Annotated in this window: 41 protein-coding genes; 22 read left to right on the plus strand and 19 right to left on the minus strand. The window is 65.1% G+C overall.

Features of this window, described 5'->3' with window-relative positions:
• Window positions 1-103: 103 nt before the first annotated feature.
• On the minus strand, window positions 104-973 hold the full coding sequence (locus tag U5709_RS05655; RefSeq protein WP_321971046.1) for a glycerophosphodiester phosphodiesterase family protein: 870 nt from the start codon (window positions 971-973) through the stop codon (window positions 104-106).
• A 140-nt stretch (window positions 974-1113) separates the two neighbouring features.
• Between U5709_RS05655 and U5709_RS05660 the strand changes: the two genes are divergently transcribed.
• A complete protein-coding gene (locus U5709_RS05660; RefSeq protein WP_321972975.1) occupies window positions 1114-3006 on the plus strand; it encodes a DUF3825 domain-containing protein in 1893 nt (630 codons plus the stop codon).
• A 94-nt stretch (window positions 3007-3100) separates the two neighbouring features.
• On the opposite strand, the gene U5709_RS05665 is transcribed toward U5709_RS05660, so the two are convergent.
• From U5709_RS05665 to U5709_RS05695, 7 genes are all read right to left on the minus strand, one after another.
• The gene (locus U5709_RS05665; RefSeq protein WP_321972976.1) at window positions 3101-4252 is read right to left on the minus strand and encodes an aminotransferase class V-fold PLP-dependent enzyme; all 1152 of its coding nucleotides are present in this window, start codon (window positions 4250-4252) and stop codon (window positions 3101-3103) included.
• Window positions 4253-4351: 99 nt separating this feature from the next.
• Entirely contained in the window at window positions 4352-4606 is a 255-nt protein-coding gene (locus U5709_RS05670; RefSeq protein WP_321972977.1) for a DUF3343 domain-containing protein, read from the minus strand.
• A complete protein-coding gene (gene yedF, locus U5709_RS05675; RefSeq protein ID WP_321972978.1) occupies window positions 4606-5229 on the minus strand; it encodes a sulfurtransferase-like selenium metabolism protein YedF in 624 nt (207 codons plus the stop codon). Before yedF ends, U5709_RS05670 begins: the two co-directional genes overlap by 1 nt.
• Before the next feature lie 51 nt (window positions 5230-5280).
• On the minus strand, window positions 5281-6324 hold the full coding sequence (gene selD / locus U5709_RS05680) for a selenide, water dikinase SelD (protein ID WP_321972992.1): 1044 nt from the start codon (window positions 6322-6324) through the stop codon (window positions 5281-5283).
• A 36-nt stretch (window positions 6325-6360) separates the two neighbouring features.
• On the minus strand, window positions 6361-7131 hold the full coding sequence (locus U5709_RS05685) for an acyl-CoA dehydratase activase (RefSeq protein WP_321971041.1): 771 nt from the start codon (window positions 7129-7131) through the stop codon (window positions 6361-6363).
• A 9-nt stretch (window positions 7132-7140) separates the two neighbouring features.
• Window positions 7141-8301 (minus strand): double-cubane-cluster-containing anaerobic reductase, encoded by a 1161-nt coding sequence (locus tag U5709_RS05690; protein WP_321971040.1) that lies wholly within the window; start codon window positions 8299-8301, stop codon window positions 7141-7143.
• A 382-nt stretch (window positions 8302-8683) separates the two neighbouring features.
• Window positions 8684-9010 carry a helix-turn-helix domain-containing protein gene (locus tag U5709_RS05695; RefSeq protein WP_321971039.1) on the minus strand — a complete coding sequence of 109 codons (327 nt, stop codon included), beginning with the start codon at window positions 9008-9010 and terminating at the stop codon, window positions 8684-8686.
• Between the two features lie 479 nt (window positions 9011-9489).
• Between U5709_RS05695 and U5709_RS05700 the strand changes: the two genes are divergently transcribed.
• Complete coding sequence (locus tag U5709_RS05700) at window positions 9490-10014, plus strand: flavin reductase (RefSeq protein WP_321971038.1); 525 nt, start codon at window positions 9490-9492, stop codon at window positions 10012-10014.
• 183 nt (window positions 10015-10197) lie between these two features.
• Here the strand turns inward: U5709_RS05700 and U5709_RS05705 are convergent, their stop codons facing one another.
• Window positions 10198-11910 carry an ammonium transporter gene (locus U5709_RS05705; RefSeq protein WP_321972979.1) on the minus strand — a complete coding sequence of 571 codons (1713 nt, stop codon included), beginning with the start codon at window positions 11908-11910 and terminating at the stop codon, window positions 10198-10200.
• Window positions 11911-12262: 352 nt separating this feature from the next.
• On the opposite strand from U5709_RS05705, the gene nhaA reads away from it, so the two are divergent.
• From nhaA to U5709_RS05770, 13 genes are all read left to right on the plus strand, one after another.
• Window positions 12263-13627 carry a Na+/H+ antiporter NhaA gene (gene nhaA / locus U5709_RS05710; protein ID WP_321972980.1) on the plus strand — a complete coding sequence of 455 codons (1365 nt, stop codon included), beginning with the start codon at window positions 12263-12265 and terminating at the stop codon, window positions 13625-13627.
• A gap of 188 nt (window positions 13628-13815) precedes the next feature.
• Complete coding sequence (locus U5709_RS05715; RefSeq protein ID WP_321971035.1) at window positions 13816-14169, plus strand: cupin domain-containing protein; 354 nt, start codon at window positions 13816-13818, stop codon at window positions 14167-14169.
• Window positions 14170-14270: 101 nt separating this feature from the next.
• Window positions 14271-15200, plus strand: a complete 930-nt coding sequence (locus tag U5709_RS05720) for a DUF1848 domain-containing protein (RefSeq protein ID WP_321972981.1) — start codon at window positions 14271-14273, stop codon at window positions 15198-15200.
• 46 nt (window positions 15201-15246) lie between these two features.
• Window positions 15247-16056: a protein-ADP-ribose hydrolase gene (locus U5709_RS05725; protein WP_321972982.1), complete on the plus strand. Its 810-nt coding sequence runs from the start codon at window positions 15247-15249 to the stop codon at window positions 16054-16056.
• Window positions 16004-16867 (plus strand): Sir2 silent information regulator family NAD-dependent deacetylase, encoded by an 864-nt coding sequence (locus U5709_RS05730; RefSeq protein WP_321972983.1) that lies wholly within the window; start codon window positions 16004-16006, stop codon window positions 16865-16867. Before U5709_RS05725 ends, U5709_RS05730 begins: the two co-directional genes overlap by 53 nt.
• Window positions 16868-17023: 156 nt before the next feature.
• Window positions 17024-18235: an NADP-dependent isocitrate dehydrogenase gene (locus U5709_RS05735; RefSeq protein WP_321972984.1), complete on the plus strand. Its 1212-nt coding sequence runs from the start codon at window positions 17024-17026 to the stop codon at window positions 18233-18235.
• Between the two features lie 399 nt (window positions 18236-18634).
• Complete coding sequence (locus U5709_RS05740; protein ID WP_321971030.1) at window positions 18635-19318, plus strand: YdcF family protein; 684 nt, start codon at window positions 18635-18637, stop codon at window positions 19316-19318.
• Window positions 19319-19472: 154 nt separating this feature from the next.
• Entirely contained in the window at window positions 19473-20318 is an 846-nt protein-coding gene (gene panB, locus U5709_RS05745) for a 3-methyl-2-oxobutanoate hydroxymethyltransferase (RefSeq protein ID WP_321971029.1), read from the plus strand.
• A 63-nt stretch (window positions 20319-20381) separates the two neighbouring features.
• Window positions 20382-21242 carry a pantoate--beta-alanine ligase gene (gene panC / locus U5709_RS05750; RefSeq protein WP_321971028.1) on the plus strand — a complete coding sequence of 287 codons (861 nt, stop codon included), beginning with the start codon at window positions 20382-20384 and terminating at the stop codon, window positions 21240-21242.
• A 5-nt stretch (window positions 21243-21247) separates the two neighbouring features.
• Window positions 21248-22054: a Rossmann-like and DUF2520 domain-containing protein gene (locus tag U5709_RS05755; protein WP_321972985.1), complete on the plus strand. Its 807-nt coding sequence runs from the start codon at window positions 21248-21250 to the stop codon at window positions 22052-22054.
• A 37-nt stretch (window positions 22055-22091) separates the two neighbouring features.
• A complete protein-coding gene (panD, locus tag U5709_RS05760; RefSeq protein ID WP_321971026.1) occupies window positions 22092-22481 on the plus strand; it encodes an aspartate 1-decarboxylase in 390 nt (129 codons plus the stop codon).
• Window positions 22482-22688: 207 nt separating this feature from the next.
• Window positions 22689-23978, plus strand: coding sequence for a phosphopyruvate hydratase (eno, locus tag U5709_RS05765; RefSeq protein WP_321971025.1), 1290 nt, complete (start codon window positions 22689-22691; stop codon window positions 23976-23978).
• A 106-nt stretch (window positions 23979-24084) separates the two neighbouring features.
• Window positions 24085-25278 carry a diphosphate--fructose-6-phosphate 1-phosphotransferase gene (locus tag U5709_RS05770; RefSeq protein WP_321972986.1) on the plus strand — a complete coding sequence of 398 codons (1194 nt, stop codon included), beginning with the start codon at window positions 24085-24087 and terminating at the stop codon, window positions 25276-25278.
• Here the strand turns inward: U5709_RS05770 and U5709_RS05775 are convergent.
• The 5 genes from U5709_RS05775 to U5709_RS05795 form a co-directional block, all read right to left on the minus strand.
• Complete coding sequence (locus tag U5709_RS05775; protein WP_321972987.1) at window positions 25275-25694, minus strand: PaaI family thioesterase; 420 nt, start codon at window positions 25692-25694, stop codon at window positions 25275-25277. The genes U5709_RS05770 and U5709_RS05775 overlap by 4 nt on opposite strands.
• Window positions 25695-25845: 151 nt before the next feature.
• Complete coding sequence (locus tag U5709_RS05780; RefSeq protein WP_321972988.1) at window positions 25846-26487, minus strand: copper homeostasis protein CutC; 642 nt, start codon at window positions 26485-26487, stop codon at window positions 25846-25848.
• A gap of 175 nt (window positions 26488-26662) precedes the next feature.
• A complete protein-coding gene (locus U5709_RS05785) occupies window positions 26663-29617 on the minus strand; it encodes a glycoside hydrolase family 3 protein (protein ID WP_321971021.1) in 2955 nt (984 codons plus the stop codon).
• A 116-nt stretch (window positions 29618-29733) separates the two neighbouring features.
• On the minus strand, window positions 29734-32214 hold the full coding sequence (locus tag U5709_RS05790; protein ID WP_321971020.1) for a glycoside hydrolase family 3 N-terminal domain-containing protein: 2481 nt from the start codon (window positions 32212-32214) through the stop codon (window positions 29734-29736).
• 104 nt (window positions 32215-32318) lie between these two features.
• On the minus strand, window positions 32319-32786 hold the full coding sequence (locus tag U5709_RS05795) for a hypothetical protein (RefSeq protein WP_321971019.1): 468 nt from the start codon (window positions 32784-32786) through the stop codon (window positions 32319-32321).
• A 349-nt stretch (window positions 32787-33135) separates the two neighbouring features.
• Here U5709_RS05795 and U5709_RS05800 point away from each other — a divergent pair, with 349 nt between their 5' ends.
• Both U5709_RS05800 and U5709_RS05805 read left to right on the plus strand, forming a co-directional pair.
• Window positions 33136-33846: a LytTR family DNA-binding domain-containing protein gene (locus tag U5709_RS05800; RefSeq protein ID WP_321971018.1), complete on the plus strand. Its 711-nt coding sequence runs from the start codon at window positions 33136-33138 to the stop codon at window positions 33844-33846.
• Entirely contained in the window at window positions 33846-35186 is a 1341-nt protein-coding gene (locus U5709_RS05805) for an ATP-binding protein (protein ID WP_321971017.1), read from the plus strand. Before U5709_RS05800 ends, U5709_RS05805 begins: the two co-directional genes overlap by 1 nt.
• A gap of 136 nt (window positions 35187-35322) precedes the next feature.
• Here the strand turns inward: U5709_RS05805 and U5709_RS05810 are convergent, their stop codons facing one another.
• Window positions 35323-37827 carry a glycoside hydrolase family 3 N-terminal domain-containing protein gene (locus U5709_RS05810; RefSeq protein ID WP_321972989.1) on the minus strand — a complete coding sequence of 835 codons (2505 nt, stop codon included), beginning with the start codon at window positions 37825-37827 and terminating at the stop codon, window positions 35323-35325.
• Window positions 37828-38037: 210 nt separating this feature from the next.
• On the opposite strand from U5709_RS05810, the gene U5709_RS05815 reads away from it, so the two are divergent.
• Window positions 38038-38751 (plus strand): LytTR family DNA-binding domain-containing protein, encoded by a 714-nt coding sequence (locus tag U5709_RS05815; protein WP_321971015.1) that lies wholly within the window; start codon window positions 38038-38040, stop codon window positions 38749-38751.
• A gap of 14 nt (window positions 38752-38765) precedes the next feature.
• On the plus strand, window positions 38766-40133 hold the full coding sequence (locus U5709_RS05820; protein WP_321971014.1) for an ATP-binding protein: 1368 nt from the start codon (window positions 38766-38768) through the stop codon (window positions 40131-40133).
• 131 nt (window positions 40134-40264) lie between these two features.
• Here the strand turns inward: U5709_RS05820 and U5709_RS05825 are convergent, their stop codons facing one another.
• From U5709_RS05825 to U5709_RS05840, 4 genes are all read right to left on the minus strand, one after another.
• Window positions 40265-41716, minus strand: a complete 1452-nt coding sequence (locus U5709_RS05825) for a family 43 glycosylhydrolase (protein WP_321971013.1) — start codon at window positions 41714-41716, stop codon at window positions 40265-40267.
• Window positions 41717-41962: 246 nt separating this feature from the next.
• Window positions 41963-42361: a hypothetical protein gene (locus U5709_RS05830; protein ID WP_321971012.1), complete on the minus strand. Its 399-nt coding sequence runs from the start codon at window positions 42359-42361 to the stop codon at window positions 41963-41965.
• 1 nt (window position 42362) lies between these two features.
• Window positions 42363-45419, minus strand: a complete 3057-nt coding sequence (locus U5709_RS05835; protein ID WP_321972990.1) for a glycoside hydrolase family 3 protein — start codon at window positions 45417-45419, stop codon at window positions 42363-42365.
• Between the two features lie 12 nt (window positions 45420-45431).
• Window positions 45432-45587 carry a hypothetical protein gene (locus U5709_RS05840; protein WP_321971010.1) on the minus strand — a complete coding sequence of 52 codons (156 nt, stop codon included), beginning with the start codon at window positions 45585-45587 and terminating at the stop codon, window positions 45432-45434.
• A gap of 231 nt (window positions 45588-45818) precedes the next feature.
• Here U5709_RS05840 and U5709_RS05845 point away from each other — a divergent pair, with 231 nt between their 5' ends.
• The 3 genes from U5709_RS05845 (at window position 45819) to yihA (ending at window position 48500) form a co-directional block, all read left to right on the plus strand.
• Window positions 45819-46535 carry a LytTR family DNA-binding domain-containing protein gene (locus U5709_RS05845; protein ID WP_321971009.1) on the plus strand — a complete coding sequence of 239 codons (717 nt, stop codon included), beginning with the start codon at window positions 45819-45821 and terminating at the stop codon, window positions 46533-46535.
• Entirely contained in the window at window positions 46535-47851 is a 1317-nt protein-coding gene (locus U5709_RS05850; RefSeq protein WP_321972991.1) for an ATP-binding protein, read from the plus strand. Before U5709_RS05845 ends, U5709_RS05850 begins: the two co-directional genes overlap by 1 nt.
• 61 nt (window positions 47852-47912) lie before the next feature.
• Window positions 47913-48500, plus strand: a complete 588-nt coding sequence (gene yihA / locus U5709_RS05855) for a ribosome biogenesis GTP-binding protein YihA/YsxC (protein ID WP_321971007.1) — start codon at window positions 47913-47915, stop codon at window positions 48498-48500.
• Window positions 48501-48774 lie beyond the last annotated feature (274 nt).

Below are 48774 nucleotides of genomic sequence, written 5' to 3' on the forward strand. Positions count from 1 at the left end.
TTTTGGGGCTCTTCTCTTGCCGCGGTTGCTGGATGCCGCGAGTTTGGGGCTTCACCAAGAGAGGCGGTTACTGGATGGCGCGTTTTTGGGACGCGGCGCGGCGTTATGCGGGCAAGAAGCCCTCGAAGATGGGCACCGCGCCCTCGGCCTCGCAGCGCGCGAGGTCCTCGGCGCTGCAGATCGTCCACTCGACGAGATGTGCGCCGAGCAGGCCGCACGAAATGCGCACGGGCGCGCCCTCGCGGTCGCAGAACCTATACGCCACGAAGTCCGGCCTCGTCGCCGCGTTGCCAAGAAGCACCGTCCCGCCGATACGCTGGTGGAAGGGCCGCCAGTCTTCCTCAAGGAAGTTCTGCGCGAGCTGCCCGCGCATGACCTCGGGGCGGTGGCGGCGCAGCCACACGAGCACGCGGGGGTCGAAGCTCTCGACGCAGTAACGCACGAGGTGGTTGTCGAGGCAGGCCATCGCCTTCTCGCAGAGCGCGGCCGCGTTTTTGCCGCGGGTCTTGAGCTCGACGATCACGGGAGCCGGCAGCTCCGTCTCGCCCGTCGGGTCGCACTCGTAGACCGCAAGGGCCTCATCGAAGGTCGGGATTTGCTCATCGGTGCCCGCAAGGCGGCATTCGCGCAGCTCGGCCATGGTCATCTCCTCGACCACGCCGGCATACCCGCACATGCGCTCGATCTCGGAGTCGTGGATTACGGCCAGCTCGCCGTCCGCCGTGAGGTGCACGTCCAGCTCGACGCCGAAGCCGTGGTCCCGGGCGCGCAGAAACGCCGCGACGGAATTCTCGGGCGCCCCCTCGCCGTGGAGGCCGCGGTGCGCGTAGCGATAGCGGGCGATCTCGCGCCACTGCTGATCGAGGACGGGGTTGCCGCGGCGCGGGGCCAATGCGGCGCAGGTGGCGGCACATGCCGCGGCGGCAGAACCCGCCACGATGGCCGCCGCTCCCAGAATCTTGCCAGCTTTCATAGCTCCCCCGAATCCATCCGAGCGTCAAGCAAAACACCTCTAAACAGTATGCCACTCGCGGCCCCGGCCCGGCCCGTGCTCCCGCCGAGCGTGATTGGGTAGTAAGGTAGATGTTCGAAACTTTGCAGAAAGGCCCCGACATGCCTCAAATAAAGCCCGGCCACCGACTCTATCTGTACCGACTCTTTGCCCGCGAGCTGGGCATCGGCAAGCAGACCGCCCTCGATCGCGCGGCAGACGTGCTCGCCGCCGACGGTCTCGCCCCCACCGACCTCGGCTTCGACGACGCGCGCTCGATGTTCGAGGCGCTCGACGAATGCGTCAAGCTCACCGTCTTCAAGAAGAACGCCGTCTTTGTGACCGTCGTGGCCAACGAGGCCTACGACCAGGCCCTCGCCCGCGCCGGCAAGTCCGACGGCAGCGAGAAGGCCGCAAACGGCAAGCCGTGGAAGCAGAAGCGCGGCGGCAAGAACATCAAACCCGTCCGCCCCAAGCACATCGAGCCGAAGGTCGAGCCGGCGCCGGAGCCGGAGCCTGCGGCTGAGTCGGGGCCTGTGCCGCAGCCGGAGCCTGTGCCCGCGCCGACGCCAGAGCCCGTGGCCGAGCCGACGCCGGAGCCCGTGGCTGAGCCGGAGCCGACGCCGGAGTCTGCGCCCGAGATCGAGCCGCAGCATGGACCCGAGGTCGACACAACCGAACCTCCCTCAACCCCAGCCGACGCGCCCCAATCACCAACAAACCCTGCCCCTAGCGCCTCCAGCGACGAGAGCGCTCCCGAGAGCGACGGTGACTTGCCCGACGCGACTCGCGAAGCGAGCGAGGAACAAAGCGACGAGCGCGGAGCGGAAGGGCAAAACGCCGACGCTCTCGGCAGCGCCCCCACGACGCCGGAGCCCTCCATCCACCTGACCATCACCTACGCCCCGGACCCCGTCGACGAACCGGGGCCGGAGCCTGAATCCACCGCCATCGCCACCCTCCCCGCGCGCGAGATCAAGCCGGCGCGCCCCGCGAATGACCTGCCGCAGGACTTCTACGCCGACGTCTACGTCTCCGACGAGCCCCTCTCGGCCCTCTACCAGGTGCTCCCCATCGACGTCGACCCCGTGGCCATGCTCGAGGAGGACTTCCGCATCGCCCGCTCCACGGGCATGCTCGAGGGGACCCGCAGCGAGGTGAGCTTCCCGTTGCGCTTCCGCCGCAAGGACGGCTCGGCCGCCACGGCCACGCTTCGCCGCCGCGCAAAGACCGTCGCCGGAAAGCGCTGGGCCCTCGCGCGCATCCACGCCGACTCCCCCGAAGAGGTCGGCATGGGCTCGCTTGAGCACAAAACGCCCGGCCCGTGGGCCGCGTTCGCAAACGAAGACCAGCTCAAGGGTACCGTGAGCCCCGAGGACGAGCTCGCGCAGTTCGCCGTCCTCGGCTCGTGGGACAAGTTGCTGGAGGAGCTCTCCGAGCTTGCCGCGCCCGAGGATTGGGGAGAGGACCGCAAGGTCCTGCGCGAGTACCTGGCCATGACCTTCCGCCGCGTGGCGCGCCAGGGAAAGCTCTCGATGGCCGACGACGGCTCCAGCGCGGCCTTCGACACGGGGCTTCTTACCAGCGGCTGCGAGACCATCGCGGCCATCCTCGAGCCGCACGACGGCGATATCCAGTGGGAGCTCACGTGCTTCTCGACGAACACGAAGGGGCAGCCCGCCACGTACCTGCCGCAGTTCGTGCAGCCCAAGGCGGGCGCCGGCAGCTCCGCCACCCTCGATGACCTGCGTCGCGGCGCGAGCGAGATCACGGGCTCGCTGCGCCGCGTCATGCAACAGGCCATCCGCAACCCGCGCCTCGCCACGCTTGCCTACGACGCCGTGAACGACCGCGTGGTCGGACTTTTGCCCGTCGATGGCAAGATTTGCGCCATTGTGGCCGATGAGAACGGAAAACCGCAGGTCATCGCCACACCGAGCGCGCGCGACGCCTACATCTGCGCCCGCGTGGTGAGCTGCGAGCAGCCCTCCTGGCTCACCGAGGCAGCCAAATAGCATAAGACAGAGGGCCCTTGGCGGACAGAAGAGACAGTCCCTTAGCGGACAAGCGGGGCAGTCCCTTTGATCGCTAAAGGGCTGCCCTTTCGTCTTATGCGGCAAGCTCGCGCACGGCGTCGATGGCCGCGTCGATCTCGGCCTCGGTGGTGAACCACGATGTCGAGAAACGAACAACGCCCTGCTCACGCGTGCCGAGCGCCTCATGCATAAGGGGCGCGCAGTGGGCCCCGGGGCGCGTCGCGATGCCCCAGCCCTGCATGAGCATGTCGGAGACCTCCGCCGAAGCGAGCCCCTCGATGTTCAGCGCGACGATGCCCGGACGGGAGGCTCCGGCGGGATGCGCGGGCCAATCGCCGTAGACCGTCACGCCCTCGATGCCGCGAACACCCTCGTAGAAGCGCCGAGCCAGCGACTCCTCGTGAGCGCCCATAGCCGTAACTCCCCCGTTTTCCTCAATAAACGCAAGCCCGGCGCAAAGCCCCGCGAACCCATGCCCGTTCAGCGTGCCGGCCTCCAGACGCGTGGGCCAACCCTCGGGCTGCATGGCGTCGAAGCTGTGAACGCCGGTACCGCCCACGTTCCACGGGCGCACGTCGATGCCCTCGGCCACGGCTAAGCCGCCCGTTCCCTGCGGGCCCATGAGCGCCTTGTGGCCGGTAAAGCACACGACGTCCAGGCCATGCGCGGCCATATCGATGGGCAGGACGCCGGCTATTTGCGACGCGTCCACGATGACGAGGGCGCCCGCCGCATGAGCGATTCTTGCCACGGCCGAGATGTCCACGGCGTTGCCCGTCACGTTCGAGGCGCCCGTGACCACGACGGCTCGCGTGCCGGGGGCAACAAGGCGCTCGAGCTCCGCCATGTCGAGGCGGCCCAATCCGTCGCAACCGGCATGCTCGACGATCACGCCCTTCTCGGCGGCCAGGCGGTTCAGCGGGCGCAGCACCGAGTTGTGCTCAAGAACCGTTGTGACGACGCGGTCGCCCTTCCCCACCAAGCCGTTAATGGCGCAGTTGAGGGCGGCCGTCGAGTTGGGGGCAAAGGCGACGTGGTCGGCCCGCGGGCAGCCGAGAAGCACCGCCGTGCGCTCGCGGCACTCGTGAACAACGCGCGCCGCCCCCATCGCGCCCGCGCCGGCCCCGCGCCCAGCGTTGCCGAGCGAGCCCATGGCCGCGACCACGGCGTCGATGACCTGCTGCGGCTTGCGCATCGTCGTCGCCGCGTTGTCCAAATAGATCACGTCGCCCTCCTTCACCGGACAACACCTCCGGACGGCACGTTCCACTACCATTTGGGGACAGTCCCCAAACCGCTGCGCTTTGGGGACAGACCTGCCGAGTTAGCGGACGAACTCGAGCATGTCGATGACGGAGAGGGCCTCGCAGGGCACGCCCGCCGCGGCGAGCGCCGCCTCGAGCACCCCGCGATCCTCGGGCGCCGCCTTCCACGCAAGCCCACAACCTGCGGAAATCTCGCCCGGTACGGGAATCATGCGCCCCGGCAGGTCCTCCTTGCCGCACAGCTCCTCGCACGCCATCGCCGCCGCCGTGGTCGGGAACGTGACCACGAGCGCCGGCTTGCGAACCCTGGGCACTACGGCCTCACGACGACCGAGGCGCCGATGAGCTTCTGCGCGATCACGTACATGTTCGTGACCTCGCCCACGGCGAGCTTCTCGCTGAGGCCGTAGTGGTCGAGGCAGGTACCGCAGGTCAGGATCTCGACGCCGGCGTCGGCCAGGTTCTTCAGGTCCTCGAGCGACGCGGACCCCTCGCAGGTCAGACGCGCGCCGCCGTTGTAGAAGAGCATCGTGGCCGGCAGCTCATCGAGCTGGGTCAGCGAGAAGATGAAGCCCTTGATCAGCTTGTGGCCGAGCTCGTCGTCACCCGTGCCCATGGCGTCGCTCGCCACCTGGATCACGACGTTCTTGGCGGCCGGCACGTAGCACTCGGCGGCCTCGGGCTCGCCGGCGGCCACCTCGACGGCGGCGGTGGCGGTGGTCACGACGTGCCACTCCTTCTCACCGGTCTGCTCAGAGGCGCTGGCGCAGCCCTTGGAGCCGGCCATGCGGGTCAGGTTCTCGACGGCGATCTTGTTGTCAACGATGGTCTCGACCTCACCGGGGCCGCCGAGGGTGCCCAGCGCCTTCAGGGTCTTGACGACGGGGATGGGGCACGCGTCGCCGCGGGCGTCGACCACGATCTTGTTCTCGGACATGGCAAGCTTCCTTTCTCGGAGCATTTGTTGGCAAGAATGAATAAACCGCAGCTACACGGTAACGCTGACGGAGCAGCCGCCGGCTTCGCGCTCTGCCGCCCGCCCGACGATCGCCGCCGGCTGGCCGAGCTCCCGCAGCCTGCCCACGTACGTCTCGGCGTCCACCTGCGGCAGCGCCACGAGCAGGCCACCCGACGTCTGAGGGTCGAAGAGCACGTCAGCGAGGTCGAGCGGCACGTCGCCGCCCATCTCGACGCGCGGGCCGAAGAAATCGCGGTTGCGATAGGCGCCCGCGGGGATAAGCCCCATCTGCGCCATCTCGCGCGCGCGGGCCATCACGGGCACTTCGGCGGCACGGATCTGAAGCGTCACGCCGCTCGCCTCGGCCATCTCGCAGCTGTGGCCCATGAGCGAGAAGCCTGTCACGTCGGTGGCCGCGTGGACATCGAGGCCGTCGAGCGCCTCCGCGCCGTACTTGTTCAGCGTGATCATCGAGTCGGTGGCCACCTTGACCCCGGCCTCGTCCAGGAGCTGGGCCTTATACGCCGTGGTCAGGATGCCCGTACCGAGCGCCTTGGTGAGCACGAGCGCGTCGCCCTCGCGCGCCCCGGCGTTGGCAAGCATGCGGTCGAGCGGCACGAACCCCGTGACGGCCAGGCCGAACTTGGGCTCGTGGTCGTTGATGGAGTGCCCGCCCGCCACGATGACGCCGGCCTCGCGGCACTTGTCGGCGCCGCCGGCCAGGATCTGCCCCGCGATCTCGATCCCTAGGCAGTTGGGGAAGCACAGCAGGTTCAGCGCGAGCGCAGGCCGCCCGCCCATCGCCCACACGTCGGAGAGCGCATTTGCGGCCGCTACCTGCCCAAACAGGAACGGGTCGTCCACCATCGGCGGGAAGAAGTCCGTCGTTCCGACGAGTCCCCGGCCGTCGCCGAGGTCGTACACGTAGGCGTCGTCGGAGGCGTCGAAGCCCACGAGCAGGCGCGGGTCGTCCACGCGCGGCAGGTCGGCGAGCACCTGCGAGAGATAGCCCGGCGCGAGCTTGGCCGCGCAGCCGGCTGCCTCCACGAGCTCGGTCAATTTGACGCCCGTCATGTCCATCTTGCGCTCCTCCAATCCATAAATGCGCAGCTACGCGAGCTGCAGGGCTTTCTCGGCCGCACCCAAGGCACCGGCAAAGCGCGCCTCGGAGCAGGTCGTCACACTCGACCCAAGCTTAACCCCGAGCCGCTCCACGAAATAGCCGTTCTCGCAAAGCCCGCCCGTGAGGAAGAACGGCTCGCCGGCGCCTTGGCCGGCCAGCGCCGCCACGCGCGAGACCACGCTCTCGATGATGCCATGGGCGATGTTCTCGCGCGTCTCTCCGCGCCCCACGAGGCTGATAACCTCGGACTCGGCGAAGACCGTGCACATGCTGGAGATGGTGACGCCCTCCCCTGCCGCGGCAAGGCGGGAGAGCTCTTCCTGCGAGACGCCGAGTTTATCGGCCATTACCTCCAAAAAGCGGCCGGTACCTGCGGCGCATTTGTCGTTCATGGCGAACTTGGCCACGCGGCCGGCTCGCAGCTGGATGACCTTGGTGTCCTGTCCGCCAACGTCGACCACGGTGCCCTCGGGGCCAAACAGCCGCGCCGCGCCCACGCCGTGGCAGGTGATCTCGGTCACGACCTTGTCGGCGTAGGGAACGGCCACGCGGCCGTAGCCCGTGGCAACAACGCGCACGTCATCGGCCGCGACGTCCACGCCGGCGGCAGCGACCGCCGCCCGCGCGCGCTCGGCCGCGTCCACGCTCGAGAACCCCGTGGGCATCACCTCGAGCGCCGCGACCTCGCCGCCCCCGCCCAGCACCGCGACCTTCGTCGCCGTCGACCCGATGTCTATGCCGATGCCGTAAGCAGGCACATTCCCCTCCTAAAGGGTCTCTATGAATGCCGCGATACGGGTATCGATCTGCCCCTGGTCGCCGGCGCTGTAGTCCGTCTCGACCTTCATGTACGGAATGCCCGCGCCCTCGACGGCCGCCTGCATCTTGGCGCTCTCCACGTTGAAGGTGTGGCACGCGGTGAGCACGCTCTCAACGACGCCGTCGACGTGATACTTCTCGCACATGGCCAGGGTGTTCTCCATGCGGCCCTCGTTGGGGGTCATGACGGAGCAGTTGATGCTCAGGTAGCGGTCGGCGATGGCACCCAGGATGTCGTCGGCGTCCTCGTCGATCATCATGCGCGCGGTGCGCTCGCCGGAGCAGTCGTCCATGCAGACCACGGTGCCGCCGTTGGCCTCGATGGTACGGCCGATCTTGTTGATGACGCCGCCCACGGGGCACCCGGTGATGAGGATGCGCCTGGCGTCGGCCGAGATGGGGCGCTCGCCCGCGTCATAGGCGGCCTTGCGCGCGGCAACGGTGTCCTCGATCTGCGTGGCGAAGCTGTCCACGTTGAAGTTGAACGTGCCCGCAAACATCGTGCTCATGAGCTCGACGCCGCCCATCGCCGGCGGCTGCTGAGCCTGCAGCTCGAACATGCTGAGCTGCGCCTCGCGCAGGCGGTTGCGACGACGCACGGCCGCGCGCAGGTCGTCGTCGGAAATGGTGATGCTGTAGAGCTCCTCGAGGCGCTCCTTGAGCAGGCGGCACTCCTCGCGCCAACCCTCGCGCTCGTAAGCGCGCTCGCGGCCCTGCGGCAGGTGCAGGATGTGCACCGGCTTCAGGTCGGCGAGCAGCTCGTACATCTTCTTCTTGCCGTCGCAGGTGGTCTCGCCGATGATCAGGTCCGAGAAGTACGTGAACGGGCACTTCTGCGAGTAGGCGAAGCCGTAGGTCGACTTGATGAGCGGGCAGAGGTTTGCCGGCAGGACCTTCTCGGCGTCAGGAATGACCTCGTCGGAGGTGCCGCACAGGCCCACGGCCGAGGCGCCCGCAGCGTCGATGATCTCCATGGGCGTGTAGCTGCACAGAACGCCGACGAGCCGGTTGCCCGCCTGTTTGAAATCCTTGACGCGGATAAACGACGCCTTTCGCTGCTCATTGAACTCCTCGAAGGTGCGCGGCAGCGTGTTCTCGAACTCGGCCATAGCGGCTCCTCTCCATTGTGGTCGCGCCTCCCCAGGCGCAAAACCAATTTCCATAGAGCCTAACAGCTGGTAAGCCGTTGTAGTTTGCGGAATACAACCCTTTCGGTTAAAGGATGCGCGTGTCCGCCGCCTGACGCACGGGCAAATGGCACTCGAGACGGGCCCAACCGCGGGTTGTCCCCACCTTATGCGGGCGGCGGCGCACAAACTTCGTCGAGTGTGCACCTTAATTCGGACTGCCGCCATACAAGCAGGATTTTGGCCGGGCGAAACTGGGAAAACGTGGCAAAAACTGGCTGTATACCGAGTGAATCCAAATTAAGGTGCACACTCGGCGAAGTTTGTGTTGCGAAGCCTCCAAACAGCCCTCGAACGCCGGCTCCTAGGCGCGCGTCGACTTGTAGAAGTTGCCCCAGTCCTCGAGCGACTTCATGATGGGGCGCATGGTCTCGCCCAGCTCGGACAGGGCGTACTCCACGCGCGGCGGCACCTCGGGGTAGACCGTGCGCGTGACCAGGCCGTCCGCCTCAAGCGAGCGCAGGCTGTCGGTCAGGACCTTCTGGCTGATGCCCTCAAGGTCACGGCGCAGCTCGTTGAAGCGCCAGGGGCGCATCATCAGGTTGCGCAGGATGAGCAGCTTCCACTTGCTGCCGATGAGCTGGACCGTAGTGGCCACGGGGCAGGCGGGCAGTTCTTCTTTGGTGAGCATGGGCAGCCCTTTCGCTTACGTCCTACATTGCAACAGAGTGTAGCACTCAGAATCGAATGCTTTGCAGGCAGATGTGGTCACCGAATGGTAACTAGGTAATAGATTAGTGTCTTCTTGGCTGGTGTTCATGCTTTCGATTGAATGGTGGACAAAGGGACAGTCCCTTTGTCCACCCGCAGACCGCAAGGAGGTCGAGCGCTCGAGCACATCGGCGCCTACACGCTCTATACGAACGCTGCTTTCACGGCCACAGCACCTATCGTGACCTGCATTTTATTCAACATCGGCTTCAACTTTAACGTTGAGCGCTCGAACCGCTCACCCGTGATGAGAAGGACGCCGGGTTTTCTGCCTTTATATCGCTTCACATGGTTGTGACGCTCGTCGTATTCTCTGTTTTGACTATTGTCGCCTAAGGGGCAAGTCTGACCTACGTAACAGCAGCAAGTCATTGCCCGCACGTTAAGAAAGGACCCCACTTGAGAGAGATCGATGTACGCAACTGTCCGCTGAACCCCCTGACGGCGTTCTCGGAGGACTGGATGGCGCTCGCCGCCGGCAACGAGGAGCTCGGCTACAACGCGATGACCGTTGCCTGGGGCCATCTCGGCTCCGTCTGGGGATGCGGGAGCCACACGAACCGCCTGCCCACGGCGACATGCTTCGTGCGCCCGAGCCGCCACACAAAGAAGTTCATGGACCGCGAGGAGTTCTTCACGCTCTCGCACTTCGGGCGCGAGGAGCGCGGGGCCCTCGGCTACCTCGGGAGCCATTCGGGCCGCGACGGAGATAAGGTAGCCGCGGCCGGCCTCACCCCGGTCTTCGAGGACGGCACCGTGTATTTTGCCGAGGCGGACGTCGTGCTCGTGTGCCGCAAGCTCTATGCGCAAGACCTCGTGGAGGAGGGCTTCGCGGACGCGGGCCTCGTCGAATACAACTATCCCGAGCGCGACTTCCACACGATGTATATCGGCGAGATCGTTCAGGTCCTGGTGCGCGATTAGGTCGAGTACTACGAGACGCGTCCCTGCCCGCGCCTCGTGCAGCAAATGGCGGACATTTTGGAGCGCTACATCGCCGAGAACCCGCCCGCGTAGGGGCGCCCGGCGCCCGCGAGCGCCACGAGAAGCCGCCCGGGATCGCTCCCGGGCGGTTATTCGTGACGTGATTGGGCCGAGTTCGAGTCGCTACTCGGCCTCGTCGGTCAGGGCGAGCAGGTCTTCCTCGCCAGTGCGAACCTTCACGACCTTCTCGACGCCGTAGACGAAGATCTTGCCGTCGCCGATGTGGCCCGTATACAGGACGCGCTTGATGACGTCGACGATCTTCTCGTACGGGATGTTGCCGACGACGATCTCCACCTTGACCTTGGGGAGCAGTCGCGCGTCGACCTCGACGCCGCGGTACTTCTCGCCGGCGCCCTTCTGCAGGCCGTAGCCGGTGACCTGCGAGACGGTCATGCCGGTGATGCCTGCCTTGTTGAGGGCCACCTTGAGCTCCTCGAGCTTGGAGGCCTTGCAGCACACGCTGATGTTGTGCATGCCGGCGGTAACTGACGCGGTAACCACGGGGACGGCGGCGTTGACCTTGGCCTCGGAGGCTCGGTCGATATTGTCCTCGCCCAGGTCGGTGCCCTCGTAGGGGTTCACGGCCTCCAGGTTGGCGTAGGTGGGGTCGGAGATGGCAAAGCCGGAGTAGGCGGTGGGCAGGCCGTGCTCGGCGAAATCCAGGCCGTCGATCTCGATCTCTTCGGGGACGCGCAGGCCGACGAGCTTGTCGATGACCTTGAAGACGATGAACATCGTCACCAGGACCCAGGCGGCAACGCTAAGAAGGCCGAGCGCCTGGATGCCGAGCTTCTCGACGCCGCCGCCGTAGAACAGGCCGCCGTCGGTGGCAAAAAGGCCCACGCACAGGGTGCCGAAGCAGCCGCAGACACCGTGGACGGAGATGGCGCCGACGGGATCGTCGATCTTGGCCACGTTGTCAAAGAACTCGACGGACAGGATCACCAGGACGCCGGCAATGGTGCCGGTGATGGCGGCGCCAAAGGGGTCCATGACGTCGCAGCCGGCAGTGATGGCAACGAGGCCGGCAAGGGAGGCGTTGAAGGTAAGGGACACGTCGGGCTTGCCGTAGCGGCACCAGGTGAAGATCATGGCCGCGAGGGTGGCCATGGCGGCCGCAAGGTTGGTGTTGAAAACCACCAGGCCGGCGTTGGCCATGGTGTCGTCGCCGGTCATGGAGACGGTGGAGCCGCCGTTGAAGCCAAACCAGCAGAACCACAGGATGAAGACGCCCAGGGCCATGGCGGTCATGTTGTGGCCGAGAATGGCGCGCGGCTTGCCGTCCTTGCCGTACTTGCCGATGCGCGGACCGAGAAGGGCGGCGCCCAGGCACGCGGTCACGCCGCCGACGAAGTGGACGGCCGTGGAGCCGGCAAAGTCATGGAAGCCCAGCTGGGAGAGCCAGCCGCCGCCCCAGATCCAGTGGCCGGAGATCGGGTAGACAACAAGGCTGATCATCGCGGAGTACAGCACGTAGGCCTTGAAGTTGGTGCGCTCGGCCATGGAGCCGGAGACGATCGTGGCCGCGGTGGCGCAAAAGACCGTCTGGAAGATGGCGTAGACCCAGGTGGGCAGGGTGCCGAAGTCGTAGCTGCCCTGGATGAACGGGTCAAAGCTGCCGATAAGGGCGCCCGTGCCGCCGAACATGATGCCAAAGCCCACGAGCCAGTAGCACGGGGTTCCGATGCAGAAGTCCATGAGGTTCTTCATCAGGATGTTGCCCGTGTTCTTGGCACGGGTGAGGCCGGCCTCGCACAGCGCGAAGCCCGCCTGCATGAAATACACGAGGAACGCCCCGACGAGCGTCCAGGTAACGTCAGCGGAGCTGAACATGTTGCCTCCTTTGGTGCGGCCTACAGTCCTTGGGCGCCGCCGGCGTCGCGCGTCGTCGGTCGGAACGCGAGAATGTCCGTTCGCGGTCAAAGCGGTCTCGCTCGCCCAAATCAACTTGACACACCCAAAAGACAACGACTGGTGCCGAAAATGTGCCGTAACGATAGTTAACGTGTCGTAACCAAGAGAAACAATCTGGCGGTGGGCGTGAAACCAGATAGTCTTATATCGACCTTCTCGCTGCGTTATCGCAGGAAAACGCCTATACCTACTTGGCAGACCATGATCATGATTGCCTGGAGGAATTATGAGCAACATGCCAGCTCTATCAAGTATTGTAGCAGTGCCCGCAGTGGCAAAGCGTTGTGCGCGCAGGCGCGGCCTTGCATGGATCTTTGAGAGCGGGACCATCGCGGCGGCCGTCATGGTGCTTGCCGCCGTGGTGGCCGTCGTGGTGGCAAACACCGACGCCTACTACCCCGTGCGCGAGTTTTTGGAGCAGCCCTTGGCCATTACGGTGGGCCCGTTTGTGGCCTCCATCACCATCGAGGCCTTCATCAACGACTTCCTGATGGCGATCTTCTTCCTCTCCGTGGGCATCGAGCTCAAGTTCGAGCTGACGGCGGGCGCGCTCACCAACCCGCGCCAGGCGCTGATGCCCATCCTTGCGGCCTGCGGCGGCGTAACGGCGCCGGCCCTGATCTACACGCTCTTCAACTGGGGCGGCGCCACGGGCGGCTGGGCCGTGCCCATCGCCACCGACATCGCCTTCGCGTTGGGCATCATGTCGCTTGCGGGAGACAAGGTCGCGCCCGCGGCCAGGGTATTCTTCTCGACGCTCGCCATCGCCGACGACCTTCTGGGCATCATCGTGATCGCCCTGTTCTACGGCCAGACGCCCTCCGTGCCGTGGCTCGTGGCGTCTGCCGCCTGCGTCGCCGTGCTGTGGGCGTTGAACCGCCTGCAGGTCTACCACGCGCGCTGGTACCTGCTGGTGGGCGTCGTGCTGTGGGCCTGCATGCTGAACTCCGGCGTCCACGCCACGCTGGCCGGCGTCATTCTCGCCTTCTTCCTGCCCGTCAAGAGCGACATCAAGCTCGGGAATGTCCAGGAGTGGCTCGCCGAGCGGAGCGGCGAGATGGACGACGCTTACGACCCAGAGATGCACATCCTGGGCCAGCACGGCCTCACCAAGACGGCGCGGCGCGTGGAGAACATCATGCACCGCGTGACCCCGCCGCTGCAGCGCGTGGAGGGCGCCATCTCCGTGCCGGTTAACTTCTTGATCCTGCCGCTGTTCGCCTTCGCCAACGCTCAGCTGCGCGTCGTTGGGGTGGACCCGCTGAGCATCATTGGCGATCCGGTGGCCCAGGGCGTCTTCTTCGGCCTGGTGCTGGGAAAGCCGCTGGGCATCCTTGCCGTGACGGCCACGCTGGTGGGCGTGGGCTTCTCGCCGCTTCCCGAGGGCTCCACGTGGGGGCAGATGCTCTGCGTGGGCGTCCTTGGCGGCGTGGGCTTCACCATGTGCATCCTGATCTCGGGCCTCTCGTTTGAGTACGGCACCGAGCAGCTGGCAGCCAAGTGCGCCATTCTCGCGGCCAGCGTGACCGCAAGCCTTCTAGGCCTGGTCCTTCTCAACGTGGTACACGCCGTGGAGAGAAGGCGCAGCGAGAAGGGCGAGCGCATGGGCGAGAAGGGCGAGCGCGCCGCTGCCTAGGGATGCGCATTGCAACAGACTGTAGCACTCAAAATCGAATGCCTTGCAGGCAGAGGTGGTCACCAAAAGGTAACTAGGTAATAGATTAGTGCCTTCTTGGCACCCACGAGCTGCCGCGATTCAATAGGTTGTGGACAAAGGGACAGTCCCTTTGTCCACGCGTAAACACAAAGAGGAGAGGAATCACCATGGCAAACTACACAAAGACCAACGAGGGCAACGAGGGCCGCGTCGAGCTGCACGAGGCGCTCGGCCTCACCGGCGCCGAGATCAGCATCAACAAGCTCCCCGCCGGCGCGGGCGTTCCCTTCGTCCACGCCCACAAGAACAACGAGGAGATCTACGGCATCCTCGAGGGCGCCGGCTTCGCCACGATCGACGGCGAGAAGGTCGAGCTTGTCGCCGGCGACTGGCTGCGCGTCTCCCCCGCCGCCAAGCGCCAGTTCAGCGCCGCCGCCGACTCCGGCATCACCTTCGTCTGCATCCAGGTCAAGGCCGGCTCGCTCGACGCCTTTACCGCCGACGACGCCATCATGTGCTAAACGGCTCAAAATAAGACAGGGGGAAGTCCCCTCGTCCTATGTAATAAGACGAGGGGACTGCCTTTTGTCCATTTGGCCAGCGCGAAGCGAGAGGAGCCGGGGTGATTCTGAACACGGGTTGCCGGACGGACATTCCGGCGTACTTCAGCGAGTGGTTCTGCCGCCGCGTCGCCGAGGGTTATGTGATGGCAAGAAACCCGTATCGCCCGGAGCTCGTCACCCGTTACGTGCTGGACCCGCAGGTAGTCGACGTGATCTGCTTTTGCACGAAGAACCCGGCGCCCATGCTGCCCCGCCTCGGCGAGTTTGATGCCTTCCGGCAGTTCTGGTTCGTGACTTGCACGTCCTACGGAGCGGAAATCGAGCCGAATGTGCCGGACAAAGCCGCCGTGTTGGCATCAATCCGGCAACTTTCCGGCATCGTTGGGCCGCGCCGTGTCGGGTGGCGCTACGACCCCGTGTTTCTGTCCGAGCGCTACACCGCCGAACACCACCTGCGCGCCTTCGAGCGGATGGCGGCGGAGCTCGGCGGGCGCGTGGCGTTCTGTGTCGTGAGCTTTATCGACCTCTACGAGAAGACGCGTCGCAACTTCCCCGAGGCTCGGGCCGTCAGACCCGCTGAGCAGCGATTTCTTGCCACCGAGTTCGCCCGGATTGGGGCTGCGCACGGCATTCGGATCCGCCTTTGCTGCGAGGACGCCTCGCTTGCCGAGTGCGGCGTCGACGTAAACGGCTGCATGACCCGCGAGGTTCTCGAGCAAGCCTGCGACATCCGACTCGACATCCCGTGCTCCAAGCGCTCGCCGCGCGCGATGTGCGACTGCCTGCTCGGCGCGGACGTGGGCACCTACAACACGTGCCCCCACGGCTGCGCGTACTGCTACGCCAACTACGACCAGCGCGTCGTTGCCCGCAACCTGCGGCTGCACGACCCCGCATCGCCGCTGCTCATCGGGCACATTCAGCCAGGCGACATCGTTCGCGACGCGCATCAGGAGAGCTACCTCGCACACCAGCTTCCGCTGTTTTGAGGAGTGGACAAAGGGACTGTCCCTTTGTCCACTGCAAGGAGAAGAGATGAGGCAATCAGAGAGGCGACAGCTGCTCATCCGCGAGTTGTTGGGTGAGCGGCCGGAGTATCGCGGGGCCGTCGTGCCCTCGGGCGCAGACGACCAGCGGCTGCTGCTCCGCGCGCTGATGAACATGCGAGAGGCCACGCCCGCAAGCGCTGAGTTTCTCGCCGTGCAGGACACCTACCTGCGAGAAGAGACCGCAGGGCACGGCATCACGGACGTGGAGGACCTTACGCCGATCGCCGCAGCCGGGCCCGCGGGCGGCCAGCTCTACCTCTGGCAGGGCGACATCACGACGCTGCGCGCGGACGCCATCGTGAACGCCGCCAACAGCGGGATGTGCGGCTGCTTTGTGCCCAACCACCGCTGCATCGACAACGCCATCCACACCTTCGCGGGCATCCAGCTGCGCCAGGCGTGCGCGGAGGTCATGGCAAAGCAGGGCCACCCCGAGCCCACGGGCCGGGCAAAGATAACCCCGGGGTTCAACCTGCCGGCGGCCCACGTCATCCACACGGTGGGCCCCATCGTGCGCGGTAACGTGACGCCACGCGACCGCGAGCTTCTTGCCAGCTGCTACCGCTCGTGCTTGGAACTGGCCGCAGCGCATGGTCTGACCAGCATCGCGTTCTGTTGCATCTCTACAGGCGAGTTCTGCTTCCCCAACCGCGAGGCCGCGCGGATTGCCGTCGCGTCCGTACAAGAGTTTATGCAAACCCCGACCAGCGTGAAGAAGGTGGTCTTCAATGTTTTCAAGGATCTTGACCGCGAAATCTACGCCGAGCTCCTCGGAGGCGCAAACCTCGATCGATAGGCTCCTCAAGGCCCTGGACACCACCGAGGTCGTGGTCGTAGGGGCGGGCTCCGGCCTTTCCACGTCGGCCGGCTTCACCTACGACGGCCAGCGCTTTGAGGCCAACTTCGCCGACTTCATCGCCCGCTACCACTTTGCCGACATGTACTCCGGCGGCTTCTACCCCTTTGCCACCCTCGAGGAGCACTGGGCCTACTGGAGCCGCTACATCAACATCAATCGTTACATAGACGCGCCCAAGCCCGTATACGATGACCTGCTGCGAATTGTTGGCAAGAAGGACTACTTTGTCCTGACCACCAACGTCGACCACTGCTTCCAGAAGGCCGGCTTCGACAAGAAGCGCCTCTTCTATACGCAGGGTGACTACGGCCTGTTCCAGTGCAGCCGCCCCTGTTGCAACAAGACTTGGGGCAACTCCCGTGCCATTCGCCAAATGGTCGAGCAGCAGCAGGGCATGCGCATCCCCACGGCGCTTCTGCCCACCTGCCCCAACTGCGGGGCGCCTGCGACCACCAACCTGCGCGCGGACGATACCTTCGTGGAGGACGAGGGCTGGCACCAGGCGGCCGAGCGCTACAGCAACTTCCTGCGGACTCGTGCCGGACTTCGCACCGTCTACCTGGAGCTGGGCGTGGGCTACAACACGCCGGGCATCATCAAGTACCCGTTCTGGCAGATGACGGCCAAAAACCCCAAGGCCACCTACGCCTGCATCAACGCAGGCGAGGCCCTGGCACCGCGCGAAATCGAGCCCCAGTCCATCTGCATAAACGCCGACATCGGCGAGGTCCTGGCCGCGCTCAGGTAACACCGGCGTCGCCCCGCCGCAACCCGCCGGCGCCGCAACCCGCCGCGCCCCCGCTCTGTATCCAGCGTGTCTCAAGTGCGCTAACACTCGCCGCGCGCCTCTCGCCTCGTGGTAAAGTGCCACCCAACTGGCAAAACGCAGCCCTGGGAGGCGCACATGACCAAGATCGCGATGAAGACCCCTCTGGTCGAGATGGACGGCGACGAGATGACCCGCATCATCTGGCAGATCATCAAGGACGAGCTCATCTGCCCGTACGTTGACCTCCAGACCGAGTACTACGACCTCGGCCTCGAGTACCGCGACAAGACCGACGACCAGGTCACCATCGACTCTGCCGAGGCCACCAAGCGCCTGGGCGTGGCCGTCAAGTGCGCCACCATCACCCCCAACGCCGCGCGCGTGGAGGAGTACAGCCTGAAGCAGATGTGGAAGAGCCCCAACGGCACCATCCGCGCCATGCTCGACGGCACGGTCTTCCGCGCCCCCATCGTGGTCAAGGGCATCGACCCGGTGGTCAGCTGCTGGAAGAAGCCCATCACCATCGCCCGCCACGCCTACGGCGACGTCTACAAGAACGCCGAAATGCGCATCCCCGGCCCCGGCAAGGTGGAGCTCGTCTACACCGCCGCCGACGGCACCGAGACCCGCGAGCTCGTGCACGACTTCACCGGCGCCGGCGTGGTCCAGGGCCAGCACAACCTGGACGACTCCATCGAGAGCTTTGCCTGCAGCTGCTTTGAGTACGCGCTTTCCACCAAGCAGGACCTTTGGTTTGCCACCAAGGACACCATCTCCAAGAAGTACGACCACCGCTTCAAGGACGTCTTTGCGGACATGTACGAGGCCGAGTACCGCGAGAAGTTCGAGGCGGCCGGCATCGAGTACTTCTACACGCTGATCGACGACGCCGTGGCCCGCATCATGAAGGCCGAGGGCGGATTCATCTGGGCCTGCAAGAACTACGACGGCGACGTCATGAGCGACATGCTCTCCTCCGCCTTCGGCAGCCTGGCCATGATGACGTCCGTGCTGGTGAGCCCCCATGGCTACTACGAGTACGAGGCCGCCCACGGCACCGTGCAGCGCCACTACTACAAGCACCTCAAGGGCGAGCCAACGAGCACCAACTCCGTGGCCACGATCTTTGCCTGGACGGGCGCCCTGCGCAAGCGCGGCGAGCTCGACGAGACCCCGGAGCTCGTGGACTTTGCCAACCGCCTGGAGGCCGCCACGATCCACACCATCGAGGCCGGCAAGATGACGGGCGACCTGGCGCGCATCACCTCGCTCGAGAACCCCACCACGCTGGGCACGCGCGAGTTCATCCTCGCTATCCGCGAGACCTTGGACGCCGAGGCCGCGTAAAGCGCCCCGAATCGGCCCGATAACCCGGTCGCGCACCCCGCGCGGCCGGGTTTTTCATGCTCCGCGATCACAAACTCGGCCGAATGCGCACCTTAATTCGACACGGCTCCATACAGCTGCGGCTTGGGGCTCAAAATGCAGGGAAAACGGCGCCGAATTCGGGTGTGTAGCGCCGCGGGTCAAATTTAGGTGCGCACTCGACGAAGTTTGTATCGGATCCCCGTGCTGCCAAGTCGAACGGACGGGCGCGGCAAGCCGATCGCGCGCAAATCGCCCCGGTTGCGCAGCATAATGGACGGCGAGTCGGGGCAATGTCGGAGCTGACACGCGAAAGGAGTCCGCGTGGGATACGTGCTCATAGGGCTCGGAGCCGTTTGCGCAGCTTACGGGGTCTCAATCATGCTCGTTGGTTCGGGAACGCTCTTCTTCGTCGTGTGGTACGTGCTCGGCGGCGCAATCGCGGGCGCCGGGCTCGCCGTGCAGACGGGTGCGTGGGCCGCGCTGCCCTTCGCGATAAGAGCCGCTGCGACCGCCGTTGCTGCCGCAGCGGTCGTGCTCTTCCTCAGCGTCGATGCCGTCATCATGACGCACGCCGCGGCCGCGCCGCCCGCAGACCTCGAAGAGATCATCGTCCTCGGGGCGCAGGTCCGTCCGGACGGCACGCCGAGCAACGTACTGCGCTATCGCCTCGACACCGCGGCCGACTACCTGCGCCAAAACCCGCGCACGCGCTGCATCGTCTCGGGCGGCCAAGGTGGCAACGAGCCGACCACAGAAGCCGCTTGCATGGCCTCTTACCTGCGTGAACAAGGCATCGACGCTTCCCGCATCGTGCTTGAGGACCGCTCGCGCTCGACCGTTGAGAACCTCCGCTTCTCGCGCGGGCTCCTGGCCTCCCCCGCCGACCGCGTCGGCATCGTGACCAATAACTTCCACGCATTCCGCTCCTGCCGCATCGCTGCGCGCCAAGGCCTTACGGGCGCCTGCGGCATCGACGCCCCTTCCGACCCGTGGTACCTGCCAAACAACCTTTTGCGCGAGGTCCCCTGCGTGGTCAAGGACTTCTTGCTCGGCAACATGTGACGCCGCTCGGCAACATGTGACGCGCACGTAGGAAAACCGCAGGCCCGGGCACATGCGCGCCGCGACGCGCTACACTAGGCAAGAAAATCCGCAGTTGCCCGCCCGGCTCATGTCCCGGCGGGCTTCTTAGCCAAGAAGGGACTGAGCTGGCCACATGGCAAAGAACACCGTCCTCACCCTCAAGCAGAAGGTTGACGAGGGCCGCAAGGTCACGATGGTAACCTCCTACGACTACACCATGGCCGCGCTGACCGAGGCCGCTGGCATCGACATGATCCTCGTGGGCGACTCGCTGGGAATGACCATGATGGGCTACGACTCCACCCTGCCCGTGACCATGGACGACATGGTCCACCACACGCGCTGCGTCACGCGCGCGACGGATAACACCTTCGTCGTGGCGGACATGCCGTTCATGAGCTATCAGCAGGATTTGGCGACGGCGCTGGAGAACGCCGGCCGCCTCATGAAGGAGGGGCGTGCCCAGGCCGTCAAGCTTGAGGGCGGCGTGCGCTGCGTTGAGCAGATCCGCGCCATGGTCGAGGCGGGCATCCCCGTGGTCGGCCACCTCGGCCTCACCCCGCAGTCCGTCAACGCCTTCGGCGGCTTCAAGGTACAGGGCCGCTCCGTCGAGACCGCCCGCCAGCTCGTGGAGGACGCCCTGGCCATCGAGGCCGCGGGAGCCTTCTGCATCGTGTTGGAGTGCGTGCCCTCGAACCTCGCCACGCTCATCACCGAGCGCCTGACCAGCGCGTTCACCATCGGCATCGGCGCCGGCAACGGCTGCGACGGCCAGGTGCTCGTGGTCCAGGACATGCTCGGCATGACCGCCGGCGGCTTCAAGCCAAAGATGGTCCGCCGCTTCGCGAGCCTCGGCGAGACCATCGTCGACGCCTTCCACGCCTACGACGACGCCATCCAGTCCGGCGACTTCCCGGCCGCCGCAGAGAGCTACAAGGACCTCGACGCCGAGGTCATCGACCAGCTGCGCGCCGAGTAGGCCGTCCATCGCACGCCGCACGCCGTCCATCGCACAATCCGCTCAACCGTAAAGGAGCAGCAAATGCAGACCGCAACTACCGTCGCCGAGGTCCGCGAGCAGGTCCGCGCCTGGAAGCGCGAGGGCCTGACCGTCGGTCTCGTCCCCACCATGGGCTACCTGCACGAGGGCCACAAGAGCCTCATCGTGCGCGCCGCTGCCGAGAACGACCGCGTCGTCGTCTCCGACTTTGTGAACCCCACGCAGTTCGGTCCCAACGAGGACCTGGAGAGCTACCCGCGTGACTTCGACCGCGACTGCAAGCTCTGCGAGGAGGCCGGCGCCGCGCTGGTCTTCCACCCCGAGCCCTCCGAGATGTACGCGCCCGACGCCTGCACCTACATCAACATGGACGCTCTCACCCACGAGCTCTGCGGCCTCACGCGCCCGATCCACTTCCGCGGCGTCTGCACCGTGGTCGGCAAGCTCTTCAACATCGTGACCCCCGACCGCGCCTACTTCGGCCAGAAGGATGCCCAGCAGCTGGCCGTCATCCGCCGCATGGTCCGCGACCTCAACTTCGGGATTGAGATCGTGGGCTGCCCGATCATCCGCGAGGAGGACGGCCTGGCCAAGAGCTCGCGCAACACCTACCTCTCGCCCGAAGAGCGCACCGCGGCGCTGTGCCTTTCTCGCGCGGTCTTTGCCGGCCAGAAGATGGTCGAGGACGGCGAGCGCGACGCCGCGACCGTGCTCGACGCCATGCGCGCGATCATCGAGGCCGAGCCGCTCGCCAAGATCGACTACGTCAAGATGGTCGACTTCGACAGCATCGAGCAGGTCGAGCGCATCGAGGACGCCCCGGTGCTGTGCGCCATGGCCGTCTACGTGGGCAAGACCCGCCTGATCGACAACTTTATCTACGAGCCCGGCGCCGCTGCGTAGGCACCGTGACCAGGGTCGGATTCATCGGGGCCGGCAAGGTCGGATGCTCGCTCGCCCGCTACCTGCGGGAAGGCGGCGCCGAGCTTGCCGGCTTCTTCTCGCGGACGCCGAGCCACGCGCAGGAGGCCGCGGATTTTGCAGGCGGGCAGGCGTACAGCGACGAGGCCAAGCTCGTAGCCGCATCGGACGTCGTGTTTATCACCACGCCGGACGGGCAGCTCGCAGAGGTCGCGGCGAAGCCGGCTGCGACCTTGGGCGACAACGCCGACGGCAAAGTCTTCGCCCACTGCTCCGGCGCCTTGTCATCCGATGTGCTGGCACCCCTTCGCGAGGCCGGCGCCTCCGTCTGCTCCGCGCACCCGCTCTACGCCGTGAGCAGCCGCTTTGACTGCTGGCAGGAGCTTTCGCGCGCCTGGTTCACGCTGGAGGGAGACGCCGCGGCCACCGCCGCCGTCGAGGCGCTTCTCGCCAGCTGCGGCAACCATGTGGCGCACATCGCCGCAAGCGAGAAGCCCCGCTACCACGCCGCCGCCGTCATGGCGTCGAACTTGGTGGTCGGGCTCTACCAAATGGCCGCCGACGAGCTCGTGACCTGCGGATTTGCGCCTAACGATGCGCAAGCGGCCTTGGCGCCGCTCTTCCTTGGCAACGCCGAGCACATCGCGGCCGCGGGTACCCGTGCCTCTCTTACCGGCCCCGCGGCCCGCGGCGATAAGGCCACCATCGACGCCCATCTGAGCTGTCTTTCTGGAGATGCGAGCGAGGTATACCGCCAGCTCACCGAGGTGTTGTACCGTATAGCGTCGTTGTAGCACCGCCGCGCCGCGGCCGAACGAAAGCCAGCACCACATGATCCTCAACATGCTCAAGGGCAAGATCCACCGCGCCACCGTCGTCCAGGCGGAGCTCGATTACGTGGGTTCCATCACCATCGACGAGGACCTCATGGACGCCGCGGGCATCCGCGAGTACGAAAAGGTGCAGGTCGCAGACGTGAACAATGGCAAGCGCCTCGAGACCTACGTGATCGCCGGCGAGCGCGGCAGCGGCATGATCTGCCTCAACGGCGCCGCGGCCCACCTGGTCAGCGTTGGCGACAAGGTCATCATCATGTGCTACTGCCAGATGGACGAGGCCGAGGCCGACGCTTGGCAGCCCCGCGTGGTCTTCGTCGACGACGAGAACCGCATCGCCCGCACCACCCGCTACGAGCGCCACGGCCGCCTCGAAGACATGTAACCCCCACCCCACCTGCACCGGGCGACGGGTTCACCCCTACCAAAAGGGGACAGTCCCCTTTCTGCAGCGGTTTTGGGACAGACCTGCACGAAATGGCATGTTCGCGCAAATTGCGGCCACATTCTCTGTCCTATGTAAGTTAGGTTGGGTATACTTTTCTGAGGCAAGTTAGGCATGGCTAACACAGCCCTACAGAAAGGATGCCATATGGCACGCATTGTTGAGGTTTACGGTCGCGAGGTCCTGGACTCCCGCGGCAACCCGACCGTCGAGGTCGAGGTCACGCTCGAGGACGGCTCCTTCGGCCGCGCCATCGTCCCCTCCGGCGCTTCCACCGGCGAGTTCGAGGCCGTTGAGCTGCGCGACGGCGACAAGGACCGTTACATGGGCAAGGGCGTCGAGAAGGCCGTCGGCCACGTCAACGCCGAGCTCGCCGACCTGCTCGTCGGCATGGAGGCCACCGACCAGCGCGCCTGCGACGAGGCCATGATTGCCGCCGACGGCACCCCCAACAAGGGCAACTTCGGCGCCAACGCCATCCTCGGCTGCTCGCTGGCCATCGCCCGCGCCGCCGCCGATTCCGCGGGCCTGCCCCTCTACGCCTACCTCGGCGGCCCCAACGCCCACACCCTGCCCGTCCCGATGATGAACATCCTGAACGGCGGCGTGCACGCCGACAACAACGTGGACTTCCAGGAGTTCATGATCATGCCCGTCGGCGCCCCTGACTTCAAGACCGCCCTTCGCTGGTGCACCCAGGTCTACCACACCCTCAAGGACACCCTGAAGAAGGCCGGCCTCTCCACCGGCGTCGGCGACGAGGGCGGCTTCGCCCCCGACCTCAAGACCAACGACGAGCCCTTCGTCTACCTGATGGAGGCCGTCAAGGCCGCCGGCTTCGAGCCGGGCGTCGACTTCATGTTCGCCATGGATCCGGCAACCTCCGAGTGCTACAACAAGGAGACCGGCATGTACGAGCTCAAGGGCGAGGGCCGCACCCTCACCTCCGACCAGATGGTCGACTACTGGGAGGACCTCGTTTCTCGCTACCCGATCATCTCCATCGAGGACGGCCTGGCCGAGGAGGACTGGGAGGGCTGGAAGAAGCTCACCGAGCGCATCGGCGGCAAGGTCCAGCTCGTGGGCGACGACCTCTTCGTCACCAACACCGAGCGCCTGAAGAAAGGCATCGAGTCCGGCGCCGCCAACGCCATCCTCATCAAGGTGAACCAGATCGGCAGCCTGACCGAGACCCTCGACGCCATCGAGATGGCCAAGCGCGCCGGCTACACCGCCGTCGTCTCTCACCGCTCCGGCGAGACCGAAGACACCACCATCGCCGACCTGGCCGTTGCCACCAACGCCGGCCAGATCAAGACCGGCGCCCCCGCCCGCACCGACCGCGTGGCCAAGTACAACCAGCTCCTCCGCATCGAGGACGCCCTGGGCGGCTCCGCCGAGTACCTGCAGAAGGCCGCCTTCTACAACCTGGCGTAAGGCCGGCGCGTAGCTGGACATAGCATCAGCGACTCGATTGCCGCCGTCGGCCCCGCGCCGGCGGCGGTATTCTTGTGCAGGCAAGCACTTGCGAGAAAGGAACCCCATGGCAGACGTTAAGCGCATCCTGGTCGGACAGTCGGGCGGGCCCACCGCCGCCATCAACTCGAGCCTGGCGGGCGTCGTCGCCGGCGCGCGCGAGGCGGGCGTCGAGGTCATCGGCATGCGCCACGGCATCCAGGGCTTCCTAGCTGGGCAAACGGTCGATCTAGCGGCCGCCTTGCCCGACGACGCGGCCATCGAGCTCCTGCGACACACGCCGTCGAGCTGGCTCGGCAGCTGCCGCTTCAAGCTGCCGGCGCTGGACGCCGCCGGCACCGAGGCCTTCTACACCGACGCCTTCGCCAAGTTCGAGGCCGCGGGGATGGACGCCGTGCTCTACATCGGCGGCAACGACTCGATGGACACCATCGCCAAGCTGGGCGCCTGGGGCGCGCGCGTCGACTCCCCCATCCGCTTCATCGGCGTACCCAAGACCATCGACAACGACCTCGTGGGCATCGATCACACGCCGGGCTACGGCAGCGCCGCCAAGTTCGTGGCCACCGCGACCTCCGAGCTCATGCTGGACGCCGACGTGTACGACCTCAAGAACGTGCTCTTCGTCGAGATCATGGGCCGCGACGCCGGCTGGCTCGCCGGCTCGGCGTGCCTCGCCGAGCCCGACCTGGTGCTGCTGCCCGAGGTCACCTTTAACGAAGACGCGCTGGTAGAACGCATGGGCGAGCTGCTCGAGCGTCAGAACACCGTGGTTATCGCCATGTCGGAGGGCCTACGAGAGGCAGATGGGCACCTTATTGCCGAGAAGACAGTGGCCGCCGGCACCAAAGTCGACGAGTTCGGCCACCTGGCGCAGCTCTCCGGCCCGAGCCGCTACTTGGCGAGCCTCGTCGGCGGGCGCCTCGGCGTGAAGACACGCGCCGTTGAGCTCTCCACGCTGCAGCGCTGCGCGAGCCACCTTGCCAGCAAGGTTGACCTCGACGAGGCCTTTGAGCTGGGGCGCGTTGGCGTTCGCGCGGCCATGGCAGGCGAGTCCGTCAAGATGTGCTCCCTCACGCGCACATCCAGCGACCCCTATTCCGTGGAGTATGCGCTCGTGGACGTGCTCGAGGTGGCCAACCAGGTCAAGGCCGTGCCGCGCGAGTGGATCTGCGAGGACGGCCTCAACGTGACCGAAGCGTTGCGCGCCTACGTCGAGCCCCTCGTCGACGGCCTTCCGGAGCACCTCGCCGCGCTCTAATCTTGCTTCGGCCGGGTATGCATGCAGGTTCCGGTGACGCGGGCCACAGGCGTGCCGAGCTCGTCGGTCACAAGACAGTTGTAAAAACCCAGGCTGCGGCCGTTTTTGTCCGCATCGGCGGTTGCGATGAGACGCTTGCCGTGCGCGGCGCTCATGTACTGGATGGAGCACGCGACCGAGACGGTCGGCTCCTCCCCCACGTTGGCCGCGATGGCGATGGCGAAATCGGCCAGCGTAAAGATGGCGCCGCCCATCACGCCGCCCTTCTCGTTGATGTGGCGCCCCTCGATGTCGAACTCGCACACGCCGTGCCCCGGCGCCGCCTCGACCACGCGGCAGCCGGTGGCCTCCGTGGCGAAGCGGTCGTTCGCAAAGATGCGCTGAATCTCTTCCAGCGAAGCGTTCGCGTCGATCATGAATACCCCCTATTTGATGCGCACGCCAAGAAGCCCGACCAGCTCAATGGCCTGGAACTGGTCGATTGTGGCATCGTGCAGCTCTCGGAAACTGTCGGATACCACAATACCCCCGATGCGGCAGGTCGAGAGGCCGCGCCGCGCCGCGCCATCAGCCGAGCCTCACGATGCGCGTGCCGTGAACCTCGTCGACGCCCAGAGCAGACGCCACGGTATCGGCGTTTTCCCAGGTAATGCCCCCGCCGGGCAGAATCTTGATGCGCCCCGCGGCCCGCTCGACGTAAATGCGCAGGCGGTCGAGGTTCTCCTCGATGGGCGTGCCCGCGGGCCCGCCGTGGGTAAGGATGCGGTCCATCCCCAGCTCGGCCAGCCAGTCGACGGCGTCAAGCGCCTCGCCAACCGCGAGCTCATCGAACGCCATGTGGAACGTGGTGAGAAGCCCCCGCTCGCGCGCGAGCCCCATGAGCCGCGAGGTCAACTCGCGGTCGAGGCCGCAATCGCGCAGGCAACCGAAAACAACGCCGTCGACGCCCAGGTCAGCTGCGATCGCAAGGTCATCGGCCATGATCCGCGCCTCGGAGCCCGTGTACCCAAACGACCCGCCGCGCGGGCGAATCATGCACATGACCTGCGCGTTATTCGAGTGACAGAGCCCAACCGCCTCGCGAATGACGCCGCCGCTCGGCGTCGTGCCGCCGCGGGCCAGGTTATCGCAGAGCTCGACGCGCCCCGCGCCCGCGGCCAGCGCCGCCGGCACGTGCTCGACGTTCTCCGCGCAGAACTCCCGGATCATCGCGCTTTTTTCGCCACCTTTCTCAATCAGTGTACGCGACAGGGCGGCCGAGATACCGCGCGCAAAAACACCGGCGCGCGGCGAAAAGCTCGAAAGCCCCTCGCCGCGCGCCGCGAATCAATCTGCGGGCCGCCACCCAGCACGACTGCCGACTGGCGCGGCCGCCGCCGGTGCCTTACGCCGTCGGAGTCTTATCCGCAGCCTCGTCGCCCTTCTCGGCCGTCTGTTCCTTGAGCAGCTTGTTCGTGCGATACGCGCGCCACCCGAAGAAGCCCGCGAGCGCCACCAGGACGGCGCTGCCGCCCCAGACGCCCATCTGCCAAGGCGCGGTGCCGTAGGTGATCTTGGAGCCGGGGGCCATGCCCTGCATCGCGTTGGAGTTGGCCACGGTATAGAGCGTGTGGTGCGTGGCCTCGCGCAGCTGATTGACCACGGTGGCGCTGTCGGTGCCCTTGAACTCGCCGGTCATGGCGGAGTAGGTGAGCTCGAGGTCAGTGCCGCCGTAGAGGGCCGCGTTCTTGTCCATGTAGCCATAGAGGTTAAAGTCGGTGATGACGCAGCCCCTGAAGCCCCACTCGTTGCGCAGGACGTTGGTGCACAGGCTGCGGCGACCGCCGGACCACTCGGTGCCCACGTAGTTGAAGGAGCTCATAATGCCGGTGCAGGCGTTGATCTGCTTGGTGGTCATGGTGCCCTTGTCGTCGGAGATGTACTTGATCTCCGTCTTGGCCTCCTTGACCGGAATCTCGAACTGACGCAGGTAGATCTCGCGGGCGGTCTGCTCGGTGGCCCAGGTGGCCACGTGCTGGACGCGGTAAGACTCCTGATCGTTGAGGGCAAAGTGCTTCACCATGGCGTAGCAGCCGTTGGAGGCGGCGCCGGCCACGACGGCAGCGGCAATCTTGCCGCCCAGGATCGGGTCCTCGGAGTAGTACTCAAAGTTACGGCCGGCAAACGGGCTGCGGTGAGTGTTGCACGCCGGGGCGTACCAGCCGTTGTAGCCGGAGGCCAGGGCCTCCTGGCCCACCATCTTGCCCATCTCGCCCATGAGCTCGGTGTTCCAGGTCTGGGCCATGATGACCTCGGAGCAGTACGCGCAGTTGCCGGTGGGGCCGGTCAGCGACGTGAAGCCGGCCGGGCCGTCGGGCTCGGCGGTCTCGGGCTTGCCCACGGACTCGATGGCGCCGGTGTTGTAGGCACAGTCGTTGAGCATGGTGGTCATCTCGCTGACGCTCACCTGGTCAAGCAGGGTGTCCCACATCTCATCATCGTAGTCCTTGCCGCGCAGGTCGATGAGCTGCAGGCCGTTGGCGGCACCGCTGGTGGGCATGGTGGCGCTGGAGTCCTCGTGCTCGGTGTAGTCGTACTCCTTGAACTCGATGCCGCAGTCGCCGGCGTCCTTGTCCTGGGCGGCCTCCGGGAAGGTGCCCTTGAAGTCGGAGCGAGACATCACCGTGCAGTTCTTCTCCATGTACTCGGTGAGGTCGGAGAACTGGTTCTCAAGCTTAGTGCCGGTGACGTCGTCGGTGTCGTAGGTTTTGGCGTCAGCGGTGACAAAGCCCGAGTCCACGACCGTGTGGGAGTCGGTGCGCAGGCTGATCTCGTACTCGCCGGCGTCCAGCACCCAGGCACCCTTGGAGGAGTCCCAAGAGGCCATCTGACGCAAGGGGAACTCGATCTCGACGGTCTCGGAGGCGCCAGCGGCAAGCTCCTGGGTCTTGGCAAAGCCACCGAGAACCACGGCGGGCTTCTCCAAGCCACCTGCGGTGTAGGGCGCGCTGTAGTAGATCTCCACGACGTCCTTGCCGGCAACGGCGCCGGTGTTGGTGACGGTCACGGTGACGCTCACGGTCTCGCCGTCGCAGCCCACGGAGTCGAGCCTCTGCTCGAAGGTCGTGTAGGACAGGCCGTAGCCGAACGGGAACACGACGGCCTCGTCGTAGTTGAAGCCGTCGTAGTTGCCGGCCTCGGCCTCCACGGCAGCGGTCTCATAGTAGCGGTAGCCCATGTACACGCCTTCCTTGTACTCAACAAAGTAGGCGGTGCCATCAGATACGGTGCCGTTGGCGTTGGAGGTGTAGTAGTCCGAGACGTCGTTGTAGCGCTTGCCGCCAAAGTTGCCGAAGGTCGGGTCGGCGGTGAAGTCGGCGGCCCAGATGTCGGTGGTGCGGCCGGAGGGGTTGTACTCGCCAGTCAGCAGCTTGCCGACGCCGTTTGCGCCGGTGGCGCCAAGAGAGCCAATGTGCAGGATGGCGTTGACCTCGTACTCGCCGCTCATCAGCGGGCCAAGCTCCATGGAGGTGGAGGCGTTGATCAGCACCACGACCTTGTCGCAGCTGGCCTTGGCGGCAGCCAGGACCGACTTCTCCTCAACGGTAAGCTCCAGCTCGTGCTGCCCCTCAACGTAGTTTGCAGTCTCGTCGTTGGCGGTAAAGGTCGTGGAGACGCCGGAGTTGAGGTCGCCGATAAGGTCGCGCGAGAGGTCGCCGCCCTCGCCGCCGCCACGGCCGATCACGACGACGGCGGTGGTGCCGGCAATGGAAGACTGGGCCTCGGAGCTGTAGGCACTCCAGGGAATCTCACCGATGTAGTAGCAAGCGGTGGACGGGTTGTCCATCGTGATGTCGGCCTTGGGGTAGTTTGAGTAGGCGCCGTTGATGAACTCGAAGGCGGTCTCGTTGATGTTAAGACCAGCGGCGGCGATGCCGTCGTGCAGGTTCACGCAGGAAGAGGCATCAACGGTGCCGGAGCCGGCGCCGCCGTAGATGGGATCTGCGGCGTAACGACCAAGCAGGCTGATCTCAGAGCCAGAGGCCAGCGGCAGCGCGCCGTCGTTCTTGAGCAGGACCGCGCCCTCGCCCAGGATCTGGCCGACCATCTCGTTGGCGGCGTTGGTGGCCTGCGTGCGGCCGCGGTACTGGGCGTCGTAGTAGTTGGTATCCCAGTTCTCGGAGCCGGCAATGACCTCGACGGTTGACGGACGGCCGCCCAGGTAGTGGTCGAGCAACGAGCGGAACTTGTCGGTGGCGATGTTGGCGACCGCGGTGACGCCGAGAAGGCCGGCGGAGACGGCGGTGTTGGCAACAAAACCACGACGGGTAACGGTCTTCTTGGGCTTGGTATCAGCCATGGGAATTCCTTTCTGGTTCTAAGGTTGAGGCCCGCCTGCCGCCGCGAGTGGCAGCAGGCGGGCCTGAGGTGCGTGGCAGTGCAAGCGCGACGCCAAAGACTTGCTAGAGCGTCCCTTTAAGCGCTGGGGGTGGTAAGGGCGTCGACGCAATACTTCTTGGTGCGGTCGTCGGAGATGACGCCGCCGTAGTTCAGGCCGAAGCCGAAGTCGTACGAGTTGCCATCGACGTCGGTGTAGGGCTCGATGTCGCGCGGCGTATCCTCGGAGTGGGCCTCGACGGCGTTCATGTCCTTGGGCATCTGCAGCGGAAGCAGGCCGGAGGGCTCGTCCTTGCCGGCGATGATGTCAAGAGCTGCCTCGGGGCAGTTGGACATGGACATAAGTATGGCGTCAACCTTGGACTCGAACTCGTGGACGCACATCGGGTTCTGGGAGTTGAGGACCACGATGCAGGGCTTGCCGGCCTCCTCGGCCAGAGCGGCCGCGGAGAGGATCTGGTCAAGCATGTTCTCGTTGGTCATCATCGAGGTGCGGCCGTAGTAGCTGCGGTTCTCGATCTCAACGCCCTTGGTGGTGTCGTGCTCGGCCCACTTGGTGCCGTCTGCCGGGTCGCCGGCGATAGAGGTCTGGCGGACGTTGGCGCCATCGGCGGTGTAGGGGCGGTACTGGCAGGACAGCGGGATGAAGTTGCCGTCCTTGTCCTTGCCGCGACGGCTGTTGGCGTTGGTCGGGGGATCAGCGATCACCACGACGGCGTCGACGTCGGCGATGTCGGCAGCGGTCACGCGGGTGAGGTCGGCCTCGGCCGGAGTGGCCTCACCGGTCTTCTCGTTTGCCGGGCCGGTGAGGGTGTCAGCCAAGGTGTCGGTGACCAGCTCGAAATACTTTCCGACGGTCTTGGTGGACATCGGAAGCTCGCAGGTGGCGTCGGTGGCGGACCACTTGCTGGCGCCCATGCCGGAGCAGGTCTCACCGGCGGGGGTGAAGGTCATCGGCATGTAGATCTTGGGCTTGTCGGAGCCGGAGGCGGCCTTAATCACACCGCCGTGGTTCTTGAGCATGACGATGCCCTTGACCTGGGCCGCAAAGGCCTTGGCGGCGGCATCCTCGTCGCCCTTGTCGAGGTCGGCCTTGGCGTTGGCGGGGTCAACGTAGGGATCCTCGAATAGGCCGCAGTTGAAGTAGCCAAGAAGCAGGCGCTTGGCGGACTTACGGAAAATCTCGTTGGCCTTGTCCTCGCCCTGGGCGGACTTCAGGGACTCGTAGGCGTCCTTCAGAACGGTGGTGTCGTTGCAGCCACCCATCTGGTCGACGCCGACCTCGACGGCCTTGGCGGCACGCGTGACCGGGGACCACTTGGAGTTGTCCTCAAGACCCCAGCTGGTCCAGGCAAAGACCTCGGGATCCTCGGCGTTCTCCAGAACGGCCCAGTCGGTGCAGGCAGAGCCCTCAAAGCCGTACTTCTCGCGGAGAAGCTCCTTGACCTTGTAGGCGGAGAAGCCGGAACCGACGAGCTCGCCGTACTCCATGTCCTCGTCGAAGGCGATGGTGTAGGAGGTCATGATGGACGCGGCGCTGCCGGTCTTGCCGTCAAGCTTGAAGGCACCGTCGACGAACGGGATGGTCAGGGCATCGAAGTTCTTCTTGGGGTAGACGGCGAACTTGCCGCCGTCGGTGTGGCCCTCGCGGCCGCCCTCGCCAGCGCCCTCGGCCGGCCAGTGCTTGACCATGGCCAGAAGCGAGCCAGTGCCCCAGCCCTGGTCGTTGTCGGAGTCGTCGAGCGTGGACTGCAGGCCGTCGATGTGGGCACGGACCATGTCGCGAGACAGGGCCGGGTCAACGCCGAAGGTGCTGGAGTAACGGGCCCAACGCGGGTCGGTGGCAACGTCGGTCTGCGGGCCAAGGTACATGGTGATGCCCATCTCGCGCATGTCGCGAGCAATGCCGGCGCCGGCCTCCTTGGAGACCTCGGGGTCGAAGGAGGCGGCCAGGCCCAGGTTGTCAGGCCAGTTGGTGCAGTTCTTGCCCTGGCGCGGGTCGGACGAGAAGTTGATGGGGATCTTGTTGCTGGAGCTCTCGGCGTAGGCCTGCATGGCGTTGGCCCAGGTGGCCTGCTTGTAGGCGGGGAAGCCGGAGGCGGCGTTCAGGACGGCGCGCACGCCGCCGTCGAGGAACTCCTTCTGGGTGTCGGTGACCGAGCAGTCGTCCTCGATGGAGGCTTGGTGGCCAGAGAAGCACATGAGGCCGCAGATTTGGTCGATGGTGACGCGGGAGGCAAGATCCTCGGCGCGCTCCTCGGCGGTAAGGCGCCAGTCCTCGTAGGGGACGAGCTCGCCCGTGCCCTCGAAGTCCTTGAACGCGTAGCCGTCCTTCTCGATGAGCTTAAGACCAGACGCAGGCGAGTAGGAAAGCTGCTTGCCGTTGGCACCGTTGTCGACGACGGTATAGCCGTTACCGGAGTCGGTCTCCTTGTAGCCCGAGCCCTTGGTGGTGTCGCTGCTGGAGCTGCTGCCGGAGTTGCTGCAGCCAGCCAGGCCAATCAGGCCCGCGGTCAGCGCGGAACCGGCGATGAACCCACGACGAGAAACGTTCTTCATTTCCTTCTCCGTTCTAATAGAGTGCTCTTCCCGGAGGGCGGCCGTCCTATTTGCGACCACCCTCCCACTCAGCGCAAACGGACGCCGCCTAAGCGGCGTCCGGCCTAGCCGTAGAAATCGAAGTTGATGGTCTCGAAATCAGCGATGTCGAAGTCGGAGGCAGTACCCTCGAGGGCGTTCTTGCCGTTGGCCTTAAGAACAATGTCGCCCTTGGTCATGTGCAGGGTGACCTCGTCCTCGGTGCCCTCCCAGGTGCCCTTGTCGGTCAGAAGGTCGGCATGGGCCTCAAGGGGCTCGATGGAGACGGTGCCGTCCTCAGCAAAGATGACGTCGAGCATCTGCTCGGAGCCACCGGTGGTGCCGTAGACGGAGGTGCCGGTGATGGCAACGGCGCCGCGCCACTGGCCAACGTAGTAGCTGTTGGCGTCAAAACTGGAGCTGCTGGAGCTCGTGGAGCTGGACGTGGTGGAGCTGGTGGTGCTGGAGGTGCTGGTGGAGGAGCCGCCGCATGCCACGAGGGGCATGCTGAGAGCGACGGCCAGAGCCGCGCCGATAGCAAGTTGCTTCTTCATGCTGTCCTTCTTTCTCCCTTTTGAACCCGCCGCAGGTCGCGAGGGGTTCTCGTCCCCCATTTGGGGCTTTTCCCGTTGGCCTTGCCGTATCGCTGCGGTCCACAGGCACAGACCATCGCTTGCATGTTAATAAGGTATGACAGCGCTTTAACGCGCCTGTGACATTTGTCATAAAGCCCCGGGAGGTCGACACGAAAGTACTGAACGTCCAGTGAACGGTGCCCGCAAGCGGCATAATTTAGCGGTGGACGGCAAATACTAGACCTAATGTGTCATGAGGTAACCTATTGTGCAGCTCAGGCGGCACAAGTTGCATGGCGGCGCCGCAAGCGCGCAAAGGGGGATTTAGATGTATCGCACGCTCATCGTCGAGGACGAGGCAGACGAGGCCCAGCGCCTCACTGACCTGCTACGACGCTACGGTCAGGCGCATGAGGTCGAGTTCAAGACCACGTGGCGAGCAAGCGCCATGGACATGCTCTCCGACAAGAGCCGCTACGACCTTTGCCTGCTCGACATCCAGATGCCAGGGATCGACGGCATGGAGGCGGCGGGGCTGCTGCGCACCTATGACGACCAGATTCCCATCATCTTTGTAACGAATCTCGCCAAGTACGCCGTTAAGGGCTACGAGGTCGGCGCCTGCGGCTTTATCGTCAAGCCGGCGACGTACGGCAACCTCTCGCTCGCGCTCGACCGTGCGCTGCGCGCCGTCGCGCAAAACGCCGGCCGCACGCTGACCATCCCCACCGACAGCGGCATCCGCGTGGTCCCGCTTCGCCAGATCACCTTCATCGAGGTCATGAAACACACGCTCACGTACCATATCGTGGGAGAGGAGCCGCTCGACACCCGCGGCTCGCTGGTAAAGCTCGAAGAAGAGCTCGCCGACGCACCCGTGGTCCGCGTGTCCAAGAGCTGCCTCGCCAATATGGACCAGATCGCGTTCCTGCGCAACTCCGAGCTGCAGATGAGCGACGGCGAGTGCCTGCGCATCTCGCGCACGCACAGGCGCGACGTCATCGACAAGGTGACCGACTACCTGGGCGGCCGTCGATAATGTTCGTGGACTTCAACCCGTTCAAGCAGCTTATGAATGCCGGCTGGGCCATCCAGATCGCGGTCACACTGACGATCCCCATCGCCATGCTCGCGCACCGCTTTCCTCACCGCAACGATACCCCGCGTCGGGCGGTCATCGCCTTCGCGCTGCTGCTCGCGGGCACCGTGGGGCCTGTTGCGACGGGCATCGTGACCGGGCTCGACGAGCTGCAGTCGTTCGTCGTCTTCAGCGCGCTTCTTGCCGTGTACGTGGGCATCGTGCTGTACGTGTACGACGTGAGCCCGTGGCAGGCGCTCTTTTGCGCAACGGCCGGCTACACGCTGCAGAACCTCGGCAGCGGCCTCGAGGTGCTGCTCTCCATCGTCTTGTCGCACCGCGCGAGCGGGACCCTCCCCGAGCCGTTCCAGACCATCGCGCAATACGGCGTTCCGCTCGCGATCTGCGTCGCTGGGTATTTCTTGCTCGCGCGGCGCATCGACCACAACCGGCTAGCAAACGTCGAGGACAAGTCGATGCTGCTCATGTTCGCCGTGGTCGTCTTCGTGATCATCGGGTTCGACATCATCATCAAGGGGCTCGTGTGGGACGGCGTCAAGTACACTCACCTCGTCCTGCTGCGCCTTGTCCACCCGCTGCTGTGCGTGTTCGTCCTGTTTGCCGAGTACGAGATCCTCTACGCGCGCCGCATGAGCGACGAGAAGGACGCGACCGAGCGCCTGCTCGCCGAGCGCGAGCGCCAGTACACGCTCTCGCGCGAGAACATCGAGGCCATCAACATCAAGTGCCACGACATCCGCCACCAAATCCGGCACCTCGCCGATAAGGGCGAGGTCGTGGACAAAGACGTGCTCGCGGACATCGCGCACGAGGTCAACGTGTACGACTCGGTGGTGCAGACGGGCAACGACGCACTGGACACCATCCTTACCGAGAAGAGCCTCGCGTGCTCCAACGAGGGCATCGTGCTCTCGTGCATCGCCGACGGGTCCGCACTCGACTTCATGACGCCCTCGGACATCTACTCGCTCTTTGGCAACGCGCTGGACAACGCCATCGAGGCCACGCGCAAGATCGGCGACCCGGAGCACCGGACCATCACGCTCAACGTGGAGCGCCGCGGCAAGATGTGCGCCATGAGCGTCGAGAACTACTGCGCCGAGGCGCCGCGCTTTAAGGACGGGCTGCCGCTGACCACCAAGCGCGATCGCATGAACCACGGCTTCGGCACGAGGTCGATGCAGTGTATCGTGGCCCGCAACGGCGGCACGCTGCACATGGGGGCCCGCAACGGGGTCTTCTACCTCAACGCGCTTCTCGGCGGCGACGGGCGGCAGTAACGAGTGCACAGGACGCGCATTTGCCCGATTTTGACAACCGCTGCTGCTCGGCAGCAAACAGAAAACGCCACCCCGGGGAAGAGGCGGGGCGGCGCGTGGTGCCAAGGTTGGCGCTATTCGGTGGCGCGTGAAGGGCTTAGGCCTTCTTCCAATCGCCGGGCTTGACCTCGGTCTCGGGCTGGGTCAGCGGGGCGGCCTTGTACTGCTTGGTGCGCTCGTCGTCGATGACGCCGCTCCAGTTGAGGCCATAGCCGAACTCGTAGGTGTTGCCCTCGGAGTCCACGTAGCACTCCACGTCGCGCGGGACGTCCTCGAGGGAAGCCTCAACGGCCTCCATGCCGGCGGGCATCTGGCACGGGAGAAGGGCGCTGGGCTCGACCTCGCCGGACAGGATGCGGCCATAGGCCTTGCCAAAGCTGCGGCCGGAGCTGGCCCAGGACCACAGGATGACGTCGGCCACGGACTCGAACTCGTGGAAGCACTGAGCGTTGTTGGTGGCCTCGACGATGACGATCAGCTTGGCGCCCTCGGGCAGCGCGGCGCGCGTATTGAGCACCAGTTCAAGGTCGCTCTCGTTGGAGGCGGTGACGGACTTGCCGTTGTAGCTGCGGTTCTCCTTCACGCCGTCCACGATGTCGCCGGCAAGCGAGGGGTCGCGGGCCGTGGTGGCGGTGTAGGGGCGGTACTGCAGCGAGATGGGCACGTACTTCTGGTCGGCCGGGGTGTCCTCGGAGGCAGCGCCGAAGATTCCAGTGCCGCCGCCCTCGCCGGCGCCCGTGTCGGGCGAGGAGATGAGGAGCACGGCGTACTGGCAGTCAGCCAGCTGATCGGCCGTGGCGCGCGTGCAGTCGCTCTCCTGGTAGACGGGGTCAGAGGAGGCCTCGGTCTCGCCGAAGCCCGCGGTGGCGGTGCCGGTGGGCTCGCCCACGGTATCGGTCACGACCTCGAAGAGCTCGTTTGCGACCTCCTCGTCGACGGCCAGCGAGAAGCCCGCGGTGCCGCCGCCAAACATGCTTGCGCCGGTGAACTTCTGCGGGATGTAGCACTTGGGCTTGCCCGAGATGCCGGACTTGGAGATGACGTTGCCGGCATTCTTCAGCATGACGATGGACTTGTTGGAGCACTCCTGGCCAAACTCCATGGCCTTCTCGTCAGAAAGGATCGTCTTGGCCTCGGAGGGGTCGGTGTAGGGGTTGTCAAAGAGCTGGACCTGGTTCATGACGGTGAAGATGTGGCGCGCGGACTCACGGACGCGGGCAAGGGCCTCGTCAGTGCCGTAGTCCTTCTCGTAGAGAGCGTAGCCCTCCTTGGCGATCTCGACCGCCCAGTCGCCGCCGATCTGGTCGACGGTGGCCTCAAGCAGCTTCTCAAAGCGCTGGGCCTCGGTCATGTCCTTAACGCCGTGGGCACGGTCGCCGAAATCGGTGGGGCGCAGGATCTGCCAGTCGGTGGTCACCATGCCGTCCCAGCCGGCGTTGCGCAGAATGCCGATGTTGCGGGCGTTGTAGGCGCCACCCCAGATGGGGCCAAGGGACTCGTCGTCGGTGTAGGCGATACCGTAGTTGGGCATGACGGAGGACATCTTCTCGGTCTTGGACTCAAGGTGTAGGCCGCCGTCCAAGAACGGGATCAGGTGGGCGTTGAAGTTGTCGCCCGGGAAGACGTCGTACTTGCCGGCGTCGTTGTGGTCGTTGCGGCCGCCCTCGACGGCGCCGGCGCCCACGTAGTGCTTGAGCATGATGGCAACCGAGTCGGTGCCCCAACCCTTGTCGTCGGTGCAGTCGTCGTCGCCCCAGGTGGACTGCATGCCGCCACCGAAGTACTTGGTGAGGTCGCGGTTGGCCGCGGGGTCCTCGCAAATGGAGCCGCCCAGACGGGTCCAGACGATGTTGGTGCCGATGTCGACCTGCGGGCCAAGGTTCACGCGGGCACCGCCGGCACGCCAGCCGCGGCCGGTGTAGCGGCCGGACTTCTTCCAGAGCTCGGGCTCAAAGGAGGACACCAGGCAGTGGTTGTCGGGGATGTCGTAGAGCTGGTAGGGGTCGGTGGAGTTCATGTACGGGACGCCGTGCGCGTCGTTCTTCTCGCACCACTCCTGGATGGCGTTGATCCAGCTGACGGCGCTGGCGTAGGTGTCGGCGTTGGCCGATGCGCGGGAGACGCCGGCGCGGAGGCCCTCGCCGAGCTTCTCGGTGGTGGCGTCGTCGAGAGGAACCGCGGTGCTGGTGAAGCCGTCGTGGAACATCAGCGGCAGGATTTCGTCGGCGGTAAGGGTGTCGGCCAGGGCCTTGGCACGGTCCTCGTTAGACTGGCGCCAGTCCTCGAAGAGGCTGAGCTTGCCGTCACCGTCCATGTCGCGGAAGGCATAGCCGTTGACCTGGATGATCTTGGCGGTGTCCATGACGCCCAGGGTGGCGCCGCCGTCCTCGTTGGTAACCTTGGTCCAACCGGCGCGCAGCTCCTCGGAGGTCCACTTGGCGGCGGTGCCCTCCTTGTCGGGATCGATTGGGTACTTATCCGCCGACGGCGCGGCCAGCGGATCGGAGCTCGCGGTGCCGCTCGAGCTACAACCGGCAAGGCCCACCAGGCCCGCGGTCAGAGCTGAGCCGGCAAGGAAGCCCCTGCGCGAAACATTGCTCATTTGATTTCCTTTCGCTTCCCTCGATGAGGGTCTATTGCCCTCATTTCCTTGGCTTCTATTAAGCCGGGACGCGACCTGCGCGGCGGCGCCTCCTCGCGGTTGGTCGATTTTGCCGCACAAATTGCACGGCCGCGCCGCGAAAGGACCGCGCGGTGGCGGCATGCGTTGCGCGACAGAGGTTGCTAATATGGGCACGAAAAGGAGACGATTATGTTCAAGATCGCGATTGTCGAGGACGAGCACGACGCGGCGATGGCGCTGTCGGAGTTTCTTGCCCGCTATGGCAAGGAGAACGGCTGCGAGATCCAGGCGACCGAATTCTCCAGCGCCCTGCAATTCGAAACCAGCAAACAGAGCTTTGACCTGGTATTCATGGATATTCAGATGCCGGGAATAAACGGCATGGAAGCTGCGCAGCTCATGCGCACCTATGATGGCGAGACGCCTATCATCTTTGTGACCAACCTGGCAAAGTACGCCGTGCGCGGCTACGAGGTCGATGCGCTCGACTTCATTGTGAAGCCCGTGACCTACGGCAACTTCCGCATGCGCATGGACAAGGCGATGCGTCATATCCGCCGCAACGCCGGGCGCTCGATAGTCCTCAACACCCGCAGCGGGATACGCGTGCTGTCGCTGGAAGAAATCGAGTACGTCGAAGTGCGGCAACACGACCTGTACTACCACTTGGTCGGCAAGGAACAGCCCTTGGAGATCTACGGCAGCCTTTCCGCCTTCGAGCAGGAGGTGGCGGGCGGGCCCTTCGTTCGCATCTCGAACAGCTGCCTGATCAACATGAACCACGTGAGGCAGGTGCGCGGGTGTGACTGCGTCACGAGCAATGGGGACACGCTGCCCATTAGCCGCTCAAAGAAGCGCGAGACGGTGGACACCATAACGGCGTTTCTCAGCGGCAGCATCTAGCGAGAGGGACGCAGATGACCTTTAACAACTACGTCACCGCCGCCTACAGCGTGGCCAAGCTCGTGCTCGCAGCCTGGCTCTTCTCGCGAAGGTTGCCGCACCGAGATAACTACGGGCAGCGCGCCGGCGCGGTTCTTATTGCCTTTGCGGGACTCGCCGCCGCCTGCATCTACCTCGGTTTTTCCGTCTACCCTGATTTAACGAGCGATCTTTCGCTCGTCACGGCCGTGCTCACCTTCGTCGGTGAGCTGGCCTTGGTCACGCTGGCGCATCGGCTCGTGTACGAATGCCCCATCTGGACATCGGTCTTCTGCTGCTCGATGGCCTACTCGCTGGAGAACCTCTCGACCGCGGCGCACCGCACGGTGACCGAGCTCTGGCCGCCCAGTTCCTTCCCGCCCCCTTTTTTGGAAGAGTCGCTTAAGTACTGGCTCGTGGCCGCCGTGGTATACGGCTTGGCCTACCTGCTCTTGGTCAAGCGCGTGGAGAAGGACGGCCTGCTGCAAATCGACGACCCCGTGATGGTCCTTACCGCGGCGCTTACCGTATCGGTGAACATGGTGCTCGACCTGGCCGTCAAGGACTCGACCGTTTCCGAGCGCGGTCTTCCGAGCTACGACTCGCACGCGCTCACCTATATCTACCTGCTGCTATGCGTCTATGTAATGTATTCGGTGTTCGAAATCGTCTACAACCGCAAGCTGCAGCTGAGCGTGGCCGCCATCGAGCGCCTGCGCGCAACCGAGGCGCGCCAGTACGAGATGAGCCGCGAGAACATCGAGGCCATCAACCGCAAGGCGCACGACCTGCGCCACCAGATCCGCACCTTGGCCAATGGTGCGCAAGGCGTGGACAGCCGCGTGCTCGACGACCTCTCCCACGAGGTCGACGTCTACGACTCCGTGGTAAAGAGCGGAAACGACGCCCTGGACACCATCCTTACCGAGAAGAGCCTGTACTGCGACGGCAAAAGCATCACGCTGGGGTGCATTGTCGATGGGGCGGCGCTGGACTTTATGCCGGCAGCCGACCTCTACTCGCTGTTTGGAAATGCCCTGGACAACGCCATCGAGGCCGTCGAGCGCCTGGACAATCCCGAGCTCCGCAGCATCGGTCTCACGGTGAAGCGGGTCGGCGACATGGTGAGCATCCACGTCGAGAACTACTTCGACGGCAACGTGCAGTTCGGATCCGAGGGGCTGCCCCTCTCGCGCAAGGGCGACTCACTCAATCACGGCTACGGCGTTCGCAGCATGCGCATGATCGTGGAGACAGCGGGCGGATCGCTGGTAACGCGCGCGGTCGACGACGTGTTCCACCTCAGTGTTCTTCTTCCTGTGCCGCAAAGCCGGACAGGCGCTATTTCTGCTTCTGATTTTTAGGGCAGTTTACCTGCGGTTTTCTTGGCAAGAGGCGCACAGGCGAGAGATGCTTGCTCGGTTTTGGCGGCTGGAAACGCGCCGCCCCATCGGCGTAGCACCCGTGCGCGCCGCCGCGCGCCGCGCCCCCGCCGCTACGAGAGCTCGACCTCGAGCAGATCGAACCGCACGTCCCCCACGGCGCGGAGGTAGAGCGCCTCGCACTCCCCCGCCGAGCCGACGTCGCCCTCGAACTTTTTCCACTCGCCGCCGGCATCGAGAACGTCAACCGTTCCCAGGACGGACCAGAAGTCCTCGTCAGTGGCAACGGCGAACCCGCCCTGGCCCTTGCCGCGCACCGTCAGGCTCACGTGCGAGAGGCCCGAGAGGTCGAAGTCCCTGAAGCCGACCACCGCTCCGTCGCGCAGGTTGGCGATGTATTGGCGCGCGTCCTTGCCGCGCCCCTCCTGCGTGAAGTACGGGTGGCGGGCGAGCCTCACGCGCGGGAAGGAGCCGTCGACGCGGCCCACACCCTCACCCGAGCGCAGAACGCACGCGATGCGCGCCGAGTACGTCCCCTGCCCCACGAGGGGCCCGCCGTTGAGCCCGCAGCTCGTGACCCGCGCCTGCGAAAAACCGCTCACCGGGTTGCCCTCGAGGCGCTCCGCGCAGGCCTGGCGCGCATACGACGAGCGGTTCGTCTGGCGGTGATAGAACACGTACCACCGCTCGTCGGCCCCCTCCCCCAGCCTCAGAAGGCCGCCGTGGGTGTTGCCCAGGTAGTTGACGGCGTCCTTCTCGCCCTCGCGACCATCAAGCCCCACGTCGCCCAGCGAAACGAGCGTCCCGCCGTACGCGAAGCCTCCGTCCGGGCGCTTAGAGGTGGCGTAGCAGAGCTCGTGGTTGTGCTCGGAGCTGTAGACGAACACGTAGGTGTCGCCGTGCTTCCTGATGGAGCTCGCCTCAAAGAACGCGTGGTCTTCAAAGCTCCCCGGCCCCACCTTGGGAAAGAGAAGGCGCTGCTCGCCGCGGATGGTCGTCATGTCCGGCTCGAGCTCGAGCACGTAGCCGCCCTCCGAGGCGCAGCGATGGAGCCCTGTGGCGAGCGCGGGAACCGGCGTGGCGAAGCCCGTGTAGAGCCACACCCGGCCGTCGTCGTCCACGAGCACGCCGGGGTCGAAGGGAAGCCCGTCGCCCGCGCGCTTGCCGTACGGCGTCCCGTCCGGCCAGCTCACGTGCCCAAGGAACTCATAGGCGCCGGCAGGCTCGTCGCACACCGCCACGCCCATGATGCCCATGAAGTCGAAGGCGTAGAAGAGGTAGTAGCGCCCGTCGGTCCCCTGCACGGCGTCCGGGGCAAAGAGCAGCCTCAGGCCCAGGCGGTTCTTCGGGTCCTGGTTGCGCCGGTAGATGACCCCCTCGTAGCGCCAGTCGGAGAGGTCGTCCACCGGGGCGGACCAGCACACGTAGTCGTCGACGCAGAACATCTTGGCGCCGAAGCGGTCGTGGGACCCGTACACGTAGACGCGGTCGCCGAAGACGTGGGGCTCCCCATCGGGCACATACTCCCACTCGGGAAGGTAGGGATTGAACACTTGGGATTTCATACGTTCCTCCATAAGGGCGCTTGGGAAGCCCCGCGCCCACAGATGCCCTATTTTTGATCGTCAGCCGACTTGTCTGCGGCAGGCGCGCCCTTATTGCCGAGAAAACCAAGTGCTTGCATTTCGATATTTTAAGCAACTTTACCTGCAGCTCCTTGATAGAGCCGCAAATAAGAAGCCCCGCCGGCCCAAGGGGAGACCGGCGGGGCGTGCGCGCGCGTTCCAGGGGGAAGAGGAAGGACTGAAACGCTAGGCGCGCTTGGGCTCCCTGCTCATAAAGCAGGAGACGATCTCGGCCAGCATGGCCACGGCGAGAAGCACCGCGATCGCGATGATCCACTCGACGCCACCCTGGGAGTTGAACATGGTGATGCCGGAGAACACGTCGGCAAAGGTGTTGATGCCGTTGATGAGCACCTGCGCCATCGCGGCCACGGTGAAGGGCACCGCGACCAGGTTGGCAACGTCAGCATACTTGACGTCCACAAACGCGTAGACGGCCATGCACACGGCGGCGGCGGCGATGTAGCCCACCACGGCGCCGTTGAAGTTGTTGACGGCGGTGCCGTTGACGGCATACACCACGGCGATTACGGCAAGAAGAGCCACGGTCACGAGGCTGAGGATGCTAGCAGCGCTTTTCTTCATGCTACTCGCCTCCCTTCTGGGACTGGGCATCCGCCTGGACGCCCTCCCCGTCCTTATCCCACACGTATCCCTTGGCCAGGTAGAGGCCCAGGAAGCCGGCGGCCAGAATACCGGAGCCGACCTTGGCACCGGTCAGCGCGTTCTCCCACCACGGGGTGATGTGCTCGATCGTGGCGCCGGCGGCAAGGCCGTTGACCATAATCGAGTTGACCTCGCAGTAGACGTGGTCCTTCGTCGCCTGGCGCAGGAGCTTGAGCATGTAGCCGTCGCCCGCCTCGATCATCTGCGGGATAACGTCCTTGGAAAGGTTGCTCGCGCCCTCTGAGGCGGCACCGAAGCCGGCGGTGTCCCAGCACCAGTAGGTCATGCCCGCCGCGATGTCCTCGGAATAGTGCTTCTTGTAGTCGGAGCCGACAACGGCGTCGGAGCAGACCGTGACGTGGGCGCCCCACTCCTCGCGCAGCACATTGGTGAGAAGCTCCTTGCAGTGGCCGCAGTAGGTGGTGCCCATGCGGTTGAAGGCGGTCATCATGCCCTGGCAACCGCCCTTCGCGTAGGCACCCTCAAAAGCGCGCATGTACTGCTCGCGGATAGCCTGCTCGTTGCAGAAGGTAGCCGCCGACTCGCGGTGGGCTTCCTGGTCGTTGAGGCAGAAGTGCTTGAGGCCGAAGATGATGCCGCGCTTCTGGCACTCCTCGGACTGAATCTTTGCCACGAAGTAGCCGACCTGGCCGTCCTCGGAGTAATAAGCGGTCGCGCGCCCATTGAACGGGGTGCGGTGAATGTTCGGGCCACCGGTCCAGATCTCGTTGCAGCCCATGAAGAAGGCCTCATTGGCGGTAAGGGCGGCGCGGCGGGCGATCTCCTCGCGGTCGAACGTGGCGGCCGACAGCATGATGGAGGGCCACAGGAAGCCGGACTGGTCGGTCAGCTTAAAGTGAACCTGCTCGAGCTGGTCCATATCGTCGCCGCGGTAAGAAGCGGGCATGGCGATGTTGTCGAGGGCGATGGAGCCGTTGTTGTCCGGCATGATGGAGGCCATCTCCTCGACGGTGAGCTGGTTCAGGAAGGAGTCCCAGGTGCCGTCATCGTCGTAATCCACGCCATACATGTCGGCGAAGGTGAGGCCGGCGTCGACACCCTGCGTAAAGTCGGACACGGCCGGGGCGTCGGCAGGCACCTCATAGGTGTAGCCGTCAAGATCGGAGATCATGTCTGCGGTGGCGGTGATGGCGATCTGCTCCACCGGGAAGGTGGCGTCCCAATCGCTGCGCGAGAGGTAGGTCACGGTCTCGCAGCCCAGCGTGTTGATGTCGCAGTCGTCGAACTGGTTGGTCACGGTAGTGTCGGAGTAGCGGGACTTTGCATAGGTCGTGGCGTCGAGAGAGGCCTCGTTCCAGGTGTAGACCTTGTCCTTGTTGCCCTCGGCGGCCTTGCCCAGGACGTCGACCATGCCCGAAGCGCCCTTGGCGGCCAGGATGTTGTTCAGGGCGTCGTGGGAGTCGTCGCCGACGGCCAAGTAGTAGTCGCCCGCAGAGAGGATGTAGCTCTTGGCTTTGGTGTAGTCGTAGCTGGCAAGAAGGTACTTCTCGACCTCGACCTCAACGGTTTCGGAGGCGCCGGCCTGGAGCTCGGCGGTCTTTCCGAAGCCCACGAGCTGGACGGCGGACTTCTCCACCTTGTTGGTCTTCTCGTAGTCGCCGTAGGGGGTCTGCGCATAGACCTGGACGACGGAGCGGCCGGCCACGGTGCCCTTGTTGGTAACGGTGACGGAGACCTTATACGCGTCGGAGGCGGAGTCGAATGTCACGCCGTCGAGCTTCTGCTCGAAGTCGGTGTAGGAGAGGCCGTAGCCGAAGGGGTAGGCGATCTCGTCGGTGTAGCTCCAGGCGCTGCCCGTGGAGGAACCGGCGACGCTCGCGGCGTTGCCCTGGCCGAGGACGGAGTCCTCGTAGCGGGTCTCGTAGTACTTGTAGCCCACGTAGATGTTCTCGGCGTAGACCAGGTAGTAGCTCACGAACTTGTCGGTGTCCTTGCAACCTTCCAGTACCGCGTCGAGGTTCTTCCAGGTGGGGGTGTTCTCCTGGGCATAGGTGATGGCGGGGGCGGACAACGAGTTCTTGGCAAAGGTGTCCACAAGGTGGCCGGAGGGGTTGACCTCGCCGGTCAGGACCTGGGCCACGCCCTTGAAGCCGGTGGCGCCGGGCGCGCCGACCCACAGGACGGCGTCGACGCCGTAATCGGGCAAATCGCCGATCTCGATGGCCCAGCTGGAGTTGATAAGGACGACGACGCGCTTGAAGACGCCGGCCTCCTTCTGCTCCTTGACCATGGAAAGAAGGTCCTTCTCCTCCTGGTGCAGGGCCATGAACGAGACGCCGGTGGGGTCCTTGAGGAGCAGGTCGCAGTCCTCGGAGCCCTGGCGGGTCAGCATGACGATGGCGGCGTCGTTGTAGTCGGAGGCCCAGCTGGCCTTGATCTCGTCGGTGTAGAAGCTCGAGGGCGCCTCGCCGACCTCAGGCTCGTCGGTGGACTTCACGCGCTTATAGCCGCTGGTCTGATAGGCATCCACCAGGGTCTGGTTGACCTCGTAGACGCCCTTCATGGCCTCAAGGTAGGTGACCGTCGAGATGAGGGCGCCCTTGGTGGAGTCGCCGCCGGAGTGGTAGCTGTAGAACGGGCCGCTCTTCTTCGCCGGGCCGCCGAAGCCGCCGGAAGCTTCCTCCTCGATGGTGGACTCGATGGAGTTCTGGCCGAGCAGCGTGACCTTGGAGCCCGCGGCCAGCGGGAGCGCGCCGTTCTCGTTGCGCAGCAGGACGAGGCCGTTGGCCACCTCATAGGCGCCCTGCTCGGCGCAGTCGTTCTCGAGCTCCTGGAGCTTGTCCTGGCTCATGATGTCGCAGCCGTACTCGCCCTCGAAGCGGTAGAGCGAGGCATCGGTGGACGCAGTGTTGTCGGCAAGAGCCGCGGTGGGCGCCGCGGTAGCCAAGGCGGCCGCGGAGGCGCCGCCGAAGCCCATCGCCTTGAGGAAGCCGCGCCTAGAAACGTTGTTGAGCATGCGTCTTCCCCCTTACTGGTTCACGATGCGTGTGGTACTGATGCCCAGCGCGGTGTTGATCTTGCCGGCGTAGGACTCGGCGACGGGCGAGGCCATCAGCGTGAGCGTGAGCACCGCGAGCGCGATGGCGGCAAGGCCCTTCCAGACCTCTTTCTTGATTCCCCGCATAGTTCTTCCCTTCTCCCGGGCGCGGCCCCGCGGGTCGGGGCCTGGCGCCGAAAACCTTGTCCTGAAGGTAGGCCCGCTTCCTTAAAACCGATGCGAGTTGCCCGAATCGGTACTCGGATTGACGGCGATGGCACCCGGCAAACGCGAGCGGGTCGGCGGCTCCGAGCACCTAAACGACGCGCAGCCACGACGTTTTCGCAGGTACTATGTGGATATGGAGAAGGGGGAACCATGTACCAGGTCATGATGATCGAGGATGACGACCGCGCAGCAGACGACCTGACCGCGCTCATAAAGCGCTACGGCGCCGAGCGGAAAATCGAGTTCAGCGTCACGAGGCACGCCACGGCCATACCGCTGATCAAGTCGCATCGGAGCTATGACCTTGTGTTCATGGACATCGACCTGCCGGGAATCAACGGCATGGAGGCCGCCGAGCTCCTGCGCACCTACGACCCCACGGTCCCGCTCATCTTTGTGACCAACCTCGCGCAGTATGCGGTGCACGGGTATCAGGTGGACGCGCTGGACTTCATCGTGAAGCCCGTGAGCTATTACCACTTCAGCATGCGCATGGACAAGGCCATGCGCGCCATTGCCCGCAACCGGCGCGAGCACGTGACCGTGACCACCCGCGGCGGCGTGCGCGTGGTGCCCTGCGCCGAGATCGTCTACGTGGAGACGCAGGCCCACGACCTTATCTACCGGTTGGTGGGCGACAAGGGCGATGAGCCCCTGCGCGTGCGCGGCTCGCTTTCCGCGCTCGAGGAGGAGCTCGGCGGGGCTTTCCTGCGCATATCCAGCGGCTGCATCGTCAACATGGACCACATCCGCGCCATGCAGTCCGGAACGCTGCTCATGGACAACGGCGACACCCTCTACGCGAGCCGCGCCAAAAAGAAAGCCGCGCTCGAGACCTTTGCCGATTACCTGGGCGGGAGCATCTGATGAACACCACGGAGCTGCTGTACGCCTCGGTCACCTGCGCGCAGATCCTGGTCGCCACGGCGCTCTTCGCATCCTCGCTGCCGCTTCGCCAACGACCTGCCCAGCGCGTCGCTACCGGGGCCTGCGCGTTTATCGCTTGGGTTCTTGCGATGTCGGCGCTTGTTCCCCTGACGATGTCGGGCAACGGGAACCTGATGGGGACCACCGCCATCTTTGCCTGCTCGCTCGTGGCGACCTTGGGAATGACCTTATTCTTCTTCCGCTGCAGCATCTGGACGGCGCTCTTTTGCACGACGGCGGGCTACACGATGCAGAACCTGGCCAGCGGATCATGGCCGCTCGTCGCGGAGATCTTCCCCATCGACCTGCCGGAGCCGATAGGCACCATCCTGCACCTGGCGGCGCCCTACCTTGTGGTCTACATCATCGTTTACCTGGTGCTCATTAGAAAAATCCGGCGCAACGGCCTCGGCATGGTCGAGGATAAGGTCATGCTGCCCATGATGGCCGTGGTGATCTTGGCCGTCATCGGGTTCGACGCCACCATCAAATCGTTGGATGCATACAGCCCCTCCTCCGAGGTCATCGTGGTGTGCCGCCTTACGCACACATTGCTGTGCGTCGGCGTCCTGGCCTTCGAGTACGAGGCCCTCTACAAAAAGCGCGTGCAGCAGGAGGCGGCCACGCTCGAGCAGATCATGGAGGACGAGCGGACGCAGTACCAGGTGAGTCGCGACACCATCGAAGCCATCAACGTTAAGTGCCACGACATCAAGCACATGATCCGCGACCTGGGCGAGGCGTCGAAGCTGCCGCCCGGCGTGGTTGAGGAGATGGCCGCGGCGGTCAAGGTCTACGACACGGGCGTGCGCACCGGCAACGAGGCGCTCGACGTGCTTATCAGCGAGAAGAGCTTGGCGTGCAGCCGCGAGGGGATCGGCCTGGGATGCATCGCGGACGGGGCAGCGCTCGAGTTCATGCGGCCGAGCGACCTCTATTCGCTGCTGCTGAACGCGCTGGACAACGCCATCGAGGCCGTTCGGCAGGTGAAGGACGAGGGGCGCCGCAGCATCAGCCTCGTCGTGCGGCGGACGGGCGATATGGCGGTTCTGCACGTGGAGAATTACTTTGCGGGCGAGGTTGCGTTTGGGCCGGACGGTTTGCCTAAGACCAGCAAGAAAGACCAGTTAAACCATGGTTTTGGAATAAAGTCGATGTGTATGGTGGCGCAGCAGTACGGCGGGACCGTCCACGTGCTCACACAGGGCGACGTGTTCCACCTGAACGTCGCGATCCGCGTGCCGCAGGGCAAGTAATCGCGGGCGACGGCGCCCGACCTGCTAAAATGACCGGGTCACCTGCAAAGAAAGGACCCGCATGGCCGCCATCAACTACCAGCTCGCGCGCTTCGAGGCCTCCTACGGCACCATCGCGCAGCTGCCCGAGCCCAGCCAGCCCGAGGTCAGCGTGGTCGGCCGCTCCAACGTGGGCAAGTCGTCGCTGCTCAACAAGCTCTTTGGCCGCAAGAACCTCGTCAAGGTGTCGTCGAAGCCTGGCAAGACGGCCAACGTCAACTTCTTCGACGTCGACGGTGTCACCTTCGTCGACCTGCCCGGATACGGCTTCGCCAAGGTATCCAAGGCCGAGAAGGACCGCTGGGCGAACCTCATCTCCGGCTACTTCGAGGACGAGCGCAGCTTTAACCTGGTCATCTCGCTCGTCGACATCCGCCACGAGGCCCAGAAGCTCGACCAGCAGATGATCGGCTTTTTGCAGGAGCTCGAGCTCCCCTACATCGTGGCGCTGACCAAGGCTGACAAGATCGGCCGCGGCAAGCAGAACTCGCAGGCGGCGCTTCTTTCCAAGCAGCTGGGCGTGCCGCGCGACCAGATGGTCATCACGTCCGCCGAGTCCGGCCAGGGCATCGACGAGCTCAAGCGCCGCATCTCCGACGCCTGCCTCTAGGCACCCCCGCCGCGCCCCCGCCTCTGGGCCGCCCCGCCGCGCCCCCGCCTCCCCGGCCCTTCCCTCCGAGTTCGGAAGGCTTCCAAACTTCGGAAGGCTTCCAAACTACGGTTAAGAATCCTATATCCGCAGGTAGATGGCTTGCGTTCTTCTTGCCAAGAAGCTCTCGCAAGTTCGGAAGCCTTCCAAACTCGGAGAGGGAGGCAGCACCTGCAGAAAGGGGACAGTCCCCTTTCTGCAGCGGTTTGGGGACAGTCCCCTTTCTGCAGCGGTT

It is taken from the genome of Paratractidigestivibacter sp. (genome assembly GCF_963660155.1).
Lineage (GTDB): Bacteria > Actinomycetota > Coriobacteriia > Coriobacteriales > Atopobiaceae > Paratractidigestivibacter.

What these genes read in the sequence shown, in the direction of transcription:
- U5709_RS05655 (WP_321971046.1), bottom strand. Translation starts at nt 973, where the DNA reads ATGAAAGCTGGCAAGATTCTGGGAGCGGCGGCCATCGTGGCGGGTTCT.
- U5709_RS05660 (WP_321972975.1), top strand. Translation starts at nt 1,114, where the DNA reads ATGCCTCAAATAAAGCCCGGCCACCGACTCTATCTGTACCGACTCTTT.
- yedF (WP_321972978.1), bottom strand. Translation starts at nt 5,229, where the DNA reads ATGTCCGAGAACAAGATCGTGGTCGACGCCCGCGGCGACGCGTGCCCC.
- selD (WP_321972992.1), bottom strand. Translation starts at nt 6,324, where the DNA reads ATGACGGGCGTCAAATTGACCGAGCTCGTGGAGGCAGCCGGCTGCGCG.
- U5709_RS05690 (WP_321971040.1), bottom strand. Translation starts at nt 8,301, where the DNA reads ATGGCCGAGTTCGAGAACACGCTGCCGCGCACCTTCGAGGAGTTCAAT.
- U5709_RS05695 (WP_321971039.1), bottom strand. Translation starts at nt 9,010, where the DNA reads ATGCTCACCAAAGAAGAACTGCCCGCCTGCCCCGTGGCCACTACGGTC.
- U5709_RS05705 (WP_321972979.1), bottom strand. Translation starts at nt 11,910, where the DNA reads ATGTTCAGCTCCGCTGACGTTACCTGGACGCTCGTCGGGGCGTTCCTC.
- U5709_RS05715 (WP_321971035.1), top strand. Translation starts at nt 13,816, where the DNA reads ATGGCAAACTACACAAAGACCAACGAGGGCAACGAGGGCCGCGTCGAG.
- U5709_RS05725 (WP_321972982.1), top strand. Translation starts at nt 15,247, where the DNA reads ATGAGGCAATCAGAGAGGCGACAGCTGCTCATCCGCGAGTTGTTGGGT.
- U5709_RS05735 (WP_321972984.1), top strand. Translation starts at nt 17,024, where the DNA reads ATGACCAAGATCGCGATGAAGACCCCTCTGGTCGAGATGGACGGCGAC.
- U5709_RS05740 (WP_321971030.1), top strand. Translation starts at nt 18,635, where the DNA reads ATGCTCGTTGGTTCGGGAACGCTCTTCTTCGTCGTGTGGTACGTGCTC.
- panB (WP_321971029.1), top strand. Translation starts at nt 19,473, where the DNA reads ATGGCAAAGAACACCGTCCTCACCCTCAAGCAGAAGGTTGACGAGGGC.
- panC (WP_321971028.1), top strand. Translation starts at nt 20,382, where the DNA reads ATGCAGACCGCAACTACCGTCGCCGAGGTCCGCGAGCAGGTCCGCGCC.
- panD (WP_321971026.1), top strand. Translation starts at nt 22,092, where the DNA reads ATGATCCTCAACATGCTCAAGGGCAAGATCCACCGCGCCACCGTCGTC.
- eno (WP_321971025.1), top strand. Translation starts at nt 22,689, where the DNA reads ATGGCACGCATTGTTGAGGTTTACGGTCGCGAGGTCCTGGACTCCCGC.
- U5709_RS05770 (WP_321972986.1), top strand. Translation starts at nt 24,085, where the DNA reads ATGGCAGACGTTAAGCGCATCCTGGTCGGACAGTCGGGCGGGCCCACC.
- U5709_RS05775 (WP_321972987.1), bottom strand. Translation starts at nt 25,694, where the DNA reads ATGATCGACGCGAACGCTTCGCTGGAAGAGATTCAGCGCATCTTTGCG.
- U5709_RS05780 (WP_321972988.1), bottom strand. Translation starts at nt 26,487, where the DNA reads ATGATCCGGGAGTTCTGCGCGGAGAACGTCGAGCACGTGCCGGCGGCG.
- U5709_RS05785 (WP_321971021.1), bottom strand. Translation starts at nt 29,617, where the DNA reads ATGGCTGATACCAAGCCCAAGAAGACCGTTACCCGTCGTGGTTTTGTT.
- U5709_RS05790 (WP_321971020.1), bottom strand. Translation starts at nt 32,214, where the DNA reads ATGAAGAACGTTTCTCGTCGTGGGTTCATCGCCGGTTCCGCGCTGACC.
- U5709_RS05795 (WP_321971019.1), bottom strand. Translation starts at nt 32,786, where the DNA reads ATGAAGAAGCAACTTGCTATCGGCGCGGCTCTGGCCGTCGCTCTCAGC.
- U5709_RS05800 (WP_321971018.1), top strand. Translation starts at nt 33,136, where the DNA reads ATGTATCGCACGCTCATCGTCGAGGACGAGGCAGACGAGGCCCAGCGC.
- U5709_RS05805 (WP_321971017.1), top strand. Translation starts at nt 33,846, where the DNA reads ATGTTCGTGGACTTCAACCCGTTCAAGCAGCTTATGAATGCCGGCTGG.
- U5709_RS05810 (WP_321972989.1), bottom strand. Translation starts at nt 37,827, where the DNA reads ATGAGCAATGTTTCGCGCAGGGGCTTCCTTGCCGGCTCAGCTCTGACC.
- U5709_RS05815 (WP_321971015.1), top strand. Translation starts at nt 38,038, where the DNA reads ATGTTCAAGATCGCGATTGTCGAGGACGAGCACGACGCGGCGATGGCG.
- U5709_RS05820 (WP_321971014.1), top strand. Translation starts at nt 38,766, where the DNA reads ATGACCTTTAACAACTACGTCACCGCCGCCTACAGCGTGGCCAAGCTC.
- U5709_RS05825 (WP_321971013.1), bottom strand. Translation starts at nt 41,716, where the DNA reads ATGAAATCCCAAGTGTTCAATCCCTACCTTCCCGAGTGGGAGTATGTG.
- U5709_RS05830 (WP_321971012.1), bottom strand. Translation starts at nt 42,361, where the DNA reads ATGAAGAAAAGCGCTGCTAGCATCCTCAGCCTCGTGACCGTGGCTCTT.
- U5709_RS05835 (WP_321972990.1), bottom strand. Translation starts at nt 45,419, where the DNA reads ATGCTCAACAACGTTTCTAGGCGCGGCTTCCTCAAGGCGATGGGCTTC.
- U5709_RS05840 (WP_321971010.1), bottom strand. Translation starts at nt 45,587, where the DNA reads ATGCGGGGAATCAAGAAAGAGGTCTGGAAGGGCCTTGCCGCCATCGCG.
- U5709_RS05845 (WP_321971009.1), top strand. Translation starts at nt 45,819, where the DNA reads ATGTACCAGGTCATGATGATCGAGGATGACGACCGCGCAGCAGACGAC.
- U5709_RS05850 (WP_321972991.1), top strand. Translation starts at nt 46,535, where the DNA reads ATGAACACCACGGAGCTGCTGTACGCCTCGGTCACCTGCGCGCAGATC.
- yihA (WP_321971007.1), top strand. Translation starts at nt 47,913, where the DNA reads ATGGCCGCCATCAACTACCAGCTCGCGCGCTTCGAGGCCTCCTACGGC.